Origin of the sequence: Sporolactobacillus caesalpiniae (genome assembly GCF_040513385.1) — a bacterium.
Lineage (GTDB): Bacteria > Bacillota > Bacilli > Bacillales > Sporolactobacillaceae > Sporolactobacillus.
The window spans coordinates 1-57,671 of sequence record NZ_JBEVCB010000002.1; the positions used below are offsets into that span (position 1 = coordinate 1).

At 44.0% G+C, this 57,671-nt stretch carries 53 protein-coding genes and 1 pseudogene (1 of these 54 running past the window's edge); all 54 read right to left on the reverse strand.

From position 1 onward, the window contains the following. Nucleotides 1–627: 627 nt before the first annotated feature. Nucleotides 628–1,677, reverse strand: a complete 1,050-nt coding sequence (recA, locus tag ABWW58_RS03470) for a recombinase RecA (RefSeq protein WP_093669444.1) — start codon at nt 1,675–1,677, stop codon at nt 628–630. Nucleotides 1,678–1,769: 92 nt separating this feature from the next. Then, nucleotides 1,770–3,017: a competence/damage-inducible protein A gene (locus tag ABWW58_RS03475; protein ID WP_353867864.1), complete on the reverse strand. Its 1,248-nt coding sequence runs from the start codon at nt 3,015–3,017 to the stop codon at nt 1,770–1,772. An 85-nt stretch (nt 3,018–3,102) separates the two neighbouring features. Continuing rightward, on the reverse strand, nt 3,103–3,681 hold the full coding sequence (gene pgsA, locus ABWW58_RS03480) for a CDP-diacylglycerol--glycerol-3-phosphate 3-phosphatidyltransferase (protein ID WP_093669448.1): 579 nt from the start codon (nt 3,679–3,681) through the stop codon (nt 3,103–3,105). A 122-nt stretch (nt 3,682–3,803) separates the two neighbouring features. Further along, entirely contained in the window at nt 3,804–4,682 is an 879-nt protein-coding gene (locus ABWW58_RS03485) for a helix-turn-helix domain-containing protein (RefSeq protein WP_093669450.1), read from the reverse strand. 15 nt (nt 4,683–4,697) lie between these two features. After that, nucleotides 4,698–5,480 carry a DUF3388 domain-containing protein gene (locus ABWW58_RS03490; RefSeq protein WP_353867865.1) on the reverse strand — a complete coding sequence of 261 codons (783 nt, stop codon included), beginning with the start codon at nt 5,478–5,480 and terminating at the stop codon, nt 4,698–4,700. A gap of 209 nt (nt 5,481–5,689) precedes the next feature. Further along, nucleotides 5,690–5,890, reverse strand: a pseudogene (locus tag ABWW58_RS03495) (DUF3243 family protein); the annotation flags it as partial. 136 nt (nt 5,891–6,026) lie between these two features. Then, the gene (gene ymfI, locus ABWW58_RS03500; protein WP_353867866.1) at nt 6,027–6,755 is read right to left on the reverse strand and encodes an elongation factor P 5-aminopentanone reductase; all 729 of its coding nucleotides are present in this window, start codon (nt 6,753–6,755) and stop codon (nt 6,027–6,029) included. 29 nt (nt 6,756–6,784) lie between these two features. Further along, the gene (locus tag ABWW58_RS03505) at nt 6,785–9,094 is read right to left on the reverse strand and encodes a DNA translocase FtsK (RefSeq protein WP_353867867.1); all 2,310 of its coding nucleotides are present in this window, start codon (nt 9,092–9,094) and stop codon (nt 6,785–6,787) included. Nucleotides 9,095–9,382: 288 nt separating this feature from the next. Beyond that, a complete protein-coding gene (locus ABWW58_RS03510; protein WP_353867868.1) occupies nt 9,383–11,050 on the reverse strand; it encodes a ribonuclease J in 1,668 nt (555 codons plus the stop codon). 139 nt (nt 11,051–11,189) lie between these two features. Beyond that, nucleotides 11,190–11,831 carry a pyroglutamyl-peptidase I gene (gene pcp, locus ABWW58_RS03515; RefSeq protein WP_093669460.1) on the reverse strand — a complete coding sequence of 214 codons (642 nt, stop codon included), beginning with the start codon at nt 11,829–11,831 and terminating at the stop codon, nt 11,190–11,192. A 76-nt stretch (nt 11,832–11,907) separates the two neighbouring features. Then, nucleotides 11,908–12,807 (reverse strand): 4-hydroxy-tetrahydrodipicolinate synthase, encoded by a 900-nt coding sequence (gene dapA / locus ABWW58_RS03520; RefSeq protein ID WP_093669462.1) that lies wholly within the window; start codon nt 12,805–12,807, stop codon nt 11,908–11,910. Nucleotides 12,808–12,812: 5 nt separating this feature from the next. Continuing rightward, entirely contained in the window at nt 12,813–14,060 is a 1,248-nt protein-coding gene (dapG, locus tag ABWW58_RS03525) for an aspartate kinase (protein ID WP_093669464.1), read from the reverse strand. 91 nt (nt 14,061–14,151) lie between these two features. Then, on the reverse strand, nt 14,152–15,210 hold the full coding sequence (gene asd, locus ABWW58_RS03530; protein ID WP_093669466.1) for an aspartate-semialdehyde dehydrogenase: 1,059 nt from the start codon (nt 15,208–15,210) through the stop codon (nt 14,152–14,154). 140 nt (nt 15,211–15,350) lie between these two features. After that, a complete protein-coding gene (locus ABWW58_RS03535; RefSeq protein WP_353867869.1) occupies nt 15,351–15,950 on the reverse strand; it encodes a dipicolinate synthase subunit B in 600 nt (199 codons plus the stop codon). Next, complete coding sequence (dpaA, locus tag ABWW58_RS03540) at nt 15,947–16,843, reverse strand: dipicolinic acid synthetase subunit A (protein ID WP_353867870.1); 897 nt, start codon at nt 16,841–16,843, stop codon at nt 15,947–15,949. The genes ABWW58_RS03535 and dpaA overlap by 4 nt, the downstream gene beginning before the upstream one ends. Nucleotides 16,844–17,020: 177 nt before the next feature. Beyond that, entirely contained in the window at nt 17,021–18,256 is a 1,236-nt protein-coding gene (locus ABWW58_RS03545) for a M16 family metallopeptidase (RefSeq protein WP_353867871.1), read from the reverse strand. A 768-nt stretch (nt 18,257–19,024) separates the two neighbouring features. After that, nucleotides 19,025–21,166, reverse strand: a complete 2,142-nt coding sequence (gene pnp / locus ABWW58_RS03550; RefSeq protein WP_353868294.1) for a polyribonucleotide nucleotidyltransferase — start codon at nt 21,164–21,166, stop codon at nt 19,025–19,027. Between the two features lie 123 nt (nt 21,167–21,289). Next, nucleotides 21,290–21,559 carry a 30S ribosomal protein S15 gene (rpsO, locus tag ABWW58_RS03555; RefSeq protein ID WP_010023317.1) on the reverse strand — a complete coding sequence of 90 codons (270 nt, stop codon included), beginning with the start codon at nt 21,557–21,559 and terminating at the stop codon, nt 21,290–21,292. 153 nt (nt 21,560–21,712) lie between these two features. Further along, nucleotides 21,713–22,657 carry a bifunctional riboflavin kinase/FAD synthetase gene (locus ABWW58_RS03560; protein ID WP_353867872.1) on the reverse strand — a complete coding sequence of 315 codons (945 nt, stop codon included), beginning with the start codon at nt 22,655–22,657 and terminating at the stop codon, nt 21,713–21,715. Nucleotides 22,658–22,704: 47 nt separating this feature from the next. Further along, nucleotides 22,705–23,622 carry a tRNA pseudouridine(55) synthase TruB gene (gene truB / locus ABWW58_RS03565; protein WP_353867873.1) on the reverse strand — a complete coding sequence of 306 codons (918 nt, stop codon included), beginning with the start codon at nt 23,620–23,622 and terminating at the stop codon, nt 22,705–22,707. A 73-nt stretch (nt 23,623–23,695) separates the two neighbouring features. Then, the gene (gene rbfA, locus ABWW58_RS03570) at nt 23,696–24,043 is read right to left on the reverse strand and encodes a 30S ribosome-binding factor RbfA (protein WP_353867874.1); all 348 of its coding nucleotides are present in this window, start codon (nt 24,041–24,043) and stop codon (nt 23,696–23,698) included. A 17-nt stretch (nt 24,044–24,060) separates the two neighbouring features. Next, nucleotides 24,061–24,342: a DUF503 domain-containing protein gene (locus ABWW58_RS03575; RefSeq protein ID WP_353867875.1), complete on the reverse strand. Its 282-nt coding sequence runs from the start codon at nt 24,340–24,342 to the stop codon at nt 24,061–24,063. Beyond that, nucleotides 24,339–26,597, reverse strand: a complete 2,259-nt coding sequence (gene infB, locus ABWW58_RS03580) for a translation initiation factor IF-2 (RefSeq protein ID WP_353867876.1) — start codon at nt 26,595–26,597, stop codon at nt 24,339–24,341. The genes ABWW58_RS03575 and infB overlap by 4 nt, the downstream gene beginning before the upstream one ends. A 4-nt stretch (nt 26,598–26,601) precedes the next feature. After that, nucleotides 26,602–26,919, reverse strand: a complete 318-nt coding sequence (locus ABWW58_RS03585) for a YlxQ family RNA-binding protein (RefSeq protein WP_353867877.1) — start codon at nt 26,917–26,919, stop codon at nt 26,602–26,604. Beyond that, nucleotides 26,909–27,193, reverse strand: a complete 285-nt coding sequence (rnpM, locus tag ABWW58_RS03590) for an RNase P modulator RnpM (RefSeq protein WP_353867878.1) — start codon at nt 27,191–27,193, stop codon at nt 26,909–26,911. The genes ABWW58_RS03585 and rnpM overlap by 11 nt, the downstream gene beginning before the upstream one ends. 13 nt (nt 27,194–27,206) lie before the next feature. After that, nucleotides 27,207–28,361, reverse strand: a complete 1,155-nt coding sequence (gene nusA / locus ABWW58_RS03595) for a transcription termination factor NusA (RefSeq protein ID WP_353867879.1) — start codon at nt 28,359–28,361, stop codon at nt 27,207–27,209. A 33-nt stretch (nt 28,362–28,394) separates the two neighbouring features. Then, on the reverse strand, nt 28,395–28,865 hold the full coding sequence (gene rimP / locus ABWW58_RS03600) for a ribosome maturation factor RimP (RefSeq protein ID WP_353867880.1): 471 nt from the start codon (nt 28,863–28,865) through the stop codon (nt 28,395–28,397). A 121-nt stretch (nt 28,866–28,986) separates the two neighbouring features. Next, on the reverse strand, nt 28,987–33,297 hold the full coding sequence (locus tag ABWW58_RS03605) for a PolC-type DNA polymerase III (RefSeq protein WP_353867881.1): 4,311 nt from the start codon (nt 33,295–33,297) through the stop codon (nt 28,987–28,989). A gap of 149 nt (nt 33,298–33,446) precedes the next feature. Further along, complete coding sequence (locus tag ABWW58_RS03610; RefSeq protein ID WP_353867882.1) at nt 33,447–35,090, reverse strand: proline--tRNA ligase; 1,644 nt, start codon at nt 35,088–35,090, stop codon at nt 33,447–33,449. Between the two features lie 61 nt (nt 35,091–35,151). Further along, nucleotides 35,152–36,414: an RIP metalloprotease RseP gene (gene rseP, locus ABWW58_RS03615; RefSeq protein ID WP_353867883.1), complete on the reverse strand. Its 1,263-nt coding sequence runs from the start codon at nt 36,412–36,414 to the stop codon at nt 35,152–35,154. 19 nt (nt 36,415–36,433) lie between these two features. Next, on the reverse strand, nt 36,434–37,582 hold the full coding sequence (locus tag ABWW58_RS03620) for a 1-deoxy-D-xylulose-5-phosphate reductoisomerase (protein ID WP_353867884.1): 1,149 nt from the start codon (nt 37,580–37,582) through the stop codon (nt 36,434–36,436). Between the two features lie 12 nt (nt 37,583–37,594). Next, entirely contained in the window at nt 37,595–38,386 is a 792-nt protein-coding gene (locus ABWW58_RS03625; protein ID WP_353867885.1) for a phosphatidate cytidylyltransferase, read from the reverse strand. Next, entirely contained in the window at nt 38,383–39,171 is a 789-nt protein-coding gene (gene uppS / locus ABWW58_RS03630) for an undecaprenyl pyrophosphate synthase (protein WP_445783411.1), read from the reverse strand. Before uppS ends, ABWW58_RS03625 begins: the two co-directional genes overlap by 4 nt. A gap of 100 nt (nt 39,172–39,271) precedes the next feature. After that, entirely contained in the window at nt 39,272–39,832 is a 561-nt protein-coding gene (gene frr, locus ABWW58_RS03635) for a ribosome recycling factor (protein WP_353867886.1), read from the reverse strand. 3 nt (nt 39,833–39,835) lie between these two features. Then, nucleotides 39,836–40,561, reverse strand: coding sequence for a UMP kinase (gene pyrH / locus ABWW58_RS03640; protein WP_093669508.1), 726 nt, complete (start codon nt 40,559–40,561; stop codon nt 39,836–39,838). Nucleotides 40,562–40,723: 162 nt separating this feature from the next. Beyond that, a complete protein-coding gene (gene tsf, locus ABWW58_RS03645) occupies nt 40,724–41,605 on the reverse strand; it encodes a translation elongation factor Ts (protein ID WP_093669510.1) in 882 nt (293 codons plus the stop codon). Between the two features lie 94 nt (nt 41,606–41,699). Beyond that, a complete protein-coding gene (gene rpsB / locus ABWW58_RS03650; RefSeq protein ID WP_353867887.1) occupies nt 41,700–42,455 on the reverse strand; it encodes a 30S ribosomal protein S2 in 756 nt (251 codons plus the stop codon). 155 nt (nt 42,456–42,610) lie between these two features. After that, nucleotides 42,611–43,201, reverse strand: a complete 591-nt coding sequence (locus ABWW58_RS03655) for a hypothetical protein (RefSeq protein ID WP_353867888.1) — start codon at nt 43,199–43,201, stop codon at nt 42,611–42,613. Between the two features lie 22 nt (nt 43,202–43,223). Next, entirely contained in the window at nt 43,224–43,994 is a 771-nt protein-coding gene (locus ABWW58_RS03660) for a FliA/WhiG family RNA polymerase sigma factor (protein WP_353867889.1), read from the reverse strand. Nucleotides 43,995–44,024: 30 nt separating this feature from the next. Further along, nucleotides 44,025–44,507 (reverse strand): chemotaxis protein CheD, encoded by a 483-nt coding sequence (locus tag ABWW58_RS03665; RefSeq protein WP_353867890.1) that lies wholly within the window; start codon nt 44,505–44,507, stop codon nt 44,025–44,027. Continuing rightward, nucleotides 44,504–45,118: a chemotaxis protein CheC gene (locus ABWW58_RS03670; protein ID WP_353867891.1), complete on the reverse strand. Its 615-nt coding sequence runs from the start codon at nt 45,116–45,118 to the stop codon at nt 44,504–44,506. Before ABWW58_RS03670 ends, ABWW58_RS03665 begins: the two co-directional genes overlap by 4 nt. Nucleotides 45,119–45,121: 3 nt before the next feature. Next, the gene (locus ABWW58_RS03675; RefSeq protein ID WP_353867892.1) at nt 45,122–45,598 is read right to left on the reverse strand and encodes a chemotaxis protein CheW; all 477 of its coding nucleotides are present in this window, start codon (nt 45,596–45,598) and stop codon (nt 45,122–45,124) included. Between the two features lie 10 nt (nt 45,599–45,608). After that, on the reverse strand, nt 45,609–47,693 hold the full coding sequence (locus ABWW58_RS03680) for a chemotaxis protein CheA (protein ID WP_353867893.1): 2,085 nt from the start codon (nt 47,691–47,693) through the stop codon (nt 45,609–45,611). 2 nt (nt 47,694–47,695) lie between these two features. After that, nucleotides 47,696–48,778, reverse strand: coding sequence for a protein-glutamate methylesterase/protein-glutamine glutaminase (locus tag ABWW58_RS03685; RefSeq protein WP_353867894.1), 1,083 nt, complete (start codon nt 48,776–48,778; stop codon nt 47,696–47,698). After that, nucleotides 48,775–49,662 (reverse strand): AAA family ATPase, encoded by an 888-nt coding sequence (locus tag ABWW58_RS03690; RefSeq protein ID WP_353867895.1) that lies wholly within the window; start codon nt 49,660–49,662, stop codon nt 48,775–48,777. The genes ABWW58_RS03685 and ABWW58_RS03690 overlap by 4 nt, the downstream gene beginning before the upstream one ends. Next, nucleotides 49,655–50,758, reverse strand: coding sequence for a flagellar biosynthesis GTPase FlhF (flhF, locus tag ABWW58_RS03695; protein WP_353867896.1), 1,104 nt, complete (start codon nt 50,756–50,758; stop codon nt 49,655–49,657). The genes ABWW58_RS03690 and flhF overlap by 8 nt, the downstream gene beginning before the upstream one ends. Next, nucleotides 50,755–52,788: a flagellar biosynthesis protein FlhA gene (flhA, locus tag ABWW58_RS03700; protein ID WP_353867897.1), complete on the reverse strand. Its 2,034-nt coding sequence runs from the start codon at nt 52,786–52,788 to the stop codon at nt 50,755–50,757. The genes flhF and flhA overlap by 4 nt, the downstream gene beginning before the upstream one ends. Before the next feature lie 18 nt (nt 52,789–52,806). Continuing rightward, entirely contained in the window at nt 52,807–53,895 is a 1,089-nt protein-coding gene (flhB, locus tag ABWW58_RS03705; protein ID WP_353867898.1) for a flagellar biosynthesis protein FlhB, read from the reverse strand. Nucleotides 53,896–53,899: 4 nt separating this feature from the next. After that, nucleotides 53,900–54,673, reverse strand: a complete 774-nt coding sequence (gene fliR, locus ABWW58_RS03710; RefSeq protein ID WP_353867899.1) for a flagellar biosynthetic protein FliR — start codon at nt 54,671–54,673, stop codon at nt 53,900–53,902. A gap of 18 nt (nt 54,674–54,691) precedes the next feature. Continuing rightward, complete coding sequence (gene fliQ, locus ABWW58_RS03715; RefSeq protein WP_093669538.1) at nt 54,692–54,961, reverse strand: flagellar biosynthesis protein FliQ; 270 nt, start codon at nt 54,959–54,961, stop codon at nt 54,692–54,694. A gap of 15 nt (nt 54,962–54,976) precedes the next feature. Continuing rightward, on the reverse strand, nt 54,977–55,651 hold the full coding sequence (fliP, locus tag ABWW58_RS03720; RefSeq protein ID WP_093669540.1) for a flagellar type III secretion system pore protein FliP: 675 nt from the start codon (nt 55,649–55,651) through the stop codon (nt 54,977–54,979). Next, nucleotides 55,648–56,337, reverse strand: coding sequence for a flagellar biosynthetic protein FliO (locus ABWW58_RS03725; protein ID WP_353867900.1), 690 nt, complete (start codon nt 56,335–56,337; stop codon nt 55,648–55,650). Before ABWW58_RS03725 ends, fliP begins: the two co-directional genes overlap by 4 nt. A 6-nt stretch (nt 56,338–56,343) precedes the next feature. Beyond that, nucleotides 56,344–56,706, reverse strand: coding sequence for a response regulator (locus tag ABWW58_RS03730; RefSeq protein ID WP_093669544.1), 363 nt, complete (start codon nt 56,704–56,706; stop codon nt 56,344–56,346). 102 nt (nt 56,707–56,808) lie between these two features. Then, nucleotides 56,809–57,671: the 3' portion of a flagellar motor switch phosphatase FliY gene (gene fliY / locus ABWW58_RS03735; protein WP_353867901.1), read on the reverse strand. The gene runs 331 nt beyond the window's last position; the window shows 863 of its 1,194 coding nt (coding positions 332–1,194); its start codon lies beyond the right edge, outside the window; it ends in the stop codon at nt 56,809–56,811.

A 57,671-nucleotide genomic window follows, 5' to 3' on the forward strand; every position in this document is an offset into this window, starting at 1 on the left:
GAAGGCAAGTTTTCTAATAAATCATTCTGGTCCTTAATTCAGTATCGCGGAGTAAAATAAGCGGAGATTTTCCGCTTATTTGCATCCTAGCGCTTGTTTCACAGGTAAATAAGAGTAATTTATCCGGTTAAGCACAGGAAAAGCCTCTATTTTCACGTTTTTTGATTCGATAAGCGGAATTTCTCCGTCTATTTAAGCGATTTTTTCATTCATTTTCTAATTAAGGGTAATTTTTCCGTTTATTTCTCAGATTGGGCGCTTACCTGATCGCCCAACCGAATCTTATGACCTTATCGTCGTACCGGCAAACCAAAACGCCATACTTTCTTAACTTGTGAGAAAAATCAGGCTGTGCTTGGTCCTTAAACCATCCTGATTTTTGTGTACGCTCCGATTGCTCGCTTACCGCGGCGATCCGGGAGCCTCCTCAAACAAACAATTATCTGCGGGGTCTCTTTGTCTCGCGATCAACAGAGACGCTCCCGCAGACGTCTCTCGAACGGATTTATTGATAAAATGCCGCTTTTCGTATACTACAAGGCAGAATCTTACACTTTCTTTGCCCGTAAAAAAAACTTGTGCCCACATATCAAGGCACAAGTTTAAAAAGGTTGTTTATTTTAGCATTCATTCTTTTTCGGGCAGCGGTTCGGCTTCTGCCGCAGGTTCTTCGCTTGCACTGCCGTCCAGATTATAATGCGCGCGAATTTGCTGCTTGATCTCCGCCTTCACCGATTCGTTTTCCTTCAGATATAGCTTCGAATTCTCACGACCTTGACCTAAGCGTTCTTTATTGTAGGAATACCATGATCCGCTTTTCTCAACAATATCAAGATCTGCGCCGATATCAAGAATTTCACCTTCTTGAGAAATGCCTTGCCCATACATGATATCAACTTCAGCTTGTTTGAACGGAGGAGCGACCTTGTTCTTAACTACTTTAATTCTCGCTCTGTTCCCGACAATGTCATTGCCAAGTTTCAATTGTTCGGCGCGGCGCACTTCAAGCCGCACTGAAGCATAAAATTTAAGGGCGCGACCGCCGGGGGTTACTTCAGGATTTCCAAACATAATGCCCACTTTTTCACGGATTTGGTTGATGAAAATAGCCGTTGTCTTCGATTTACTGATCGCTCCCGAAAGCTTTCTCAACGCTTGTGACATCAAACGCGCTTGAAGACCGACGTGTGCGTCGCCCATTTCCCCTTCAATTTCCGCTTTCGGCACTAATGCCGCTACCGAATCAATAACGATAATATCAACCGCACCGCTGCGGACAAGCGCTTCGGCAATCTCAAGTGCTTGTTCCCCGGTATCCGGTTGAGAGAGAAGCAACTCATCAATATTCACACCTAAATGCTCAGCATAAACCGGATCAAGTGCATGTTCAGCGTCAATAAATGCCGCTTGTCCACCGCCCTGCTGTGCTTCGGCAATTGCATGAAGGGCAACTGTTGTTTTACCTGAAGATTCAGGTCCGTATATTTCAATGATACGTCCGCGCGGATAACCGCCGACGCCCAATGCTATATCTAAAGCCAAGGAACCGCTGGATACTGTGGATACACGCTGTTCCGGCCTTTCTCCCAACCTCATAATTGAACCTTTGCCAAACTGTTTCTCAATTTGACGCAGTGCACTATCAAGTGCTGCTTTTCGTTCGTTTTTTTCAGCCATGATTGTGGTTCATCTCCTTCAACATTCTTTTCCTAATCATACCGTTTTTTCTTTATAAGTACAAGTGTTCTGCGAATGTTTATTCGTTTTTGTCAACAGCCAATAATCGGAAGATTTCTTAAATGCCTTCTCACGATGTCGTAGCCTGTCTTTGTTGACTGAATTCTGATCTTTTGCCGTGATCCGTTAAATTGGAAGCGGTAGCTTTCCGATCCATTACTATCTGAAAAACCGATATAAACGGTTCCGACATCCTTTCCCTCACTTTTGTCAGGGCCTGCGACGCCTGTGAATGAAACACCAAAATCCGATCCGCACAGCTTTCTTACAGACGCAGCCAAATGCTTCGCGCAACTCGCGCTTACAGCCCCATCCGTCTTCAGCACCTCTTGAGGAACAGCAAGCACCTGATGTTTCACTTGATTCGTATAGCAGACAATACCGCCGTTCAAAATAGACGATGCGCCTGGGAAAGCTGCCATCCAATCGGCTGCCATCCCCCCGGTCAGACTTTCAGCGAAAGCAATCGTTTTTTTCTGCTCGCGCAGCAGTTCAAAAACAATTTCTGGAAGCGACTCTTCGTTGTAGCCGTATAAATACTGACCGACACGCGTGTCAATCTTGGCTTCAATCGCATCAAGCATAGCTTCTGCTTGATCTAACTGTTCATGTTTTGCGGTCAATCTTAATGTGACCTCACTCTCTTTGGCGAGCGGTGCGATCGTTGGATTTGACTGCGCGTCGATCAAATCAATGATTTGGGTTTCCAACTGAGACTCGCCAATTCCAAAGAAACGGAGTACACGCGACTGAATATGTTCTTCGTTACGGCTCGCTAAGTAAAGACGCGCAAAATCAAGAAACATCGGTTTCATTTCCGATGGAACACCGGGCATCAGCAAGTACAAATGCCGACTTGTATCCACAATCATGCCTGGAGCCATGCCATGATGATTGGGCAGCACATGGCTTCCCTCAACCACAAGCGCCTGCTTTTTATTGTTCTCTGTCATCTCGCGGCCGGTCACTTTGAAGTACTCAAGTATACTTTCCATCGCTTCCTGATCCGTGACCAAATTTCTTCCTAGTACATGAGCGACAGTCTCTTTTGTGAGATCATCTTTGGTAGGTCCAAGCCCTCCTGTGAAAATCAGCAGATCAGCTCTTTTTTCAGCGTTCTTAATTACATCGATCATTCGCCCTTCGTTGTCGCCGCATACTGTGTGAAAATAAACATCAATACCTAGCGCGGCCAAATGTTCAGAAATGAACTGAGCATTCGTATTAGCAATCTGTCCAAGTAAAAGCTCCGAACCGACGGCAATAATTTCTGCATTCATGAACAAGAACTCCTATCATCCGTTTTCACATCTATTATTCTCTCATTATTATCAAGCACAGAAACCCGCAAAGCAAGGTGCAACTTTATTTGGAACGCAAAACAATTTCGCGGTTTTTATAGAAATAATCTGCACCTGAAAGCACCGTAAGAATTACGGCAATCCAAAGTACTATCTGATCCAGCGGGAAACCGTTGACTCCAAAAGGCACATTATTAAACAAAAAGAGAATAATAGCGACCATTTGGGAGAATGTCTTCCACTTGGCAATCTTACTCGCAGCGATCACTTCACCTTCTTCAACTGCGACAAGACGGAGTCCGGTTACAGCAAATTCACGCGCGAGAATCAGAATAACCAGCCATGAATCCATTCTGCCCAGTCCGACAAAGGCAACAAACGCGCTCATGACAAGCAGTTTGTCCGCAAGCGGGTCAAGTAATTTCCCAAAATTAGAAACCAAGTGGTACTTACGCGCCAGTTGACCGTCAAGCCAATCGGTGAATGAAGCGAGTACAAAAATAACCGCGGCGAGAAGTTGCGCTACCGGAAGCTGGTAGCTTCCCGAACCAAGACTGCCCATAGGAATTGGGGCCAATAGCAGAACTAAAAAGATTGGGATCATGATCATTCGAGTCACAGTTAACTTATTGGCGATATTCATTTAGAAGTCCTCCTAAAAGTAAATGATCAGAATACGTGACGATACCTCTGACAAAGTATGCCTGTCGCATAATCAAAAAAAGTGAGCCGCCGCAGTGGGCTGGCTCCAATAAGAATGTTTGTTCACTTGCTGAAATTAATTAAAAGGATCTGCACTGTGTTCTCATTTGGAAGCTCGACCGTTTTCCCGTTAACCTTCAGCTCTGTACCCGGTGCATTGCCGAATTTGAGATACAGTGTCTGAACGTCGGCAGCATCAAAGTGATACGACTTTTTGCCGTTCGTAGTGACGGTACCTTCAGCAATTTGTTTATGTGTCTGGTTGTCTTGTGCTGCAAACCAAGCGGGAGAACCGGATTTAGCTGTGACGGTAACATCAAATTTATCAGTTCCGGACAACGTATAGGTAGTCGTCGTTCCTTCTTCTTTGTCCTTCTTCAGTACCTGTTCGGAAGAGGAGTCTGAGCTGCTCGCTGAATCCGAAGAACTAGATGATGAACTGCTTGGAGGAGCACTATCCCCTTTGTATTGAACAGAATTGCTGCTGCTCTGATCCGCGGATGACTTCGATTGGTTTCCTGCGAGATGAGTCACCAAAATATAAACAATCATCAGCGCGATTAAGATGAAAACAACAACGATCGCCTTATTGACGAATGAAGACCAATTTTTCGCTCTCACTGCACGTCCACGCAGTGATTTCGGTGAATGTTCATTCTCACTTCCATCCGGTGGTTTCACATGCGTTTCAACGTGTTGGCGTTCAACCTTGGGCATATCGCTCGGATACTGTTCCGTCAAGCTCTTAAAATCCAACCCCACAGTCTCGGCGTAGCTCTTGATAAACGCTCTCGTATAAAATTCGCCGGGGAGTTTGCCATAATCGCCGTCCTCAATTGCTTTCAAATAACGTCTTTGAATTTTTGTTTGCTCTTGAAGTTCATCCAGAGACAGATTTTTCTGCTCACGAGCTTCTTTAAGCACTTGACCTAGTTCACTCAATCCTAACACCTGCCATTATGAATTAAAATAAGGCCATGAAAAATACGAAGTCGGTGAAACTCCATGTGAAATTTCCTCTTCTCGATGGCTTCGAAGCTCAATAATATAATCAAAATCATTCATAGAAAACTCTGTTCCTGTTACAAAGGTATCCGGATGTTCGATGACTTTGGTAACGGGTAGTCTCATCAGTTCTCTTATCAACGACCAATGACTTTCTGAGCCGGATCTCTTGGAAACAGCTCCATCGATGACAAAAATATGCTCTTGAGAACGTTCATCGTCAGACAGTCTTGTTCGGATTGTTTGCTTCAAAAGTGTTGATGAGATAAATTGCCAGCGTTTATTTGCAGACACACTTGCTGCTATGATCGACTCCGATTTACCTACTCTAGGGAGGCCCCGAATGCCGAGAAGGGGATGATTTGGCATTTTAAATACCTCTGCCATAAAATCAACAAGCAAACCAATTTCATCACGAGAAAAGCGGAATGTTTTGCGGTCTCCTGTATCTCTCTCTATATAGCGTCCATGGCGTACTGCCAGACGATCTCCGAGCGTCGGTTGCCGGACTTTGGTCAGATAAATGGTCTCCATTTTCTTAATTGCAATCAGGAACTGTTCCATTTGCTTATCGTCTTGAGAGACAACCAGCAGCCCGCGGCGCTCGTGATCAACCCCGTTGATGGTAAGAATATTGATTCCGAGCGTCCCGAGTAGCGAGGAAACTTCTCCGAGTAATCCAGGCCTGTTCTTATGTATTTCGTATTCCAAATACCATTCTTTACCGTCGGACACCAAGAAGTTTCCTCCTTCGATTTAACGTGTTTTGCGGGTATCCTTATCAGAACAGTCATTTCAAGTTCAAAGGTCACGACACAAATAAAAAAACATATCATAAAATCAATACCTATGCTATTAATATTATCATATCTTCACTATTTTAACGATACGATCAATAAAAAAAGAAACGCACATGACGTCTCTTTTTGCGAATCGCTTAATGATCACATCGATTGACGTACACGTACGGAATCTGAAATGAGCATTTTCCTGATAAACCGTGCGAGGACAAGATGTTCAAGTTTACCTGCCGCCGTCCATAGATCCATTAACATGCGATCCGGATCGTTTTTCGGATCTACATGTTCACCTAAATAGTCACCAACTATCTTGGCAAAAGACGCGATGGTATCCTCACTCGTGCCAAGATTTTCTGCTTATTCGACCCGATCACCAAGAAGTTCTGTCCAACGGTTCCAGTTATCCCATGATGAGGTGCCCACCCCTTTTGTGTGATCCTGTTTAGGATTCCAAAAAGGGCACCACTATCCAAATAAATGTTTAGCAATGCCACGCACCATTGATCGAAATCACTTGACCACTGATATAATCGGCAGAAGAACTCATGAGAAAATTAATTAATGAAGCAACCTCTTCAGGTGCCGCCATTCGCCCCATTGGAATTTCATTCTTCACAAGCTGAATATCCTCAGCGCTGAACAGATCCATCATCGGTGTATCCACCGCTCCTGGAGCAACTGCATTCACTGTGATTCCACTTGGTGCAGCCTCTTTTGCCAATGCTTTAACAAAAGCATTCTGTCCACCTTTAACCATAGAGTAAAGTACTTCGGTAGCTGCCCCTTCTAATCCCCATATTGATGAAACAAGCAGGATCTTGCCTTTTTTCTCATGAATCATTGGTTGAATCAGTTGCTGCAAAAGTCGAAACGGGCTGGTCAGCTGCAGTTGAATGGTTTTCTTGATCGTCTCTGCATTTGTGTCTTGAAAGAGGCTGATTTCACTGTTGCCGCAGGCATATACGACTCCAGTTACTTGATTATAAAGCTGCTCAATCAACTGATCCGGTCCGCCTACATCCGAGAGATCCGCATGAACACAAATAAAGTTCTGATTTGCATAGTTTTCTCTAAGTTCGCAAGCAAGTTGTTCTGCTGCTTCTTTTGACGAATGATAATGCAAATAAAGCGAAGCACCTGACTGTGCAAGCGCACGTGCTGCCGCACCGCCAATCGCTCCACTTGCCCCGGTAACCAATATATTCTTCATCTTTTCCACTCCGTTATCAGTGATTCACCTTATCTTCCGCTTACTTCATCGCTCTGCTTCGGCACAAGAACCGAACGCGGTTTACTTCCTTCGTATGGTCCGACAATATGCCGATCTTCCATAGCGTCTATTAATCGCGCGGCTCGAGTGTAGCCAATCCGAAATCTTCGTTGCAGCATGGAGACACTTGCAGTCTGCATGCTGACCACGAGCTGCACGGCGTCGTCAAACAGATCGTCTTCCACCTTCTCTTGAGGTTGTTCCGGTTGTTCAGAAGGAATCATGTCTTTCCTGTAATTTGCTTTCTGTTGTCCAACTACATGATTAACGACAGCTTCAACTTCCTCGTCCGACAAAAATGCGCCTTGAATGCGCACCGGTTTCGAAGCACCAATGGGAAGAAAGAGCATGTCTCCTTTTCCCAACAGTTTTTCCGCCCCGCCGGAATCAAGAATGGTTCTTGAGTCCATCATAGATGATACACTAAAAGCGATACGTGATGGAATATTTGCCTTGATGACGCCGGTAATGATATCCACAGAAGGACGCTGTGTCGCTATAATCAAATGAATTCCAGCTGCGCGGGCCATTTGAGCGAGTCGCGTCACGGTTTCTTCAACATCCTTTGATGCGACCATCATTAAATCGGCAAGTTCATCAATAATCACGACGATGTAGGGCATCAGCGGCTGTTTCTCTTCATGATCCTGATTAAATTTTCGAACGGCGTCATTATAGCTTTCCAAATTTCGTGTGCCGCTCTCTGAAAAAAGTTCATAACGCCTTTCCATTTCGCCAAGCACATTTTTAAGTCCTAAAGCCGCTTTGGCCGGATCGGTCACAACCGGTGTTAGAAGATGTGGTATTCCATTATAGACATTTAATTCGACCATTTTAGGATCGATCATGAACAATTTCACTTCGCTCGGCTTGGTGCGCATGAGCAGTGTAATAATAATACCATTGATACACACGCTTTTGCCGCTGCCTGTTGCTCCGGCAACAAGCAAATGCGGCATTCGGTTAAGATCCGCCAGAATGGGTTCTCCGGAAATGTCCCGTCCAAGTCCTATTGTCAGTTTTGACAGCGCACGCTTCGCATTCTTTGACTCTAACACTTCTCTAAGACAAACCATAGCGACTTCCTGATTAGGCACTTCGATACCGACGGCCGACTTGCCCGGAATTGGCGCTTCAATACGAATATCTTTGGCGGCAAGAGCAAGCGCCAAATCATCACTGAGACTGAGTATACGACTGACTTTCACCCCTGCTTCAGGGTAAACTTCATAGCGCGTGACCGCCGGGCCGAGATGAACCTCCTTAACAGTCGCGCGCACTCCAAAGCTTTCAAAAGTTCTTTCGAGTGTCCGGACATTTTCAGCGATATGCCTGCGTTCTGTATTTTGCGCGTTTTTTCCAGGCATGCGCAGTAATGTTAGCGGCGGCAGCTGATAGTCTTCATTTTCGACAGGAATTTGTGAAAAGTCAGGAGGAGCATCCGCATCTTCACTTTCTTCATAATCCTCCGCAGACAGCTGTTTGCTCTCTATTGGCGCAGGGTCAGGTACTTCCATTGATGTCTCATTAAAGTCATGGATTTCCGGCTCTTGGCCATGCGATTCAATAGATTCCTCAACGTCTGCAGAAGAATCTGCTTCCGGATGAGTTTCAGGCTTTTTCTTCTCCTTTTTCTCCCTTTTGAAAAACTGGCTTAATGAATTTCGCCAATTCGTTCCACTTTTCTTCATTGAACGGAACATACCACCAAACAGCTTTTGCGTAAGATCACGCAGGGAGTGTCCGGTAATCAGGATTATGGAAACAAGAACAAGGAATGCTGTCATAAAATAAGTTCCGGTTGTGGAAAAGAGGTAATAAAAAAAAGCAAAGCCAATCGAACCGATCAATCCGCCGCCAAGTCCCTGACTCGGAATGGCTCCGGACAACTCGCCGCGGAACAATAAAAAGGTGTTGAAAATTACCGACCGATTTTGCCAGACATTAGTTGCAGACAACGCCTCAAATAGACGTACATGACTGACCAGAAGTAATGTGAACGTGAGCAAATACATTCCTGAAAGTCTTCGTGTAAAGAATTCCGGCTGTTTTCTAAAAAAAATATAATAAACGGAGAGCACAAGGAAGTAGAGGAGGAGAAGCACCCACCAATCACCGGTGAACAACCGTGCCGCTTCTTTAATAACTTCTCCGGCAACGCCTAAATTGCTTATCCCGATACAGGTCAGCGCGAACATGCAGAGACCGCCTACCTCATAGATCAGCGTCTCCTTCCAACCAATACTCGCGCGCGTGCGCTTCCTTTTCTTCTTAGCCATAATTTCCTCGCACCTCATTCATTTCTTATCCAAGCCTTGCTTGTCCTACAGACTTTCTGTCTTTAATTTACTCTAAATGTATGTTTTTGGCAAAGCATTACTGATATAGGTATTCATGCTTAGACAAAGGCTGAGCCACCGGTACTCCGAGTTTCGTTGCATGCCGACTACACATATCTTTAGTGAAAATTCTATTTATTGTTGGATATTTTTTATCGCCGACCAGCAAATACTCATTTTATCTAGGATTTTTTCGTGCAAAAAAGCCGGGGCTTTAGAGCCCGGCTTTTAGAATTCCATGATAATTGGCAATATCATTGGACGGCGTTTGGTTTTATCAAAAAAATAACGACTTAACGAATCTCTTATTCCACTCTTTAGCGATGACCACTCAGATACGTGCTGTGTCAAAGATTTGGACAGCACATCGGAAACGATATGATTAGCTTGATCTAAAAGATCTTCTGATTCACGCACATAGACAAATCCACGGGTGATGATTTCAGGTCCGGCAAGTATTTTTTTCGTTCTGCGTCCTAAAGTGACCACGACGATTACTGTACCATCCTGAGAGAGCAGGCGGCGGTCTCTTAACACAATATTTCCAACATCGCCAACACCAAGCCCATCAACAAGCAGTTGCCCTGCCGGAACTGAATCAGACGACCTTGCCTCTCCATTAATGAATTCGACTACATCGCCTTTGTCTAACAAGAACGTGTGACTTGCAGGTATGCCCATTGATTCAGCAATAGCCTGATTGGCTTTCATCATCTTAAATTCACCATCAATTGGAATCACATAGTTCGGCCGAGTCAGCTGCAGCATCAATTTAATATCTTCCGCAGAACCATGACCCGAGACATGAACATCTTTACCAAAAACAACTTGCGCGCCTTCACTCATCAGTTGATCAATCGCGTTCGTTACTGTTTTTTCATTACTTGGTGTCAAAGATGCAGCATAAATAATCAGATCGTGCTCCTTAAGTCTCAGCTTCTTATGCAAATGATTAGCAATATTCGACAATGGTGTTAATGGATCTCCGTCCGGACCACTTGTCAAAATCGCAAGTTCCTCTTTCGGATGCTTGAGTGATTTTTCCCAATTAATTAACATGTCTTGGGGAATGTCAAGAAATCCTTCTCTAGCAGCAATTGAAACGACCCGCTCCAAATATTTTCCGTCTAATGCAACCTTGCGATTATGAAGCGCGCATGCATTGAAAAATTGCTGAATGCGGTGAATGTTGGTTGCATGAATCGCAACGATCACTCGTCCTTCCGCAGAGTAGAGAATATGGTTGAAGCGATCGCCAACTAGTGAATCGGAAGCCGCTTTGCCAGGGATCTCTGCGTGTTTGCTGTCGGAAAGCAAGCATAGAACTCCTCGATCTCCGAATCCCGAAATTTTGCTGACATCTGTTCGGATTCCTCCGACCGGTGTGAAATCGAATTTGTAATCTCCAGTATGAACAATATATCCTTGCGCAGTTTGAATGGCAAAGCCGACAGCGTCAGGAACACTATGATAGGTTCTGAAGCAGTCAATCATACATTGTCCCACTTTCAAACGCTTGTCTGGATTGATCGTATTAAATAAATCTTTTGGGAGACTTACACCCACTTTTCGGAGACTCTCCCACACAAGTGCAAGCGTCAACCGGGTTCCATAAATCGGAACCTTTAGCTCTTTCATTAGATAAGGCAGACCGCCGATGTTCGCCTGATGGCCATGTGTCAGAAACAAACCTTGAATCTGATCACGCCTTTCAACCAGATAGGAAACATCGGGAATTACCGTGTCAACTCCAAGCATGTCTTCATGTGGATGCATTAATCCCGCATCAATAATATAAATGTCATGATTTACTTCAATGACTGTCATATTATTCCCAATTTCGCCAACGCCGCCCATTGCATAAATTTTCACGCTGTCTTTCTTAGCATGTGTCAATGGGCATTCCTCCTATTAAGTTGAGCAGTCATCGCTATTGACCCGAACTAATCATTGATTTTATTATACCCAATCCCTATCGCAAAGTACAATTTTTCTAATCGTTCTTTTTGCAACAGGTTCAATTACTTAGAATGAGTCAGATGGACTTGCTAAGGTCGTTTATTTGCGAAAAAGCGTTTGCTGAAATAATTGCGGTTCGCCTGATCGCCTCTGTCAGCAAATCAATGTCCAAGCTCGGCGCGTCGTCAACTGTAATCTGTTCCGGTAAAAAAGGAACATGAATAAAACCGCCGACTATCGGTTTTCCTGACTTTTGCAGCTCATGCATCAATTTATAGAAAACATGGTTGCAGACAAAAGATCCCGCATTCTCCGACAGCTCGGCAGGTATGCCCAATTCTGTAAGCGAAACTACAATGTCATGGACTGGTAAGCTCGATCCATAGTGTTGCGGACCATCCTCTAAAATCCGCTGTCCGCTGAGAACAACTCCTTCATTATCCGCATTTTCCGAATCGCTCATATTTGTCGCGTAAAGTTCTGGAGTAATTGCCTTGCGGCCACCGGCTTGTCCAACTGCAATAATGACGTCAGGACAAATCACGCGTGCTGATGCGAAGAGCCGGTCAGCCGCCTCTCTGTATGAAACCGGAAGCTTCGTTGCAAAAAGCTCAACTGTGTCAGTAGCCTGAATGCCATCTAGGCGTCTTACCGCTTCCCAAGAAGGATTTAGCTCACTTCCCCCGAATGGCGCGAAGCCGCTTAATAATACTCTCATCTCTCCGATTCCTCCAGTTATGAAAATAAAAAGGTGAATTGAAAGCAACAGCGCTCTGATTCACCTTTTCTCTGATTTATTTACTTACCCTCAAGTCCTTACTTTCTTTAAACGACTGATAAATGTTAATTAAAGACGCAAGCTCCTGTTTCGTAAGATCGACCATTGGAAGGCGAACGCTTCCTACTGAAATGCCCAATTCATTAAGAAGCGCTTTCACTGGTGCGGGGCTCGGCGCTGCGAACAATTCCCGCATAAACGGAAGCATCCTTTGGTGTTGCTGAGCGGCTTCACTATTTCGTCCTTTATCGAAGTCATCCATCATTCGTTTCATCTCAGGTGCGATGACATGCGATGAAACCGAGATGACACCATGACCACCAATGGCTAAAATCGGTAATGTTAAACCGTCATCACCACTATAGAGATGGAAGTCATCGCTCGTACCGCTGATGATGGCTGCCATTTGATCAAGGTCACCGCTTGCCTCTTTAACTGCGACGATGTTGTCGATTTTCGAAAGTCGAATAATCGTGTCTGCCGAGATGTTTACTTTTGAACGACTAGGAATGTTATAGACAATTAAAGGAATGGCAATATTTTCAGCAATCGCTTTGTAATGCGCGTACAATCCTGCCTGATTCGGTTTATTGTAATAAGGAGCGACCGCCATGACTGCATCGACACCCAGCTTTGCCGCTTCCTTCGAGAATGCGACTGATAGATTAGTATTGTTTCCGCCTGTTCCAACAATAACTTTAATCCGTCCGTCAACAACGCGAACCACATGCTCAAACAAGGCTAATTTTTCTTCTTGCGATAATGTGGGGGATTCCCCAGTGGTTCCTGCGACAACGACGCCGTCCGAACCCGTTTTTATTAAATGCTCTAAGAGATCCGTTGTTCGATCTAAACTTACTTTTCCATTTTCATCAAAAGGTGTGACCATAGCAGTCAATAATCGTCCAAAGTCCATATTTTTCACTCCTGTTTAGGATGTTTCAAAGTTGATTCTTCTTGTTCTGCCTCAAGATGAAAGGCTTTATGAAGCGCATTTACCGCTTCATTCATTTTTTTCTGCTCAACCAGAACCCAAATGGTGTTGTGAGAGTCAGAGGATTGTAAAATCTGAATGCCCTCTTCTGTCAATGCATTGACAATTTTCGAAGCGACACCGGGAACACCCGCCATACCTGCCCCAACCGCAGAAACTTTTGCGCATCCAATCTGAACTTCAGGCAAATAGCCTTTCTGTTTCAGTATGTTCACAGCTCCTTCAGTCGCTTGCTCACTAACCGTGTATACGACACCATTTGGGCTAATATTAATCAGATCAACGCTAATGCCCTTTTCGGCCATCGCTTTGAACACTTTTGACTGTAAACCAAATTCATTTTTACCTGCGCGCACACGGATTTGTGTGACATCGCGTACATAAGTTATTCCCGTAACCGGGCGCTCGATAAGATCCTGTCCTCTGCCTGAGCGATTCATCGTTGTGACGAGTGTTCCAAGACCATCGGACATCGTCGACCGGATATGAATCGGTATTTTCGATGTCATGGCGATTTCTACCGCACGCGGATGGATCACTTTCGCACCCTGATAAGCGAGATTACAAACTTCATTGTAGGTAAGCACGGACAATCTGCGCGCGTCACTGACAATTCGTGGATCGGCAGTCATCACGCCGTTGACATCCGTGAAAATATCGATCCATTCAGCATCGACAGCCGCGCCAAGTGCCGCAGCCGAGGTGTCACTGCCGCCACGCCCAAGTGTTGTGATCTCGCCATCTGCAGTCCTGCCCTGAAAACCGGCAACAACAACCGCATCACATGTTTCCAGTCGTCTCAAGAGTGGCGTGACCTTCATTTCAATGATTTTCGCCTCATTGAACGCAGTATTTGTTCGAAAACCGGCCTGGGCACCTGTCATTGCTTCCGAATGAATGCCTGCCTGCTTCAGCAAGTTTGAAAAAACAATCATTGATATGGTTTCGCCGCAAGACATCAAAATGTCTTTTTCACGGGCGGAAGTCGCTCCTCGGCCAACAAGTCCAAGCAGCGTATCGGTCGCATAAGGATCACCCGAGCGTCCCATGGCGGAAACGACAACAACAACTTTGTAACCTTTTTCAACTGCTCGCGCGACATGATGAACCGCGCGTTCTCTCATCTCTTTCGTTTGGACAGAAGTACCGCCAAACTTTTGTACAATGATTTTCAAATTCTTCCACCCTTTCAAATAAGGGAGATCGCCATGAAACGAGACCCGCCAGCAGACCATTCAGAAAAGCAATTGGAGCTGTTACTAGTGGTCAGACCTTTACCAAACCAAGCTTAAGAAGGCTTTCCGCAATTTGTACTGAATTCCATGCGGCACCTTTTAGTAAATTGTCCGAAACAATCCACATATGGAACCCGTTTGCTACATCCGGATCACGCCGAATACGCCCAACAAAAACTTCTTTTTTTCCGGTAGCGCTAGCCGGCATTGGGTAGACTTGATTTGCAGGATCGTCTTCCAAAATAACACCTGGTGCATCGGCGAGCAAATGTTTCAAATCAGCCGATGCAACGTCTGTTTTGTCGATTTCAATGTATACGGACTCACCGTGGCTAATACTTACCGGCACTCGTACGCAAGTCGCAGACACTTTGATCTCCTGATCGTCCATAATCTTTTTTGTCTCATTTATCATTTTCATTTCTTCAAAAGTATAATCATTTGGTTGAAACAAATCAATCTGTGGAATTGCATTAAATGCCATCTGGTAATGCTTTTTGTCGCCTTTAACCGGCATAATCGCAACTTCCGGGGTCTCTCCGTCAAGCACTGCCTTAGACTGACTTTCAAGTTCCGCGATCGCTTTAGCGCCCGCGCCGGAGACCGCCTGATAGGTGGAAACAATAATTCGGGTTAAACCATAAGCCTTTCGAATTGGTTCCAAGGCTGCGACCATTTGAATGGTCGAGCAGTTCGGATTGGCAATAATGCCATGATGTTTGAATAGCGCTTGTTCATTAACTTCAGGCACAACAAGCGGCACATCTTTATCCATACGAAACGCGCTCGTATTGTCGATAACAATCGCGCCTCGTTTTGCTGCTTCTGGCGCAAGCTGTTTCGAAACCGAGCCCCCTGCGCTGAACAAAGCAATATCTATATGCTCAAATGATTCAGGCTTCGCTTCTTCAATCGTCCATTCTTTACCGCAAAATAGTACCTTTTTCCCGGCGGATCGCACCGAAGCAAGCGGAAAAAGAGATTTAACCGGCAATGGTGAACTTTCGAGCATTTTAAGCATTCGCGTACCAACAGCGCCAGTGACACCGACGACTGCTACATTTAAACCTTCTGATTTAAGCAAAACCATCTCTCCTCTATAAACTAACTGCTTTTTTCTACTATTATATAATCAATAGCGGCTTAAAGAAAAGGACAATTCTTAAAAATGTCCTTCTTACCGAAAAATACAGTTTTATTTTATCACATTAAATCAAGGAGAAGTCGAGATTATTTATTTCCTCTGGATTTTTCGAGGAGTATTGGTTGTGTTTGTTTTCCAAGCAGAGCGTTTTCAACGGTATCTGTAAGCAGTTCCATGTGAGAAACAAGCGAATTCGGTTTGTTGACCGAATCGTCCTGACCAAATGGGATAAAATAGATATTCTTTGCGACAATTAATTTAGCGATGTTCTGCAAGTTCAAGCCTAAGCCGTCATTCGTTGAGATGCCAAGAACAACCGGACTCCCGTTTCTCAGCGTTGCCTTTGCAGCCATTAATACCGGACTATCTGTTTGCGCATTGGCAAATTTACTCATTGAATTTCCGGTCAGCGGCGCAATGACCATACAATCAAGAGGCGTTTTGGGTCCATACGGCTCAGCATCAACAATCGAGTCAACCACTTTTTTCCCACTTATTTCTTCAACCTTGCTGATCCAATCACTTGCTTTTCCAAAACGGGTATCCGTCGTCTTAACTGTGTACGTAACAAATATTGATACATTGCAACCAGCTGCTACCAGCTTTTCAATTTGGGGGACAACTTGACTATACGTGCAATGTGAGCCTGTGATGCCAACACCTATATGCTTTCCTTCTAGACTCATTCCCCATCCTCCTCTGAGAATTTAGTTAACAATAATTCAGCGAGAACGTTTGCTATTATCCTTCCGGCAGTCTTTGGTGCTACCATACCCGGCAAACCCGGAGTAATCATTGCTTTAATGCCTCTTTTTTTGGCATAGCGAAAATCGGTACCACCTGGGAGTGATGCGATATCAATGATAAAACTGCTTGCTGGCATTTTTGATAAGACTTTGCTTGTCAGCACCATTGCTGGAATTGTATTTATGCATATCTCATTGCCTTCCACTTCGGTTTCCAAATCTTTCAGATAAAAAGCGTTGACACCCATTTCCACTGCACGTGCAATTTGTTCCGGATTGCGTGATCCAACTTTTACATGTGCGCCTAACGCGTGAAACGCACGTGTGATACTCATACCTGTTCGCCCAAGACCGAGCACGATTACATTTGCATGATGTATCGTGATATCTGTATTCTGAATGACCATCATCAGCGTTCCTTCAACGGTGGGAATGGAATTGTATATCGCCACATCATCTCTGGCGAATAGTTTCACGATCTCGCGTTGTGTTTCATGAGTAATATCATTGAGATAGGGGGTTGAAATTCCAGAATAAATCGCACAATGTTCTGGTGTCTCAGCCAGCCACTCTTTTGTAAGTCTTACCGTTTCATTCGAGAAGGTCGTTTCAACAACGCCCTCAGCATCAGTTCCACTCACAGGAAGAATAATGCTGTCTACATCTTTTGCATTAATCTCATCCATGTTCATTTTTGTAGCACCGTTAAAATTTCTATCCAGCTGATCGAAACCGACAAGCGACAGATGAGCATCAAGCGCAGTTAATTTATTGATTACTTCAATCTGTCGGGCGTCCCCTCCCATGATCACAATATGTCTGTTTGTCAGCATCGACTGTCCCTCCGCTTGGCTATTTACATCCTTTTTCGTGCATAGCCGTATTTTCTTCAACACTTTATGGTATGACAAATACCCGGTAGTGTGAAATCATTGGGCGCAACAAAAAGACCCGGAGTCAAATGAATCCGAGTCGGTTTAAATCTGGCAATTTACTTAGGAATATTTTCTTCAAAGGGCAATGGGAAGGTTTCCTGTAGGGCTGACAACAGAACACGAATAAGGCTTCTCAAATACCTCTTTCGCCACATCGTCAACATCACTTAAAGTGACTGCGTCGATCGACGCAATTGTCTCGTCAATTGATCGATCTTTTCCAAGAATGAGTTCATTCTTCGCATTTCTTCCCATTCGACTGTTTGTGCTTTCAAGGCCAAAAATCATATTGCCCTTTATTTGTGCCTTGCTGCTCTCAAGTTCTTTTTTTGAGATTCCTTTTTTAACTAATTGATGAATCGTCTCAAGAATCGTTTTCCCGAGATCTTCAACTTGGTTCGCACCCGTTCCGCCATAAATGGTGAGCAACCCACTGTCCTTGAACGCCGTGTGAAATGAAAAAACAGAATATGCGAGTCCGCGTTCCTCGCGAATCTCCTGAAACAACCGGCTGCTCATACCACCACCCAGTGCATTATTCATCACCATTAGGGGCGCCATAGCCTGATCTCGGCTGCTGTAACCGGCAAAACCGAGACAGATATGTGCCTGCTCCGTTTCTTTCTTGCGGGCAATCTTCCCAGGATTGAATGAAGGAGCAGGCTGACGTTCATCCGCATCTGGAATTTCATATTCTGAGAAGATCGCTTCTATATCACTAATGAAGTCTTCGGTTACATTACCTGCGACAGAAATAACAATATTGTCCGGCGTGTAATGCGTCCGCATGTACGCTCTTAAGTCATCCGGTCCAAAATCCGCCAGTGTCTTCTGCGTCCCAAGAATCGGGTATCCTAGCGGATGATGTGCGAAGCTTGTCGCACTGAGCAGATCATGAACAAGGTCATCCGGCGTATCTTCGTACATTTTAATTTCCTCACCGATGACTTGTTTTTCCTTTTCCATATCTTCTTTATCAAAGCGCGAATGAAAAAACATATCGGCAAGCACTTGAATCGCATAACCGGCATCTTTATCCATCACTTTCGCATAATAACATGTACTTTCTTTAGAGGTGAATGCATTCACCTGACCGCCAATTATATCGAAGGCTTCAGCGATTTCACGTGCACTGCGTGTTTCCGTGCCTTTAAACAGCATGTGTTCAATAAAATGAGAGATCCCGTTGTTCGATTCATTTTCATACCTGGAACCTGTACCAACCCAAATGCCAATGGTAACCGATCGTACCGTAGGAATGTTCTCCAGCAAAATGCGCACACCGTTTGACAAACTTTTTTTTATAACCACAAACGAATCCTCCTGCTAGCTTATCAATACGTTAATCTATCAAATTACTATCTACTATATCACGATGAAAATAAGCACACAAATAGATTCGACATTTTCCAACTTTATTCACGTTGGCGTAATTTTTACCATCACTCAATTGGAAAATTATATGTTGTTAAGCAGGAAAAAATGCAACACTAGAAAGATTGCCGGCTATTTTCCAGAGTTAGAAAAACCGGGCAAAAAGCGCCCGGTCCTTACTTCCGCAGGATGTGATGACTTTCACTAAATGCGGTTTTGAATCATCAAGCTTATCTTGAACAAACAGTTCTAGTTCACGAATCATTTTGATCCTTAATTAAGTAACGTGGCCGGAAAAAAATAAGCGGAGATTTTCCGGCTATTTGCATCATGGTGCTTGTTTTACAGGTAAATAAGGGTAATTTTTCCGCTTATGCACGGAAAAACCCTCTATTTTCACGTTTTTCGATACGATAAGCGGAATCTCTCCGTCTATTTAAGCTATTTTTTCATTCATTTTCTAAATAAGCGGAATTTTTCCGTTTATTTCTTAGATTGGGCGGCTTTCCTAATCGTCCATCCGAATCTTATGACCATATCGTCATACCGGCAAGGCAAAACGATAAACTTTCTTTACCTGTTAGAAAATTCGCCTGAGCCAGGGCAATGGCGCAGGCGAATCCTTAGATTGCTTATACTGATTCTTTCTAAAATTGTATACGAAAAAAAACAGGGAATCCTGCTCAATACATCACTACATTTAGTTTACTGAGAAGCTGATTCCTGAGTCTTTTCGGCTACATGATCACCTTGTTCAAGCAGCAGTTTACGCGAAAGTTTTATTCGGCCTTGATGATCGACCTCAATCACCTTCACCCGAATATCATCACCAATCGATACAACATCCTCCACTTTGTCCACTCGTTTCAAATCTAATTCAGAGATATGGACTAATCCATCTGTATGTCCGAACAAAGAAACAAAAGCGCCGAATTTTTCAATGCGTTTCACCTTGCCAACAAATATTTCGCCGACATGCGCGACTCGAACTAAATTTTCAATGATTTCCTTTGCTTTTTTCCCACTATCTTCATTAACGGAAAAAATCATAATTGACCCGTTTTGCTCAATATCAATTTTCACGCCGGTCTCATCAATGATCTTATTAATCATCTTGCCGCTAGGTCCAATAACATCTCTTATTTTATTCGGATTAATGGTTAATTGGATAATTTTCGGTGCGAAAGGTGCAAGATGGTCGCGAGGTGCCGCAATCGTTGAGAGGATCGTTTCCATTATTTTCATCCGTCCCTCTCTTGCCTGCTCCAACGCCCGGCTCAAAATTTCACGTGTCACACCTGAAATTTTGATGTCCATCTGCAAGGCAGTCACACCTTTTTCCGTTCCCGCACATTTGAAATCCATATCGCCTAGAGAATCTTCCATGCCTTGAATGTCGGTTAGAACCACAACATCATCGCCATGCTTCACGAGGCCCATCGCGATACCAGCCACGGGCGCTTTGATCGGCACTCCGGCATCCATCAAGGCTAAGGTACTCCCACAAATACTTGCTTGGGATGAAGAGCCATTTGATTCAAGCACTTCAGACACGCAACGGATCATATACGGGAAATCTTGCGGGTTCGGAATAACCGGCGCAAGCGCGCGTTCGCCAAGTGCTCCATGTCCGATTTCTCTTCTCCCCGGTGAGCGCGACGCCTTTGCTTCGCCGGTACTGAACCCCGGAAAATTATAGTGATGCAGGAAATGCTTCGAGTCTTCAGCATCAAAATCATCCAATGCTTGTGCCTCGCCAATTGGCGCAAGCGTACACACACTGAGCGCTTGCGTTTGACCGCGTGTAAATAACCCTGACCCATGAGCACGCGGAAGCAATCCGACGCGCGCGGATAAAGGACGAATCTCATTAATCGCCCGTCCATCCGGACGAAGATGTTCCTTGACAATCATGCGCCGAACCTCTTCTTTAAGAATTGTATGTAAAACATCCGCAACAAGAGCAAGGTCGACCTGAATCTCAGCGTTCTTATTTTCTTCCTCAAAGATGGAAACTACCGATGTGTTCACCGATTGAATCGCAGCATCACGTGCTTGCTTTTCCTCGGTTCGCATTGCGAGGTCAAGCTTATTACCGGTTAACCTGCGAATCCGCTGCACAAGCGCCTCATCCGCTTTGTAGAGTTTCACATTCATCTTTTCTTTGCCGTTCTCTGAAATAATTTCTTCTTCGAAGGCAATCAGCTTCTTGATTTGCTCATGTGCGAACAGGATCGCGTCAAGCATCGTTTCCTCAGGAATCTGATCGGCACCGGCCTCTACCATATTAATCGCGTCTTTTGTTCCGGCAACAGTCAGATGCAAGTCACTCTGCTTTTCTTGCTCTACGGTCGGATTAACAATAAATTCACCGTCAATTCTACCCACGATGACACCGGCGATTGGTCCATTAAACGGTACATCTGATAGGGAAAGAGCGATTGAGGAACCAACCATTGCTGCCATTTGCGCACTATTATTCAGATCAAGACTGAGCACCATATTGCCGATCAGTACTTCATTTCGAAAACCTTCAGGAAATAATGGCCGGATCGGGCGGTCGATCATTCGAGCAGACAGTGTTGCTTTGTCGCTCGGACGCCCTTCTCTTTTGATAAAACCGCCAGGTATTTTCCCAACTGCATATGCCCGCTCCTCATAATTGACCGTCAGAGGAAAAAAAGATCCGTCCTTAGGTTCTTTAGAAGCTGTGACTGTTGACAAAATGACTGTGTCTCCGTAATAAACCAGTGCCGCACCATTCGCCTGCTTGGCAACTTCACCAATTTCAACGCGAAGGTTCCGACCTGCCCAGTCAAATTGATATACTTTTTTCTCTGCTTGCACCATCCTTAACACCTCTTTCCCCATGATAAATCTGTCTGAGCGTCCTAAAAAATCTAATTTTTTTGGCACGCAAATCTCCATATATGAATAAAAAAGCGGGAATGCTCCCGCTTCTTTTTTTTCTTATCGGCGCAGGCCCAATTTGTTAATGAGCTCGCGATATCTCTTGACATCATTTTCACGAAGATATGTGAGAAGGTTACGGCGTTTGCCGACCATTTTCAGAAGTCCGCGGCGTGAATGATGATCTTTCTTGTGCTGCTTCAGATGATCATTTAACGAATTAATCTGTTTGGTTAGTACAGCGATCTGTACTTCCGGTGAACCCGTATCGTTTTCATGAGTCGCAAACTCATGAATCAGGTTCGTTTTTTCTTCTTTTGTTAAAGCCACTTGCGTTCACCTCCTAATCTAAAATCCCCATAAGCTTCGCTGTCGCCGGTGGAGCAAACAGCCAAGCCTAGGTTCTTGTAAAATCAAATCGTACTGGATCATAATACACTTTTTTCGAACGTAATTCAAGTCATTTAAGTGAATAGTATAAGGCTACTTTGCCAGAAAAAAGTTCCGTGTCTCTTCTTTATCTTTGTCCATTTGAACAATCAGTTCTTCAGCGCTGTTGAATTTTAATTCTGGCCGCAAGTGCTTATACCAATTGATGCTCACCTTTTTATCGTACAAATTGCCTTTAAAATCGAGCACGTAAACTTCAACTGTTTGGATCGCCTCATCTTTATTATAAAAGGTGGGTCTAAGACCAACGCTGCAAACGCCGTTTAGCGGCTCGCCATCAACAATTAGCTGAACCGCGTAGACGCCATTCGCAGGAATAAGAAAAGCCTCATCCTTATCTACATTGGCCGTAGGAAAGCCTAGGGTGCGGCCGCGCTTGTCACCATGGATGACGACCCCTGTCGTCTGATAAGGTCTTCCAAGCAATTCTTCAGCTTCTTCTACAGCACCTTGTTCAATTAATGAACGAATATGACTCGTACTGATTTTAGCACCAAATAATTCAACTTTGGGCACCATCGTATAGCTGAACATACTGCGTGAATAGTCACCGATATTCTGCATCGTTCCCATAGCTTTGCGTCCGAAAGTGAAATCATATCCCGCAACGACATGCTTGGCATGCAACTGGATCAGATACTGGTCAACAAAATCCTGTGGTGACAAACGGCTAAGCGTTCGGTCAAATTTGACAAAATAGAGTGTGTGCACCCCTAACTTTTCCATCAGTTCGGCTTTTATCGCATTTGGAGTCAATTCCGTCTCTCGCTTTGAATCCGGACGCAAGACAACGGACGGATGCGGGTAAAACGTCATGACTGCAGCTGACAATCCTTTTTCTTCTGCAATCTTGACCGCAGTCTTAATGACTTTTTGATGACCAAGATGCACACCATCAAAATAACCTAACGCGATAACTCTTTCATGGCTGTCCATTTGTTCAATAAATGGCCGCCCGTCTAAAAAAACGCGCTCCATAACAGGCACCTTCAATTCTTGTAAACTCATGTTTCTGATCGATACGTTTAACTATTCGGATCGCTCGCAAGGACCTTGTCAGGCTTAACCATACCTGGTTTTTCGGGATGACGACGATAGATTGCGAGACATTCATCCTGCTCTGTAAAAACAGCATGAGGTCCCGCCCCGAACTGTTCCGGAGCGGGAAGTATTGCGCCATGCGCAATTTTTTCCACAAGTTCATCACTAACAACCCAACGATCCATAAGACTTAAACCATATGCCAATGGCTTTAAAGTATCAGCAAAACGGTCCTCCGCAAGCACCTGTTCAATCTGTTCGAAAGTGAAACAATCAGCAAGTGAGAAAGGACCTGCCTGAATCCGAGTCATACAATGCAAATGTGCGGGGTATCCCATTCGTTGCCCGAGAGCGACTGCTAACGTTCTAATGTAGGTTCCCTTGCTGCATGACACTTTAAACGGAAGATCCATTGAAAATGAAGACGCGTCGCTGTCTACTTCAAATTGATAGATCGAGACTTTGCGAATCGGAGGCGTAACCGGGATACCCGCACGTGCGTATTCGTATAGTTTTCTGCCATTTACTTTCACAGCACTATACATTGGCGCGGATTGCTCGATTTCGCCAACCAACGATTGCATCGCATGCTCAACGGTTTCTTTAGCAAAGCTTTCGCTAACCGTCTTGCTGTCAATAACTTCACCCTCAGCATCTTCTGTTGTCGTTGACGTGCCAAGACGAATGACGCCTTGATACGCCTTGCTGTAATCTAATAAATACTGGGCAATTTTAGTCGCCTTCCCTAGACATAAGACCAAAACACCTTCTACAGCAGGATCCAGTGTCCCTGTATGACCGATTTTTCGGAACTTCAGCAATTTTCGCATCTGAAAGACGCAATCATGAGAAGTCATACCCTTTGGCTTATAGAGAGGCAACAAGCCGTTATACTCCGGCATCGTTCATCCTCCCAAAATCTCTTAGTTTTTCTAAGAATAAATGTTTGCGTAGAATCCTTATTTCACGTACCGGTTAATCTTTTCGATGTAAGTTGTTAATTAATTGGTCAATATGGCTGCCATATTCAACTGATTCATCGATTTTAAATGCTATTTCAGGGGTCTTGCGTAAACGAATTCGCTTGCCGATTTCGCTGCGAACAAACCCCTTAGCTTTATTCAATCCTTCGAGTGACGCTTGTTTCTTTTCATCATCGCCAAATACACTAATATATACCGTGGCTTCCTGAAGATCGCCAGTCACTTCAACGCCGGTAACCGTTACAAAACCGACGCGCGGATCCTTGATCCGATTTCCAATTATGTCGCTCATTTCTTTTTTCATCTGCTCTGCGACGCGATGAACCCTCAAATTAGCCATGGAGTCCACCCTCCTTTTTACAACCATTCGTATTCCGTATGAACACGTTCAATCTCTGTCCGAAAGTCAATAATCGCAAGCGCACGTGCCAGTTCGCGTTCAACCGGAACCTTAGAAGAACCCACACAAACAAATGCGAGTTCAGCACGCTGCCATGTATCCTGATAACCCACTTCACTGGCTGATAGATTGTGTCCATCCGCAGCTTTTCGAAGGATACTCTTAATAACCGATCGCTTTTCCTTCAATGAATGGGCGCAAAAAAGCATACATTCACAGCGCACGACACCGATGATCATTTAGGCTTAACTTCTTCCATCACATAAGCTTCCATCGTGTCGCCTTCTTTGATGTCATTGAAATTTTCGAGTGTCAGGCCACATTCGAAACCAGCCTTAACTTCTTTGGCATCATCTTTAAACCGTTTCAATGTATCGACATGTCCTTCATAAATAACAACACCGTTGCGTACAAGACGAATTCCAGCATCTCTGGAAATCAAGCCGTCCGTCACGTAACAGCCGGCAATGGTCCCAATTTTAGAAACCTTGAAAGTCGTACGGACTTCAAGTTGCCCGATCACTTTTTCCTTGAATTCAGGATCCAGCATACCCTTCATGGCCGCTTCCATTTCATCAATAGCGTCATAGATCACACGATACAAGCGGATATCCACTTTTTCTTCTTCAGCCACTTTTTGAGCGTGGTTATCTGGACGTACGTTAAATCCAATGATGATCGCATTCGAAGCAGAAGCAAGAATGATATCCGACTCGCTGATTCCGCCGGCACCGGCATGAATAATATTTATTTTCACACCATCGACATCAATCTTCTTCAAGGATCCGGACAATGCTTCTACAGACCCTTGAACATCTGCTTTGATGACTAGATTGATCTCCTTCATATCGCCTTCCTTGATCTGTTCAAACAAATCGTCAAGGCTAACCTTGCTTTTCGTTTCTTTACGTTCCGTAATCAACGCGCGTTCTGCGCGAATTTCACCAATCTGACGCGCCTTTTTCTCATCATCAAAAACAACGAATTGATCTCCTGCCTGTGGAACATTGTTCAAACCTGTGATCTCAACCGGTGTTGATGGTGTTGCTTTCTTCACCCGCCGACCAATGTCGTTGACCATCGCCCGGACACGTCCAAACGTGTTGCCGACAACAATCGGATCTCCAATATGAAGCGAGCCGTTTTGAACAAGCAAAGTCGCAATCGGACCCTTTCCTTTATCAAGTTCGGCCTCAATAACCGCGCCTCTTGCCACATTTTCTGGATTGGCTTTAAACTCTTCCATTTCAGCGACAAGCAAAATCATTTCCAATAGATCGTCAATACCCGTGCCTTTTTTTGCGGAGATCTTAACAAAGATGGTATCCCCGCCCCAATCTTCAGGCACAAGTCCTTGATCGGAAAGTTCCTGCATTACATGATCAGGATTTGCGTTAGGCTTGTCAATTTTGTTGACAGCAACAATAATCGGCACCTTGGCTGCACGAGCATGGTGAATAGCTTCGATAGTTTGCGGCATGACACCGTCATCTGCGGCTACAACTAAGACTGTAATATCGGTAATTTCCGCTCCGCGCGCACGCATTGTTGTAAACGCCGCATGGCCAGGTGTATCTAGGAATGTAATCTTCTTGCCGTTGTGCACGATTTGATATGCGCCGATATGCTGGGTAATACCGCCAGCTTCGCCTGCAGTCACTTTCGTGTGGCGGATCGAGTCAAGTAAGGTCGTTTTACCATGGTCAACATGCCCCATGATGGTGACAACCGGAGGACGAATAACGGCTGTCTTTTCATCGATTTCAGGTATATCATCCTCAAAGCTTGCTTCGTCAACAAACACTTCTTCTTCTACCGCAACACCATAGTCGTTTGCAAGCAGTTCGATTGTATCCTTATCCAAATCCTGATTTTTGGTCGCCATAACACCTAACGCCATCAGTTTTTTGATTATATCTGTTGAAGGACGGCCTAATTTTTCAGCAAATTGACCGACTGTCAGCGATCCGGACAACATAATTTTTTCCGGAAGCTTGATTTCAAGACGCTGCCGATTTGCTTGCTGCGCTGCGCCTCTCCTTCTATTATTCCGATTTCTGTTGCCATAACTTCTGCGTCCGCCATAATTATTGTTTCCATTACCGCCAAAGCGATTGCGTTCATTGTTGTTTGGATTGCTTCCAGTTGGCTTTCTGCCGCTTCCCGTTTCCCCGGATCGCGATCTTGCTGGTCTTGAATTTGTATTCCTATCCGTATTTCTTAAATTTGACGTTGTCTGAGTTGGTTTCTTTTCTTTGGTTTTTGTTTGATTCACTGGACCCTCTGCTTTGTTTTTATTTGGCTTTGCAGTTACCTTTTGAACAGGTGAAGCCGCGCCGCCGTTCATTTTTCGATTCAATTGGCTAATCGCATTATCTGCAATAATCGACATATGGCTTTTCACATCAAAGCCAAGTTCTTCTAATTTCGTTATGATCACTTTACTGGATACGTGATGCTCCTTAGCATATTCATATACACGCATTTTACTCATATATTCACCCCCGTGATGATGGTCCGATCCTTCCGATCAGCTGGCCTGCGAAACCACTGTCCGTGACCGCGATGATCACGCGTGAAGGCTGACCAATCGCCTGGCCGAGCACCTCTCTATCCGGTACGGTCAAAAGCGGAACGTGATAGAAACTACACTTATTACTAATCGTTTTCCGTGTTCGTTCAGAAGCGTCCGCAGACAAAATTACTGCTTTGGCCTTTCCCTGACGAATCAATCGCATAACCGTTTTTTCTCCGGAACTTACTTTCCCTGCCCGTTGCGCAAGTCCCAAAAATGATGTCCAGCCATTACTGGGCATCGATAGAATGTGCCTCTAAATAGTCGGTCATCTCTTCGAAAACATGATCCGGCACAGTAACACCTAAATGTCTGGAGAGCAGGTTTTTGTCTTTTGCTTTTTTTATGCAATCCGCTTTTTTTGAGAGATACGCCCCTCGTCCGTTTTTCTTTCCCGTCAAATCTAGAGAAACGTCTCCTTCAGGGGAGCGAACGATGCGGAAGAGCCCTTTTTTCTCAGTGGATTCCTGACAGGCAATACACTTGCGTAACGGAATTTTCCGCTGTTTCGGCATCTAAGAAGCCTCCTTAGTCTTGCTCAGATTCAGATGAATCCTCAGCGCCGACTTCAGTATGTTCATCAGATAACTGATTTTCTGTTTGAGCGTCGGCACTCTCTGAAACAGAATCATCATCAAAGAGTCCGATTTCTTCTGCTTCAGATTCACTCTTAATATCGATTTTCCAACTGGTCAGCTTGGCAGCAAGACGAGCGTTTTGACCACGCTTGCCGATCGCTAAGGAAAGTTGGTAATCAGGAACGACAACAGTTGTCGCCTTCTCCTCTTCATGAACAATAACCTTTACTACTTTCGAAGGACTGAGTGCATTGGCAACATAGGTTACAGGATCCTCAGACCACCGCACAATATCAATTTTCTCGCCTTTGAGTTCATTGACGATGGTTTGAACGCGAGCACCCTTTTGTCCGACACATGCGCCGACAGCATCCACTGCCGGATCCGCCGCGTGCACCGCTATTTTCGAACGGTCGCCGGCTTCTCGGGAAATTGATTTGATCTCAACCGTTCCATCAAAGATTTCAGGAACTTCCAATTCAAACAAACGTTTTAGGAGACCCGGATGCGTCCGTGATACGGTAATCATCGGTCCTTTTTTCGCGTCTTCTACCTTTGTGAGATAAACTTTAATGCGATCGTGAGGCCGGTAGGTTTCATTTGGCATCTGTTCCGCTTGTGGCAATAATGCCTCAACCCTGCCAAGATCAACATAAATAAATCGATGGTCGATCCTTTGAACGATACCTGTCATAATATCGTCTTCGCGGTCAATGAATTCCGAATAAATCACACCTCGTTCCGCTTCACGAACACGTTGTGTCACAACCTGCTTTGCTGTCTGAGCGGCGATACGACCAAAATTACGCGGCGTTACTTCGATCTCAACAGTATCGCCGACTTGGTAATGAGGATTCAGGCTCTTCGCTTGTTCGAGAGAAATCTGCAAGTTACCATTTTCTACTGCTTCAGCAACTTCTTTTCTGGCGAATACCTTGATCTGTCCCAAGCCTTCATTGATATCAACCCGCACATTTTGCGCCTGGTCAAAGTTTCGTTTATAAGCGGAAATCAGAGCCGCTTCCAAAGCGTCCAGCAGCACTTCCTTGCTGATTCCTTTATCTTTCTCCAATGCGGTGAGCGCTTCTAACAAATCACTGCTCATTTTGTTCTCCCCTTTTTTCTAGGCAGTTCTATCTTAAAAAATGATCGCAAGTCGACTGCTCGCAATCTTGTCAAAAGGCAGAGTCACATGAGTTACTCTTGTCTTGTTCTTGATAGCGAGTACAATATAATCCTTGTTCACTTCAGTAAGATTACCTTCAAATACTTTGTCACCATCAATAGGTTCATAGGTGGTTAGATGAACATCTTTTCCCACGGCTTTCTCGAAATCTCCGAACTTCTTCAACGGTCGTTCTGCACCGGGTGAAGACACTTCAAGAAAATACGCTTCTTTTATTGGATCTTTCTCATCGAGAGCTTCACTCAATTTTTCGCTGACAGCGGCGCATGTATCTAGATCTACACCATGAGGAGTATCAATAAAAACACGCAAGAAGCGGTTCTTTCCCTCTTTGACGTATTCGATATCAACGAGTTCCAGATTCATTTCGCGCAAAATCGGGGAAATCAAATCATCTGTCATCTTCGCGATAACGCTAGCCATTTTCAGCCTCCTTTTGAAAATGAAAGAGTGGGAATTTCCCACTCTTTGCAGACGAACTATTTCCAGTATTTCCATAAACACTATATCATACCCATGTACTCAAGGCAAGAATTGCAAGATGTCAGAACAAAGACAGTTGGTTCGCGTCCGGCATGTCTTTAAGACAGCCTTGACCATCAAGGAATTCAAGAACAGTCTTCGATATCTTAGCACGCTTTTGCAGATCTTCTTTAGACAAAAATTCCCCGTCTTCTCTTGCTTTCGCAATCGCTTTGGCAGCGTTGGTGCCGACTCCGGGAATCGCGTTGAACGGCGGAATGAGGGTATCTCCTTCGACAAGAAATCGTGTCGCGTCAGAACGATAGAGATCAACGGACTGAAAACTGAGCCCGCGTTCACACATCTCCAGCGCGACCTCAAGAACTGTCAGCAAGCTCTTCTCTTTAGGAAGCGCATCGTTTCCTTTCTTCTCAATTTCATCCATTTTCGCTCGTATTGCATCGGATCCGCGCTTCATCGCGTCCACATCAAAATCATCGGCTCGAACAGTAAAATAGGTCGCGTAAAACAAAATCGGATAGTGCACTTTGAAATAAGAAATGCGGATGGCCATTAGAACGTATGCAGTCGCGTGCGCCTTTGGGAACATGTACTTTATTTTAAGACATGAATCCATATACCATCCCGGCACATTATTTTCCTTCATTTCATTGATCCAATCATCATTCAAGCCTTTCCCTTTTCGAACAGATTCCATGATTTTGAAAGCATGTGACGGTTCCAGTCCTTGATGCATCAAGTCAATCATAATGTCATCACGACAGGAAATAACGTCGCGAAGTACGCATGTTCCGTCTTCGATCAGAACCTGTGCATTACCTAGCCACACATCAGTCCCGTGCGACAATCCCGAAATTTGCACGAGTTCGGCGAAGGTGGTCGGTTTCGTACTTTCAAGCATTTGGCGAACGAACCGTGTGCCGAATTCGGGAATGCCGAGCGTCCCTGTCTTACATCGAATTTGTTCTCCGGTAACACCTAGTGATTCCGTGGTACTGAAGATCTTAATGACTTCCTTATCATCTGTAGGAATTGTTTTCGGATCAATGCCGCTCAAGTCCTGAAGCATACGAATAACGGTTGGATCGTCATGTCCGAGAATATCAAGTTTCAGAATGTTGTCGTGAATCGAGTGAAAATCAAAATGTGTTGTTTTCCACTCTGCTGTCTTGTCGTCAGCCGGAAATTGCACCGGCGTAAAATCGTAAATATCCATATCACGAGGAACAACAACGATCCCACCCGGATGCTGACCGGTTGTCCTTTTTGCGCCCGTACAGCCCGCCGCAAGCCGGTCACGCTCCGCACCTCGAAAGCTGCCGCCAATATCTTCTTCATATCCTTTAACGTAACCATAAGCTGTTTTATCAGCAATCGTGCCGATAGTTCCGGCTCGAAACACTTTATCCTCACCAAAAAGCACCTTAGTATAGTTATGTGCCACCGGCTGGTAGTCACCGGAGAAGTTCAAGTCGATATCCGGAACCTTATCACCTTTAAATCCAAGAAAGGTTTCAAAAGGAATATCATGTCCTTCCTTTTTCATTGCCGTTCCACATTCCGGACACTCTTTGTCTGGCAAATCGAAACCGCAAGCAATTGATCCATCCGTGAAAAATTCAACATGTTGACATGATGGGCACAAGTAATGCGGCGGCAGCGGATTAACCTCGGTGATTTCAAGCATCGTCGCAACTAAAGATGAACCGACTGATCCTCGCGAACCAACAAGATAGTTATCAGAAAGTGACTTTTTTACCAGTTTATGCGCGATCAGATAGATGACCGAGAAACCATGGCCGATGATACTCTTTAATTCTTTATCGAGCCTTTTCTCAACTAGTTCAGGAAGCTGTTCCCCATAAAGCGAATGTGCACGGCTGTATGTTTTTTCTTTTACCTCATCTTCGGCGCCGTCAATCGTTGGCGTATACAATTTATCCTTAACTGGAAGGACGGCATCGATTTGGTCCGCAATAAGGTTCGGATTGTCCACAACAACCTGTTTTGCTTTTTCTTCGCCAAGGAAACTCATACACTCCAGCATTTCATTTGTTGTTCGAAAATGAACATCTGGCTGGGTTTGTCTGTTCAGCGGATTCGCCGCTTGAGATCTGATTAAGATCTTCCGATAGATTTTGTCATGCTTATCCAGATAGTGAACATCTCCAGTAGCGACAACAGGCTTATCCATTTTTTCACCGAGTTTTACTAACTTAATCATCACATCTTTAAGGGCCAGTTCATCTCGGACAATTCCTCTCTCGACGAGATGTTGGTAGTTAGAAGGCGGCTGAATTTCGATGTAATCATAGAATTCAGCGACCTTCTCTGCAAGCTCAGCAGACTTCTGCATCATCGTTTCGAACAGTTCACCTTTCTCGCAGCCTGAACCTACTAACAGTCCCTCACGATACTTGTTCAAGAGCGAACGTGGGATTCTTGGCACTCGAAAAAAATAGGCGACATGGGACAGGGAAATTAGTTTGTAAAGATTTTTAAGCCCTGTTTGATTTTTCACAAGTAGAATGATGTGCGACGGGCGAATTCGATCCAGATTTCCCTTTCCAAGATTATCGTTGAGCTGGTCATGATAATTCATTCCTTTTTCAGCGGCATCCTTCAACATCTTCCAAGCAAGATAGCCTGTGGCTTCCGTATCATAAATTGCTCGGTGATGGTGAGTCAATTCAATATTAAAGGCTTTGCAAAGGGTGTCCAACTTGTGATTTTTGAATTCCGGGTAAAGAAAACGGCCGAGTTCCAGGGTGTCAATAACCGGATTTTCTGCCTTCCCATAGCCCAATTTCTGATAAGCCGTATTTAAGAAACCCATGTCAAATGTAGCGTTATGAGCGACAAGTATCGCATCGCCCGCGAACGCTCTGAATTCCTCAACAACCTGATCCGCATCCGGAGCATCTGCAAGCATCTCGTCTGTGATACTGGTTAATTCAATGATCTTTTGCGGCAGCGGGTGGTGCGGATTCGCAAATTGATCAAATTTCTCCAACACCTCACCGTTTTTTATCTTAACTGCTGCAAGCTCAATAATTGTATCGTATACCGCTGACAAGCCCGTTGTTTCAACATCGAATACGACGTATGTATCTTCAGCCAGCAAACGATGCGCCATATTATAGGCGATCGGCACACCATCATCAATCAGATTCGCCTCAACACCGTACAGGACTTTAATACCATTCTTTTGGCCCGCAGTATAAGCTTCAGGATAGGATTGCGCAACACCGTGATCCGTAATCGCTATCGCACGATGCCCCCATTGCTTTGCGCGTTTAATCAACGCCGAAGCCGTCACAACGGCATCCATCTGACTCATAACCGTATGTGCATGAAGTTCGACACGTTTTTGCCCCTCTGGAGCAGTATCCTCTTTTTTCTTCGGAGAAATTTCTTCAATATCATTAGCAATCATAACCAAATCTCTGACAAAACTGTCATTTTGCACGCCACCGCGCACCTTTACCCACATGCCTTTATGCAGCATGCCAAATTTTTGGGCGTCCTCTTTATCGCGTGAAAAGACTTTAACTATTAAAGAATCCGTGTAATCCGTAATTTTAAAGAGCAGCAAAGTGCGTCCACTGCGCAGTTCACGAGTCTCCGAATCAAAGATATAGCCTTGAATCGTGATCCGACGCTCTTCATCTTGAATGGTCTCAATAGACACGGGTTCATCATGAATATCATAGCCAACTTTAAATGGTCCTTGGGGAATATCCCCAGCCGCTTCATTGGCATCCTTCTGCTTTTGCCGTTCAATCATTGCTTGAACCACTTTTTGCTGATCTTCTGCTTCTCTTTGTTTAACAAAAGAATCATAAGCTTTTGATCGATCTTCGGAATTAATTTTAACATCAAGCGATATGGGCGGGAACCCAAAGTCGCGTATTTTTTCATTCAATACTTTAGGAATTTTTCTTTTGATCAAACCGGCCTCTGTCTCGCTGTTTGCTGAAAGGACAAGCTGCCGATCGCGAAGCTCCGGCTGCTGTCTGCTTAAACACAATTTCAAAGCCGGAAATTCTTGGCACAACTCACCACTGACCGCGCTCCAATACTCAGCAAAATAGTTATCTGCTTCCTCTGCTTCACGTGCATGAATCGTAAATGTTATTTTGGAAACAACCGATTGAAAATGCTGCTTCAGATGAGAATCAAGCCATTCATAAACCTGAAATGGCAGAATGCCCTCAAGCTGCAATTCAAAATGCCAGCGTCGCTCTGAGCGGAAGACAGACAGTTTTTCAATTTCACCATGATTAAAATAACGTTCGATCCACTCTTGTGGCGCGTCAATATGCTCAAGAAGCATCGCAAAACGCTCTGCTTTGGATGTTGCATCACTCATCAATCATCGTCTCCTCTCTCTATAATTCTACTAAAACAAGTAAAGAATTGCTATCCGTTCTATTATTTGAATGATTATGGAAACAACCACGCTATTTTTTCACCGAAAAAAGAAAAAAGGAGCACAAACGGCTCCTCAAAACTGTTTCATTAGTCAAGTGTTTTCAGTAATTCAGTGACTGCATCAGGCAATTGTTCAACCTTAGTCTCAACGCGTTCTTTTTGCCTACGTGAAGCAAGTTCGACGATCTGATCCGCAGCCTTTTTCCCAACAATGACTTGTACCGGGCAACCAATAAGCTCACTATCAGCAAATTTAACACCGGGACGTTCTTTCCGTTCATCCCAAAGCACATCGTAACCCTGATTGCTAAATTGAGTATAGAGCTGTTCGGACAACTTCAGCTGCTCCTCATTTTTGGGGTTAACAGTGATCAAGTGAATCGTGAATGGCGTTAGTGATTTCGGCCAAATCATTCCTTCATCATCGTGATACTGTTCGCAAATTGCTGAAAGCGTGCGTGACACTCCGATACCGTAACAGCCCATGATTAGCGGTTTCGCTTTTCCATCAGCGTCTAAATAAGTCGCGTTCATTGCTTCGGAGTACTTTGTTCCAAGCTTAAAGACTTGTCCAATTTCAATACCTCGAGCAAATTTAATGACGCCATTTCCATCCGGAGACGGGTCTCCTTCCTTAATAAAGCGCAAATCATCATAACGCTCAATCGCAAGATCACGATCCGGGTCAAGATGAAAATAGGTAAGATTTTCTACTTCATTATAGACAGAAGTCTGTGCCAGATGTTTCAAAGCGTTATCTGCCAGTACACGAACTCCCTTATCAGGATGAATTGCGTCTTTATTTGATGTCTCCAGTGGCTCAATGAGATCAGTCCCAAGTACATTTTTAATCTTTACGTCATTAATCTCGTCACCATTCTTTATAAAAACAACAACGGTATCCGTTCTTGTCTTAAACCAATGCGCGGTTAATACTGTATCTTGAGCAATTTCTTGATTGCCGGAAACTTTTTCCAGAGGCAGTGCATTTCCTTTAATTGCGTCATCTGTATCAAGTACAGCAGCCATTTCCAGATTTGCCGCATAATCAGAGCTGTCTGAATAAGCGATGGTATCCTCGCCTATTTCGGCAAGCGCTTGGAATTCATGTGTATCCTTACCGCCAATGGCGCCGGAGTCAGCAAGAACAGCGCGATATTTCAAACCGCATCGCTCAAAAATACGGCAATAAGCATGGTACATCTCCCAGTATGATTTATCCAAGCTTTCTACTGAATCATGGAATGTATAAGCGTCTTTCATTATAAATTCCCGTCCGCGGAGCAGACCGAAGCGCGGTCTTTTTTCATCACGAAACTTTGTTTGAATCTGATAAAGACTCATGGGCAATTTTTTATATGAATTAAGGTAATCACGAATTAGGCTCGTAATCAGTTCTTCACCGGTCGCACCAAGCGCAAAATAACGTCCGTGCCTGTCTTTAAGCCGCATCAATTCAGGTCCATAAACATCCCAGCGCCCTGTCTCATGCCATAATTCAGCAGGCTGCATTGCCGGCATTAATAATTCCTGTGAACCGATACCATCCATTTCTTCACGTATAATTGTTTCAATTTTCTTAATGATTTTATAACCAAGCGGCAGGTATGAATAGACTCCGGCCGCATTCTGACGAATAAAACCGCCGCGTAAAAGCAGACGATGACTTGTGGATTCTGCGTCGGCAGGAGTTTCTTTCATCGTTGGAATGAACATTTGGCTTTGTTTCATTACTGAACACCTCAACTCGTTAAAATGGTTCAAAATATACCTTGTATTAATGGGATGCTGTCTATCGCGTAAACAAATTTTGCAAATCATTCCACGTGACAAGCAGCATTAAAAGCATAAGCAATGCAAAACCGATAAAATGAACCAGTGCCTCTTTTTGAGGCTCAACAGGCTTTCCTCGCAGCGCTTCAAGAATGATAAACATTAAGCGTCCACCATCAAGCGCGGGGAGCGGCAATAAGTTAATGACAGCAAGGTTAACGCTCAAAAAGGCGGTCCAATTCAATACAAAGAACAGGCCTTGTGCAACCACTTCTCCGGTCGCATTGTAAATGCCCACAGGACCAGCTAATTTATTTAAATCAAATCCGCCGGTAACAAGCATTTTCAAGCCGACAAATTCCATTTTAATCCAATAATAGGTCTGGCTGAATCCGGCGCCAATAGAGGCCGCAAAAGAATGTCGGGTCGGTTGATAAACACCGATAACCCCTTCTGTTTTTCCATTTGCTCCTTTGCGCTGACCTGTCATCAGATCCATTTTCTGCTGATTTCCATCACGAACAAGCGTCAGATTGATTCGTTCTTTAGGATGTTTGCTCACATAATTGACAATATCCTGCCAACTGCTTGTTTGTTCCCCATCAATCTGAATGATACGATCACCAGCAAGCAAGCCGGACTTCTCAGCGGGATAACCCTGAATCACTTTTCCAAGTTTCGGCGCGTCTGAGGGAACACCTTGGATACTGAAATAAATGACAAAGATGACTACCGCTAAAATCAAGTTCATAAAAGGTCCCGCAAAAATGGTGAGAAATCGGGAAAGTAATGGTTTAGACGCGAACTGACGATCGCGCGGTGCGATTTGAAAATCCTGATTGTCCGATACATAAGTCGCATCACGATCAATATCATAACGAACCAGCGGACCATCTTCCTCTTCATAACCCGATAAGACAAGCTCGCTGTCAAGATTGCAATGTTCAACAGTTATGAACCGCGCGTTGGGATATTTCTCAAGATGATCACTGACAATTCGCGATACACGATTTTGTCGGTTCAGGAAAATTCCGATACTCTGGCCGGGTTTCACCTCAAATGTCTCCGGATCCTCTCCCGCCATTCGCACATAGCCTCCGATAGGAAGCAGGCGCAATGTATACACCGTCTCTCCTTTTTTAACCGCGAAAATTTTCGGACCAAATCCGATTGCATATTCCCGGCATAGGATACCGGAACGCTTGGCAACGATCAGGTGGCCAAATTCATGGATTGAGACAAGCAGTCCAAAAATGATAACAACGATAATCAAAGTTTCCACGTGCATGACACCTCTGCCCTTAGTTTATTTGATTCTTGACAAAAGCGCGCGTTTCCTTATCAACAGCCTCGATGGTTTCCAAATCAGGCATTTGAATAACGTGATGCCGATTAAGAGCCGTTTCAACATATCGTTCGATATCCAGAAACGAAATTTTTTCAGAAAGAAACGCTTGAACCGCCATTTCATTTGCCGCATTCAATACGGTTGGCATGGAACCGCCGGTCTTTCCTGCTTGATATGCTAATGATACGCTTGGAAAGCGCTGCATGTCCACTTTTTGGAAGTGCAGACTCCCAATCTCCCATAAATTTAATGATTTAGTTTGCTTCAGTTCTATTCGGGAAGGATACGTAAGTGCATATTGAATGGGAGCAAGCATGCTTGGGAGACCAAGCTGTGCAATGACACTATGATCAGCATATTCAACTAAAGAATGAACGATACTTTCTCTATGAATCACCGTGTCAATTTTTTCATAAGGCATATCAAAAAGCCAATGCGCTTCAATAACTTCTAGACCTTTATTCATCATTGTCGCACTATCAACAGTAATTTTTGCGCCCATCGACCAGTTTGGGTGATTAAGGGCATCTTTAACCGTAACTTCGGCAAGTTCATCGCGATTTTTGTCTCTGAAACTGCCACCTGATGCAGTAATGGTAATGCGTGAAACAGCTGAGCGGTCCTGTCCTTGCATCGATTGAAAAATAGCAGAATGTTCACTGTCGATTGGGAGAACGCGGACACCACAGTCTGCTGCCCGTTTCATCACGATATGCCCTGCAGTTACTAATGTTTCTTTGTTTGCAAGACCAATCGTTTTACCAGCTTCTATTGCTGCAAGTGTAGGTTCAAGCCCTACGCTGCCAAGAACTGCATTAACGAGCATGTCGCTTTCGGAAAATACCGCTACTTCAATCATGCCCTCGATACCATATACCAGACGTGTGTGATTATCTAATTGAATTCTTATTCTATCCGCAACCTGCTTGTTCTTAACTGATACTAATTGAGGCTTGAATTCGTGAATGATCGGCAGCGCCGCTTGAATATTCTCGCCAAACGCCAGAGCAGCAACCGAGAATTGATCAGGATGTTCACGAATAACCTTTAGCGTCTGAATTCCAACTGATCCCGTCGCGCCAAGCAAACTGATCTTCTTCATAGCGCTTCCCCCTTATCCAATCAAACCCAGAATATACAGTATAGGCAACACAAAAATTAAACTGTCAAAACGATCAAGCAAACCGCCATGTCCCGGCAGAATCGATCCTGAATCCTTAACCCCATAGAATCGTTTAATTGCCGATTCTGTCAAGTCCCCAAGCTGTCCAAAAATGGAAATGAGCAAGGTGATGCCAATCAAAGCAGGCCATGTACCAAGAAATGCTCCTCCGACAATCAATCGATAGATGATGGCAATCAGTACAGCAACCAGTACCGCGCCAATAGACCCTTCTCGTGTCTTGTTTGGACTGATATAGGGAGCGAGTTTATTCTTGCCAAATTTCCTTCCTACAAAATAGGCACCGCTGTCTGTCGACCAAATGATAATCTGAACAAACAAAACAAGTATGAGACTATCCAGTCGAATCCGAACGAGTAAATAAAAGGGAATGCTTATGTAGAAAACAGATAAAAACAAGTAAGCGGAATGCGCGAACGAAATACGATTTCTTGTCACAACAGCTGCACTTATGAACAGCAATGCCAAAAGAACGAAGAGTTTAAGCCAAATGTCATGAAAAGAAGATAAAGAAAACATTGCGCCAATCACTATGACGGCTACTGCAAGAGCGCCGATCATGACTTCCGGCGAATAGGCACGCAATTTGTTCATTTCGGCGAGTTCAAGATAGCTGATCACAGCAATTGCTGTTGCAAGCAACGCGAAAGGAAAGGAACCGATCCAAAGCAGGGCAAGATAAAAGGCACCGGCAAGTACGCCCGTAATTATTCGTTGTCTCAATTTTTCTCGCTTCCTTCCTCTAATCCGCCGTATCTGCGTTGCCTTGTCGCAAATGTCTGCACCGCTTCCTGAAGGCTGAGTTCATTGAAATCCGGCCAAAATTCATCTGAAAAATAAAGTTCAGTATAGGCAAGCTGCCACAGCATGAAATTGCTTAGACGAATCTCTCCTCCGGTTCGAATCAAAAGGTCTGGATCAGGTAATGATCGACTCATCATATGCTCAGCAATAACCTTTTCGGTCACATTATCGAGTTCAAGCTGCTGGTCGTTCACTTCACAAATAATGTTCTTCACCGCGGTGACAATTTCCGCATGACTGCCATAATTCAGCGCAAAATTCAAAATCAAGCCTGTATTCTCTTTCGTTCGCTCAATTGCGCTTTCTACCGCCTTTAGCGTGTAAGATGGAAGTCGCGACAAATCCCCCATTGCCTGAACCTGAACATTTTGTTCAACAAGCTCAGCCAAATAGGTATTTAGGAATTGTTGCGGTAATTTCATTAGGAACTCGACTTCCGCTTTCGGCCGTTTCCAATTTTCAGTGGAAAAAGCATATAATGTGAGAACCTTTACACCTAGCCGATCCGCCTCTGTTGTTACGCGCTTAATGGTCTTCAACGCCTCGCGATGACCGGCAATTCTCGGCAATCCCCTTTTTTTTGCCCAACGACCGTTGCCATCCATAATAATTGCCACATGCAGCGGAATTTTACCTGTATTTATGTTTTTTTGATGTTTTGACGTATCCGTTTTTCCCATATTAAAGGAAAATTTTTCAAACATTGATTTTCCCCCATTACTGATACTGAACATCCCTAGGGCAGCCCTCGAAAATAGGATCTGAACTTCTTGGATATGGTGTCAGTTTGGTTAATTTCCTGCTTTAGATGTCCATCATTTCTTTTTCTTTTTCAGATGCAATTTGATCAATATTCTTAATCGTTTCATTGGTTAGCTTTTGCACATCTTCTTCTGCAGCGCGAACGTCATCTTTAGTTAATTCATTGTTTTTTGCCATTTTTTTCACTTGGTCATTGGTATCACGACGTACATTGCGTACGGCAATTTTTGCTTCTTCAGCCATCTTTCGAACAAGTTTCACTAACTCTGTCCGTCTTTCCTCGGTCAGTGGAGGAATTGCAATTCGAATCACAGAGCCGTCGTTCGTAGGTGTTACGCCCAAGTCGGATTTCAAAATGCCTTTCTCAATGTTTGCAAGCGCTGTTCGATCATATGGCTGCACAAGCAGAAGACGTGCTTCCGGAACTGTAATCGAAGCCACTTGGTTGATCGGTGTCTCCGCGCCATAATATTCGACCGTTACTTTATTAAGTAATGACGGATTTGCTCTTCCTGCCCGAACCGTCACTAACTCGCGTTGGAAGGCTTTAACAGCCTTTTCCATGCGCTCTTCAGCACCTTTAAAAAGTTCTGATTGACCCATTAATTATCGCCCCTTAACAACAGTGCCGATATCTTCGCCGAGAACAGCACGTTTTATATTGCCTTCTTCTGACAGTGAAAAAACAATCAACGGAATATCGTTGTCCATGCTTAGTGAAGACGCTGTGGAGTCCATCACTTGAAGCCCTTCGTTCAGAACACGCAGATAGGATATTTCTTTATATTTTTTCGCCGTTTTATCAACCTTAGGATCTGCTGAATAAACACCGTCGACATTATTTTTCGCCATTAATATTACATCTGCTTCAATTTCCGCGGCACGCAGCGCAGCCGTCGTATCCGTGGAGAAATAAGGGTTGCCGGTTCCAGCAGCAAAAATGACCACACGCCCTTTTTCCAAATGACGAATTGCGCGTCTGCGAATATAGGGTTCAGCAACTTGCCGCATCTCAATGGATGTCTGAACGCGTGTCTCGACACCGATACCTTCTAAGCAATCCTGCAGTGCGAGAGCGTTAAGCACAGTAGCGAGCATACCCATGTAGTCAGCTTGTGCCCGATCCATTCCCATTTCGCTGCCTGCCTTGCCCCTCCAAATGTTTCCGGCACCACAAACGATTGCAACTTCTACGCCTAGATCAACGACCTCTTTGACTTGTTTTGTAATCGACCGAATAATGCTTGGCTCGATTCCAAAACCGCCAGCGCCCGCCAGTGCTTCTCCACTTAGTTTTAAAATGACCCGCTTATAGTTCGCCTTTTCCGGCATATTCCACCGCACCTCACATTGGATTATTTTAAAAAATGGGACACGTGACCCGTGCCCCATTGTGATTCCTTGCTCTGTTTCATCAGGTGTTGAAAACCGCAAAACGGCTATGTGACGGTTATTTATCATTATCGTCTTTCAACAGTCACCTTACAGGCGCAATTAGTGTTTCATTTGTGCTTTTACTTCATCAACGAAGTTATCTTCCTTCTTTTCGATACCTTCGCCTACTTCAAAACGCACAAATGCAAGAACATCAGCATTTTTGCTCTTCAAGAATTCTTTAACAGTTACATCGCCGTCTTTAACAAAAGGCTGATCAACGAGGCATATTTCTTTAAAGAATTTTTTTATTCTGCCGACAACCATCTTTTCAACGATGTTTGCAGGCTTGCCTTCGCTGAGCGCCTCTTGAGTAAGAACTTCTTTTTCATGTGCGACAACATCAGCAGGGATTTCATCTTCCTTTAGATATTGAGGGCGAATCGCTGCCACATGCATCGCGATATCCTTTGCCGTTGCTTCATCCGTGCCTGACAGTTTTGTCAAAGCAGCGATACGGCCACCCATATGCAGATAAGCACCGAATACTTCGTCATCTGTTTTTTCAACAATTGAGAATCGACGCAAAGTGATTTTTTCACCAATTTTAGAAATAGCTGCAGTGATGGTATCTGCGATGGTTTCACCAGCTGCGGTTTTCTGGTTAAGGGCTTCTTCTACAGTAGCAGGTTCGTTGTCAAGAAGATGTTGTGCAAGTGTGTCAATCAAAGCCTTAAATTCAGCATTCTTTGCCACAAAATCGGTTTCTGAGTTGACTTCAAGTGCAACAGCTCGATTACCATCGGTCTTGATTTCCGCTAAGCCTTCTGCAGCAATGCGCCCGGACTTCTTTGCAGCTTTTGCCATGCCTTTTTCACGAAGTACGTCGATAGCCTTCTTAATGTCACCTTCCGCTTCAGCGAGTGCTCGCTTGCAGTCCATAATACCTGCACCTGTCAGTTCACGTAATTCTTTTACTTGTTTTGCGCTAATTGCAGCCAATAGGAGTCCTCCTTTTATGTCGTTCCAAAGTTTTCGCTAAAAGAGTGATAAAGGGCAAGCCCCTTATCACCCCGTGTCATACTTTAATTCAAAATTATTCTGCTTTAACTGGCACTTCTTCAACAGCAGCCTCAGTCTGTTCCGGTTCTGCCACTTCTTCAGTTTCTTCGCCTTGGTTTGCTTCCAAAACTGCATCGGCCATCTTGCCTGTCAGCAATTTAACAGCGCGGATCGCGTCATCGTTACCTGGAATGATAACATCGATTTCATCCGGATCACAGTTTGTATCAACAATCGCGATGATCGGAATATTCAGCTTATGTGCTTCAGCAATCGCAATTCTTTCTTTACGCGGATCAATAACAAAAAGCGCTTGAGGAAGGCTTTCCATATTCTTGATACCGCCCAAGAATTTTTCAAGACGCGCCCATTCTTTCTTAAGACCGACAACCTCTTTCTTAGGAAGAACATCAAAAGTTCCGTCTGCTTGCATTTTTTCAATGTCTTTAAGACGTTTGATTCTCTTTCTGATTGTCTCGAAATTAGTGAGCGTTCCGCCGAGCCAACGTTGATTTACAAAATACTGGCCGGAACGTTCCGCTTCTGCTTTTACAGAGTCTTGAGCTTGCTTCTTTGTACCTACAAATAGAATTTTACCGCCGTCAGCAGCAATATCTCTGACGAAGTTATAAGCTTCTTCAACTTTTTTTACGGTTTTCTGCAGATCAATAATGTAAATACCGTTTCTTTCCGTAAAGATATACGGCTTCATCTTCGGATTCCAACGACGGGTCTGATGACCGAAATGAACGCCGGATTCCAATAATTGTTTCATTGAAATAACTGACATAAAAAAATTCCTCCTAATTTGGTTTTATTCCCTCCGCCTGCATCATTTTCGTGTGCGGCTGAATCGCTTCAGCACCCGCGCATAAATCAACAGACGTGTGTGATTGACACCAAACGTAAATATACCATACTCTAAACAGCATGGCAAGATTCGAATTAAACTTTTCCATGTAATTTAAGTAATAGTTCGATTTCGCCTTTTCCTCGATTCATTTCTTTCGCTATCTCGGTAGTCGAATAGCCCTTTTCTTTCAATTTCATCGCGTGTAAAAAAGGAGATTCCTCCACTTGATCCTTAACATTGTCAATTGGCGGCATCCATTCATTCTCAGGTATTTCCGTTCCAGATACTGAAGATATTGGCGGCTTGCTTTTCACAGCCTTCTGTAATTGTTCTTTTTGAACGTTGAGCGTGTCTGCAAAAGAGAGATTGCCGCTCACAGCTTCGGGTTCTGTCTTTTTTTCAGACGCTTTTACTTGTGCATTCATTTTCTGAGTACGTTTCGATGTAGATGTTTTCTCAATTTTGATCGCCTGTTTTGCCAATAATGCACGTACTTCTGCCAAAAATTGTTCATTTTCCAAGCGAACCGCCTCAATATGTTCAGCAAGAATTTGCTGCGCTTCTTGTGCGCTTTGCCCTGATTCTTTCTGTTGAAGCAGTCGGATTCTCTGATAAAGATGCACAATAAGATATAAGGCTAAAAGCACTAATACAAAATTAAGCGTAATCCAAAAAGCTGACAAAACGTTCACCTCGCTTCTCAAGTTATGTAGTTTTACTTTCAGTAGCGTTGAGGTATTGTCTCAACTTAAAAAGCGCTTTGCTGTGGATCTGGGAAATCCGTGATGTTGAAAGGTTTAACACCTGTCCGATTTCAGTCAAAGTAAGTTCATCAAAATAGAAAAGTGACACGACAAGACGCTCTTTTTCACTTAGTTTGTCAATTTCTTTGGCGAGTTGGGCTCTGTTTTCCTGATCCACCAACCTTTTCTCCGGTAGAACTGCTCGAACATCCTCGATTATGGCGGCTGGAAATTCACTGCTCATACTCGAAGCACTGTCATCAAGTGAGAGTAAATTAGATAGCAGGCTCTCAGACAATATTTGTGAAACTTCTTCAGAAGATAGTTCGCAAGCTGCGGCGACCTCATCAATTGTGGCTGAGCGCATTTGTTCTTGCTCAATTTTCTCGGCAGCCTTTTCAATCTTTTTACTCTTCTCCCGCATTGAGCGCGGCATCCAATCCTCTTTCCGCAATCCATCTAAAATCGCTCCGCGAATTCGAAACGACGCATATGTATCAAATTTCAAATCTCTCTTACGATCAAATTTTTCTAGTGCATCGTAGAGACCAAGCAATCCATAACTTTGAAGCTCTCCTCGATCAATATTTCGGGGCAATCCTGCCCCAATTCTCTGCACGTGGTAATTGACAAGTGGCATATAAATTTCGAGAAGACAATTTGCTGCTTCTACATCATGAGACTGAATCCAGCGATCCCAATAGTTCGATTCTACGGCTTCAGATTTTCCCAATTGTCTCCCCTCCTTTGTAACAAGCCAAACTTAAATAACACTTTTCCCTTTAAATATAGCATGAATCGTCAACTCGCAGCTGTCTATGAGGTATTCTATAGTGCGTCCATAATCTGCACCAGTCTCTTCTGCGATGAGCGGTATATGATAGTTGGTCAGTTGGTCTTTTACAGCCTCGACATTTCTCTTTCCAATGCTCCCTAAAGGCAGTGTTCGTGTTGACTTGAACATCTCGGCACCTCCTGCGATCTTTGCCCTGAGCTGAGATAGAGGACAACAATAATACTCTGTCATCTTCTTTACCAGCTCTGGAACGGCTGTATCCGCATATTTGCCAAGCGGATACGTCATCGTTCTCGCAAGCGCTGAATCAGGCAGCATCACGTGCGCCATTCCCGCAACCTTCCTTTGTGCATGATAGATCACAACGCCCACGCATGATCCAAGACCCAGTGTCTTCAATGTCTCCGGCGATTCGGCAAATTTAATCTCTGAAAGACCGACGTGAATCAATGGAAAGACTTCCCTTCAGCGATGTTGAAGATAACGTCAAGAGAATCAGGGAATGGAAGAAATAAAAATTCGCCATTTAGCCTGTTCCCCTTCTGACGATCAAAAAGAACAGCATCGATTAGCAAAGCTGATTCGTCGTAAAGCGAGAGTTCAACGAGTCCCTCACTTAGAATTGCCCCCGCCATATCCACTGCATAATTTGGCGGAGCTTGGGTTAATGAAATTTTGAGAAAAGCAGCTAGTGCAGACAAATAAGAGCCGCAAAGGATGTTGCTGATTTCACAAAAAGCTGATTTTCCCATTTCGTCATCAAGGACATTCCCATTAGGTACTAGTTCTTGAATCAATGTATTCGCCTGCTCCATATCAAACATCATGAAAAAGAAGCCTTTGAGTCCGCCATCTACTTGGATATAAGAAGCGGCAACCTGCCTTTCTGCATCCTTGTCAATTAAATCTGAAATCGGCAGCACACGCACAGATGGTATGTTCATATCAATAGACTTATTTAACAGCATGGATAATGACGAGGCGGCATGGGCGGCGCCGATGTTGCCCGATTCCTTTAGTAAATCAAGATGTGAGGCACGTAATTCCTTTAAATTGTTCATAAATCATCCCTCGATCTTCAGTAAGTCGGCAACATCATCTTGATTCAGTACCCGATCAAGATTGAGCAAAAGAAGCAGTTCATTGTCTCCGATTTGTGCGACACCATTCAAATAGTTCGCTGACGGTCCGCCAATGATTTCAGGAGCTTTTTCGATCTTAGCTGATTCAATGTCCAAGACCTCTTTGGACGAGTCAACCAGTAATCCGACTTTCATATCCTCCACATCGACGACAATGATCCGACTTTCTTTTGTCACGACAGATTCACCCATCTGGAACCGATTGCGGACATCGATAATCGGGACGATCAACCCGCGCAGATTCATTACCCCTTTGACAAATGAGGCAGCATTAGGAAGACGAGTGATGTCATCTACTTTCTCGATAGATAATACTTGCTCAACCGGCACACCGTACGATTCAGAATTTATTTCAAACAAAATGACCTTCATACTTGTTTCTTTCTGATTTGTCACCATGTGTTCCTCCTCAAGCCTGTTCTTTTAAGAATAGTTTTTTCTGTGTCGTGATGATTGCTTGACAGTCGATAATTAACGCAACCTTGCCATCGCCGAGAATCGTTGCACCTGAAAAACCAGACACATTTTTCAAATAGTTGCCAAGCGGTTTGACGACGATGTCCTGATAGCCAAGCAGTTTATCTGCTACTAACGCAACATTCTTATCACCATGGTGAACCATCACAACGGAACTCCCTTGATCGACTTCATTATTGTTGTTCTTTTCTACAGAGGTAATCGACAAGTAGTCGCAGAGATTAATTATAGGTACAACTTGTCCATGATACTGCATCACATTCCGGTTATGGATGCTCATCACCTCAATATGACGCCTTAGCGCTGTTTCAGCAATGGAGTTGATTGGAATCGCGTAAATTTCCTTACTGCACTGAACGAGCAAAGCATTGATGATGGAGAGCGTCAAAGGCAGTCTCACTGTAAACTTCGATCCTTTATCCCGCTCGGAATCTACCTCGACGCTTCCGCTGAGTGAATGAATTTTACTTTCAACGACATCGAGTCCGACTCCTCGTCCCGATATATCCGAAATCTTGTCAGCGGTACTGAACCCCGAGGCAAAAAGTAAATGGTAGATGTCTTTGTCGGTAAGTTTTTGTGCAGCTTCCTTGGTTACAACATTCTTCTCAATCGCTTTCGCAAGTACTTTTTCTTTGTTGATGCCTGCGCCGTCATCCACAATTTCAACAATGACATGATTTCCGCTGTAATATGCACTAAGGGACAACGTACCTTCGGGATCTTTTCCCTTCGCCTTTCGAACTTCAGGTGTCTCAATTCCATGGTCCATGGAGTTCCGAATCATATGCATGAGCGGGTCGCCCAATTCTTCAATTACCGTACGATCCAGTTCGGTTTCCGCTCCATTGATTACAAAATTAACTTTCTTGTTCAATTCCTTTGAGAGATTGCGGACCATCCTTGGGAATCGGTTGAAGACCTGCTCAATTGGCTCCATGCGCAAATTAAGAATGGTTTCCTGTAATTGATTGGAAATACGTTTAATCGTTCCTACTGTATCCTTCAGGTCCGTATTATCAATATCGGATGCGATTTTCTCAAGTCGTCCGCGATCAATAATCAATTCTTCAAAAAGGTTCAAAAGTTGATCTATTCGATCCAGATTTACACGAATTGTCTTAGCCACGGTGACAGCCGGATGAGCAGCAGCCGGTTTGCTCGGCTCGTTTTCTTTCTGAGCTTGTTTCTTCGGACCTATATCCTGCGCCTGTTGCCTCTGTACAACTGGTGAATTCTCATCTAAATTATTTATGGGGGAAACAATAACGTCCTCGATTTCTGAAATTTGGTTTATTTTATTCTGAATCTCCTGATTTTCGGATTCTGTTGCAATCAGAAAAACCAGTTGCTGATCAAACGCCTCTTTTTCAATTTCTTCAGTTGAAGGCCTTGTCCCGATTATTGTTCCGGATTCTTCCAAGGCGTTTGAAATCATCAGCGCTCGAGCCGCTTTGAGCACGCAATCTTTGTTGAGATTCACAACCGTTTCAAATACATAGAGATTCTGTGACTGAGCCTGGGAAACAAATTCTTTTTCATAGTCCGTCAGTTCCATAGCTTTCGTATTCACTGGTTCTGAGGCAGTTGATACTGCGACTTTTTGGCCACTTGAAGGAGCACCATTATCCTGTGCGCCACCTGTGGTGAGCGTTTGAAGTTTCTTTATGGTTCCAGACACTTCACGAACATCACTCCCATTTTGTTCGATGGTGTCAGCCATTGCTTCGAGATGATCCAAGCCCTCGAAAAGGACATCAATCATTTCTGAGCTGACTTTGATACTCTGATGTCGGAGTGCGTCAAATACATTTTCCATGATATGTGTGAGTTCCATCATGTTTTGAAAGCCCATCTGACCCGAGCTTCCTTTCAGTGTGTGTGCGGATCTGAAAATACTGTTAATTAATTCAGGATCATCGGCATTTTGCTCTAGAGTCATCAGTTTATCATTCAGATTCTGTAAGTGTTCTCGTGCTTCATCCAAAAACACGCCCAAATATTGACTCATATCCATGGTCATTCATCTCCCTGTAATCCGAATTCGCCGCAGATTGCTTTGGCAATATGATATAAAGGTTGAATCTCATTCACTTTTCCAGTTTCAATCAATGCTTTTGGCATACCAAACACTGTACATGTCTCTTCTGATTCAGCGATGGTGCGCACATTCTTCCCTGCCGCACATAAATCGATAACACCTCGTGCGCCGTCTTTTCCCATTCCCGTCAAAATAGATACTACATAGGAATATCCGTGAAGCTTGGCAAGTGATCGCAGCGTCACATCGATCGAAGGCCGAACACCGTTTACCGGAGCAGAATTTGATAAATGACACCTGAGACGGGCTTGCTCATCGCTTTCAATACACATATGCATACCGCCGGGAGCAACATAACAATGCCCTTTTTCAAGGATTTCTCCTTCTTTTGCCTCAGTCACTGTTATCGTTGACAAGCGATTCAGACGTTCCGCCAACGATTTTGTAAAACGAGACGGCATATGCTGCACGATAAGAATAGGAGCAGGCAACTGCTTGCTCAGCCCAGGAACTACGGTCTGTAAGGCTTTCGGTCCACCGGTGGATGTACCAATGAGCACAATCCGAGCATTACTTAGTGAAGGATGATCCGGTTGTCTTGCAGGTTCAGCCCGCTCATGTTTTCCTTCATAAATTTGTTTGGTGTCTCCCACTTTAATCTTTGATACTGCCGCTTGTTTTATCTTCTGTTGAAGTTCATGCTCAATTCGCTCAACATCAGATGGTCTGCCTGATGGTTTAAAAATAAAATCGAACGCCCCACTGCTTATCGCTTCAATAACGTAACTGGCGTTCTCATCAGAAGCCCCGCTGACCATTATCGTGGGCGTGGGTTGAAAACTCATGATGTCGTGTAAAACATCGAGCCCATCTTTGTCTCCCGGAAGGATGATGTCAAGTGTTACGACATCCGGCTGATAGCGAAATAATTTTTCTAGTGCATCTTTACCATCTCGCGCCGTCGCTACCACTTTAAGCCTTGAATCCTCTTCAATCATCGCTTTTATGGTTTGACGTATGAAAGCAGAATCATCAACCACAAGTACTTTGATCGGATTCATTTCTCACCCCTCCTTGTCAACTTTAGATATTTTCTAACTTTATCTCCGAACGATGATTGATGTCTGCTTGCAACCTGCTCCCCGCATTGAGCAAGAAAAGCGCGAGTAAGAATTCTCATCTCCACAGAGTACTTAGCCTGCGGATGACTCAGCATGCAAGGTTTTTGATTTCGCACGGACATTAAAAGATCATTGTCTCTATGCAATGAAGCAAGCCATGACGGGGACTCTTCCAAAAACCGCTCTGATACCGATGATAACCGTTGCCAAGTTGCCCAGCCCTCTTTGCGACCAAGTGTCTGATTGACAACGCATGATATATCAAGGTTTTTTTTCATCGCATACACCATTTTTATTAATGAATAACTGTCTGCCATCGCAGGCGGTTCCGGCGTTGTAATGAGAATCAAACGATCTACCGCAAGCATAAAGTGGAACATGTCATCTGATGCCCCCGCGCCAAAATCAAAAATGATAAAGTCATAGTCTCTTTTCATTAAATTAAGTTGTTCTATAAAAAAAGATAAATGGCCATGATCTAAATGAAACAAGGAGGAAAGACCTGTTCCTCCCGCGATAAACGAAACATTTGATGTAACGTTTACCAAAGCGTTCTGAAAATTAACCTCATTGACAATAGCATCCACAATATTTAATTGAGCCGACTTCCCCATTAATTGTTCAACATTCCCCATACCGACATCGAGATCAACAATCAGTACCTTTTTGCCGATTTCGCTCAGTGCTAGAGAAAAGTTGACACAGAAAACAGATTTGCCGACGCCACCTTTGCCGCTGGCAATACCAACAATCTGGGCGCAACGCTCTTCATTCTTTCCTTGAAGTATGCGTAATCTTAATTGTTCTGCTTGATCATTAGTCATGTGAATCACCCAATAGCCGATTAATGAGTTCACGTACATTAGGATTACGTAAATCGTCAGGAACGGCCTGCCCATCTGTTATGTATGAAATACTCAATTGTCGATGACGCAACAAAATGCTGACAATTGTACCAAAAGATAAGGTTTCATCAATTTTTGAGAGAATGACTCGTGAAAGATGTAATGCCTCAAATTGATTGATAACCATATCCATATCCTCCAATTTGGATGTTGCGGATAAAACTAAATACATGCCAATCTGAGACTCTCCGTCAACCAGTTTGATCAATTCGTTTATGTAGGAACTGTCTTGAAAATTTCGTCCTGCCGTGTCAATAAAAACATGATCAAAATGCGCGAACTTTCGAATCAATTCATGAAAATCGTGTTCTGTGTAAGCAATCTCAATTGGCGCATTTAGGATATTGGCATACATCTTCAATTGATCGATCGCCGCTATTCGATACGTATCTGAAGTGATAAACGCTATTTTTTTCCCCTCATCTAGAACGGCACGACTTGCGATCTTTGCCAAGGTCGTCGTCTTGCCGACGCCAGTTGGGCCAACCAACATAATGAAACGCTCGTGCAGCACCGAGGGAAGAAAACGAGTCGGATCAAGACTTTGAACAAGTTCATCCTTCAAAGCACGCTTCATTTCTTCTTGGTTCATGTGCTCATCGCTCTGATACCACTTCTTGATTAATTTTTGTATCAAGGGATCCGTATCCTCGCGCAGCATTCCGTGACTCAATAGTTTATCGCGAAATTCTTGAACTAATTGAGGTGCGGAAAAAAGTTGATCAACCTTTTCACTTACACGTCTGAAGGGCATTTTGTTATTCGCAATCGAATGATGATTGAACCGAATAGCCTCATTTTGTTCTTCGGCTTTTTTTCTTATTTTTTTTAATGGCGCATTAATTTCAGGATCACTGGCAGCAAGAACTTCAACACTTTCTTTTTTGAACAAATTAAAAAATCTGCCGGTCGTCACTTTTTTCGTATGAAAAATGACTGCATCGCTGCCCAGTTCTTGTTTCACTTTTTCAATTGCCTGAGCCATAGTAGGCGCAATAATTTTCTTCATTTTCATGCCGCGCTCAGCACCCCAATGCTTTGTACTTCAACATTTGTCTCTAGTTCATTGTAAGATAGAATTCTAATATTTGGAAAATATCGTTCGGTTAATTGACGCGCGTACATGCGCACGGCAGGTGAACAGAGAATAACCGGATCACTCTCCAAATCCGCCCATTTTTCAACAGAAGAAGAAAGATTTTTCAATACTTGTGATGTGGTCGAACCATCTAAAGCGAGAAAGTTCCCATGCTCTGTCTTCTGAATGGAATCAGATATTTTTCTTTCAAGATCAGGGCTGAGCGTCAAAACCTTTAATGTTTCGCCAGGTGTTGTGAACTGCTCTGTAATCTGACGCGAGAGCGCTTGCCGGACGTATTCAGTGAGCAAATTGGTATCCTTGGTCATTTGTCCATAATCTGCCAATGTCTCAAAGATAATCGGTAAATTTCTAATGGACAGATTTTCCTTCAATAAATTTACAAGAACCTTTTGTACATCACCGACCGTTAAAGGATCCGGAATCACTGCATCAACGAGGGCAGGATACTGTTCTTTCAAGTGATCAACTAGTTGCTGAGTTTCTTGTCTGCCAACAAGTTCATAGGCGTGTCGCCGCATCACTTCAGTTAGATGGGTTGATACAACGGACGGGGGATCGACAACCGTATAACTTGACAGCTCTGCTTGTTCCTTTGTTTGTTCATCAATCCAAAGTGCTTTAAGGCCAAATGCTGGTTCAACCGTCTCAATTCCTTTTATTGACGGATCTTCAATTCCCGGACTCATCGCGAGATAATGATCGGGAAGCAATTCACCTTTGGCAACTTCGCTGCCGTTGATTTTAATTCGATAGCTGTTTGGTTCGAGCTGAATGTTATCGCGGATTCGTACAACCGGAAGCACAAAACCAAGTTCCAGTGCAAGTTGTCTGCGAATCATGACGATTCGATCAAGAAGATCTCCGCCCTGCGAACTGTCGGCAAGCGGAACAAGCGCGTAGCCGAATTCAAACTCAACCGGATCCATATGCAGGAGATTCATCACGTTTTCCTGACTTTTAAAGGACTCTTCCGCTTTCTTATTCTCTTCCTCCGCAACATCCTGCTGCTCTGTTCCGCGTCTTCTTCGAATCATAAAACCGGCGATCACCAGAATCAGCGCAATTGGCAATGTTGCCATCATACCAATCGGTGTCAGCCCTAAAATAAAAATGACGCATCCTGCAATAATGAGCATGATCGGATAGGAGAGTAACTGGTCCGATACTTCTTTACCCATATTGTTTTCTGAAGATGATCGTGTGACGATAATGCCGGTTGCCGTCGAAATGAGAAGTGCCGGAACCTGGCTGACAATTCCATCACCTACAGAAAGCAAGCTAAAATTCTGTGCCGCATCTGCAAGATCCATCCCTTGCTGCGCCACCCCGATGATCATGCCGACAATTAAATTTATCGCGACAATAATCATACTGGCGATCGCGTCACCTTTGACAAACTTGCTGGCACCGTCCATAGCGCCATAAAAATCAGCTTCACGCGTTATTTTCTCTCGACGTTTTTTGGCTTCTTGATCGTTAATTAATCCAGCGTTCATGTCTGCATCAATACTCATTTGCTTTCCCGGCATCGCATCAAGCGTGAAACGGGCTGCCACTTCCGCTACCCGTTCTGCGCCTTTTGTGATGACAAGAAACTGAACGATAATAAGGATTAAGAAAACCACAAGACCAACAATAATATTTCCTCCAACAACGAATTGTCCGAACGCTTCAATGACGCGGCCCGCATCACCTTCAGAAAGGATCAGTCGGGTTGTCGACACGTTCAAAGCGATACGGAATAAAGTCATAATCAAAAGTAACGAAGGAAAGACAGAGAATTCGAGAGATTCCGTGACGTTCAGTGTGACAAGGAGAATAACAAGAGCGAGCGATATATTCATGACGATTAGAAAACTAAGCAATGCTGCAGGTAACGGGATGATCAGCATCATAACAATTAAAACGACACCAACCATCACAATATAATCTCTCGTTTTCATCGTATTCCTCCTTTCCAATCATGCTTTTCCTTTCAACCGATAAACATATGCCAATAGTTCAGCAACCGCCTTAAAAAATTCTTCCGGGATACTATCCCCTATTTCAAGAGAATGATAGAGCGCTCTCGCCAGCGGCTTTTTCTCAACAATGACAATCTGATGTTCTTTGGCAATCTCTTTAATTCGAAGAGCAATGAGATCCGCGCCTTTGGCAATGACTATGGGAGCGTTCATTTCTTCTGCGTCATAGTGCAGTGCAACGGCAAAGTGTGTCGGATTTGTAATGATAACATCCGCATTAGGTACTTCCTGCATCATGCGGTTTAATGCCATTTGTCTTTGGCGTTCCTTCACCTTAGATTTAATCTGCGGATTACCTTCAATTGTTTTGAACTCGTCCTTAATATCTTGCTTGGACATCCTCATGTTTTTCTCATAATCATATTTCTGGTAAAGATAATCGAGCAGAGACAGCGCAATCAAAGCGATTGAAACGGCGATCCCCATATTGAGCATGATTTGCGACAGTGAGCGAATGCTTTCTAAAATAGGCTGGCTCGCAGATTGAGCAATGGATTGGCGATTCATCCAAAGAATTGAAAATGCAATGAGTCCGATAAAAATAATCTTAAGCATTGATTTCAGCAGTTCAACAATTGCCCGCAGCGAATAAGTTCTTTTCAATCCCTTAAGCAGATCAATCCGTTCACCTTTAAATAAGAGTGTCTCCGGCAAGAACAAGAATCCGACTTGAAAAACCTGAGTCGCAACCCCTACAACCAATGCGATGATGAGAATGGGAAGCAATAGTTTAAGTACCTGAACAGATAAATCCGAAAGCATTCGATGTAAATTAAGTTCAGTAACCGACATATCCAAATTCATCGTATAAAATTGCCCCATCATTTCAGCCAGCTGCTTCACAACTCCCCCGCCAGCAAGTCGAAAATAAAGGAAAAAAGCAAGCATACTGATTGCTGTCGACAAATCCGCACTTTTAAAGACCTGTCCCTTTTTCCTTCCTTCCTCGCGTTTATGTGGAGTCGCTTTCTCCGTTTTCTCTCCCGCAAAATATTGCAGATCAAGCGAATAGCGCAGGTTCGTCATCATCTTAACTCCCTAACAAACGCATAAAGTCGCTAAAAATTGAGGTCATGGATTCAAAAATAACCCGAAACAGCCCAATAAGCGATGGAAATACAACCAGCAGAACCGCAAAGCCCGCAAGTGTTTTGAGCGGCAGCCCAACCACGAATACATTGACCTGAGGCACAGTACGCGCAACGAGACCTACTGCGACATCGACTAAAAAGAGACAGCCAACGATCGGCAGTGCCAACTGTGCCGCAATCAAGAACATTTGTGCAGTTGCTCGAGCGACAAATTCAGCAGTTGCTCCTGATCCGAATGCAACACTTAAATCATCGACAGGAATCATTTGAAAGCTTGATAAGATCCCGTTAATCAGCATGTGGTGCGCATTGACCCCGAGAAAAAAGAGCAATTGCAACAGATACAGGAACTGACCGGTCAAGGGTGTTGGAACACCACTCTCCGGACTAATAACATTCGCAATAGCAAATCCGATCTGCATATCGATAAACGCACCGGCAAGCTGGACGCCATAAGTGATAATTCCTGCGACAAATCCCATGGACAAACCAACAAGAATCTCTTTGAGCAAAAGTAGAACAAATCGTCCGTCAAGCGGGACAGTCTGACTCTCAAGCATCGTCACGTCAACTAACAAAGCAAGCACAGCCGCAAGTCCAATCTTCACCGGTGCGGGTATCGTCCGATATGAGAAAATTGGCATGGTGGCAATGAAGCTGATCAGTCGTGCAAAGATTAATAACAATAAGGGAAGTGCATTAAATAATGACAAGATTCATCTATTCCCTTTCTATCGAATGAAGTTCGGTAGATTCGCAAAAATATTCTCGGTAAACGCGAGCATCTTTGAAAGCATCCAGGGTCCGAACAGGATCAATCCGAAGAGTACTGCGACAATCTTCGGAATGAAGGCCAGCGTCTGTTCCTGAATCTGCGTCGCCGCCTGAAAGATACTGACGATCAGTCCAATGACTAGTGACAGGACCAGTATAGGACCGCCAATCATTAAGACGGCCATGACACTTTGATCGGCGATCGATAAAATCATTTCAGAACTCATTCGGTATCACCTTTCTCAGAAACTCTTAAGCAAAGACTCAACGATTAGGTACCAGCCATCCACCATGATAAAGAGTAAGATTTTAAATGGAAGTGAAATCATTACCGGCGGCAGCATCATCATACCCATCGCCATCAAGATACTGGCCACCACCATATCAATGACGAGAAACGGGATGAAAATCATAAATCCCATCTGAAAAGCCGTTTTCAGCTCACTTATTGTGAAAGCCGGAATAAGAGCCGTTAATGGAATCTCGCTCACCTTTTTCGGAGATTTATAATTTCCGTAACTGAGAAACAGCTGCAAGTCCTTCTCTCGTGTTTCCTTCGCCATAAATTCCTTTATCGGTATCTGCGCTTTCGACAATGCCTGTTTTTGTGAAATTTCTTTCTTCATATAAGGCTGAATGGCATCAGTATTAATTTGACCGTACACCGGCGCCATAACAAAGAAAGTAAGGAATAAAGCGAGACCGATCAACACTTGATTAGGAGGCATCTGCTGGGTTGACAACGATGTCCTCACAAAAGAAAGTACAATGATGATTCGGGTAAAACAGGTCATGAGTACCAGAATCGCCGGTGCGAGTGAGAGCACCGTCAGGACAAGCAATAATTGCAGTGTTGTTGCCACATCCTGAGGCTGACTCGTGAAAAAGTCGGCAGGAATACCAGGTATGCTATTCATTTTTTCCTGACCTCCTGAATCAAAGCACTTAATTGATTGGAACGCTCTTTGTTCAGTACATCGAGCTGTTTTTGAAATTCATTTTGTACCGGTGTCGTTCTGTCTTGTCCATCGGATGTTGCTTTTGAACGGCGTAGTGCGTGATCAGTCGTCCATTTGAGTGCTTTGAGCACATTCTCTTCAAATGGATCGGGAGAATCAGACTGACGTGTCAGCGATTGAATCACATCCGGATCTTTGATTTCCTTAAGTAACTGAACGGTTTCACCAACACCGACAACAAGAACCTCATCACCAACGCGAATAAGCTGTAAGGAGCGATTTGCTCCTAATGAGACACCGCCCATATTTTTCAGCGAATTAACTTGAGTGAATTTCCCGGTGCGTTTCACAACAAAATGGTAAAGTAAGTAAATCAACGCGAGTACGATCAGCAAAGCAAAGAACAATTTGATAAAGGTTACAAATAGATTCGAGTTTCCATAAGTAACCGATTTTGTCTTTTGAGTACTCGTGCTGTTACTCGTCGGTTGATTGTCTGTTTTTTGAGTTTTTTGCCCGTTTTCAATCCACTCTTTTACCGTATTATCCCCTGATTCTGCATAGGAGATCGAAATAGGACCGATTAAAAAGAATAAGATCAAGCAAAAAGCAAGCGCTGATTTAAACCAATGAGTTCTCTTCACAAATACTCATCCAATCGCTTTCTTGATTGCCTCGATGACACGATCAGGTTGAAACGGCTTAACGATAAAATCCTTCGCACCCGCTTGGATCGCGTCAATAACCATCGACTGCTGACCCATGGCGGAGCACATAATTACTTTGCAATTAGGGTCAATGCTTTTTATTTTCTTAAGCGCGTTGATCCCATCCATTTCAGGCATCGTGATATCCAAAGTCACCAAATCAGGTTTAAATTCTTCGTACTTAGCTACCGCTTCGTTACCATTAGCTCCTTCGCCGCAAACCTCATAACCATTTTTGGTTAAAATGTCTTTTAACATCATTCTCATAAAAGCAGCGTCATCAACAACAAGTATGCGTCCTGCCACGTTAATCCCTCCGGTTTCATTTATCAGAAATATATTAATCTGCCAGAGCGCATAAGCGAATCTGCCAGGAAAAAAAGCGATACAAACAGTTCCATGCTCGTCTTACAGATTTTTAATTCGGTCGCTTTGGTCAAGTATCTCTGTAATGCGGATACCGAAGTTTTCGTCGACCACGACAACTTCACCTTTTGCGATATACTTTTGATTAACCAAGATATCAATCGCCTCACCGGCGAGCTTGTCTAATTCAATGATTGAACCGGGACCCAGTTCCAAAACATCTTTAATTGTTTTCTTTGTATGGCCAAGTTCAACACTAACGTCAAGTGGAATATCCATCAACAGATTAAGATTTCTCGGCATCGGTTGTTCTCTTGACGGAGGTTCTTCATTAAAATCGGAAAAGCGTACGGGATGGACGTCCTCATGAGGTATTGCACGCTCCTGAGCATGACTCGCCGCAGGCGCCTCAGGGGCCAAAGCCACAGCCGCCTCTTTTTGAGCCGAATCGTTGCTCCTCTCTTTGGAAATGGCTGGTATCACCTCTTCTGCATGTTCACTTGGCTCATTAGGTACAGAGTTTTGTCCACCCGTTTCTTTAACAAGTAAACTGACGAGTTGCTTACCAAAATCAATTGGAATCAACTGCATGATATGTGAATCCACAAGATCGCCAATCTTTAATTGAAATGAGATTTCAAACATAATCTCATCCTTTGGCAGATTCTCAATTCCTTGATTCGTTTTAACATTCATCAGACTCAGTTTTGGTGGTGAAATGTCGATTCGCCGATTAAAAACAGTCGACATAGCGGTAGATGAAGAACCCATCATCTGGTTCATTGCTTCCTGTACCGCACTCATTTCCATATCACTGATCTGTTCGGCTGGATTCGTTCCATCTCCACCCATCATTAGGTTTGCGATGACACTGGCGTCACGCGTCTTAATGACAAGCATGCAGG

Coding starts and splice junctions, on each gene's coding strand:
- recA (WP_093669444.1), bottom strand. CDS start 1,677: ATGGCTGAAAAAAACGAACGAAAAGCAGCACTTGATAGTGCACTGCGT.
- ABWW58_RS03475 (WP_353867864.1), bottom strand. CDS start 3,017: ATGAATGCAGAAATTATTGCCGTCGGTTCGGAGCTTTTACTTGGACAG.
- pgsA (WP_093669448.1), bottom strand. CDS start 3,681: ATGAATATCGCCAATAAGTTAACTGTGACTCGAATGATCATGATCCCA.
- ymfI (WP_353867866.1), bottom strand. CDS start 6,755: ATGAAGAATATATTGGTTACCGGGGCAAGTGGAGCGATTGGCGGTGCG.
- ABWW58_RS03505 (WP_353867867.1), bottom strand. CDS start 9,094: ATGGCTAAGAAGAAAAGGAAGCGCACGCGCGCGAGTATTGGTTGGAAG.
- pcp (WP_093669460.1), bottom strand. CDS start 11,831: ATGAGAGTATTATTAAGCGGCTTCGCGCCATTCGGGGGAAGTGAGCTA.
- dapA (WP_093669462.1), bottom strand. CDS start 12,807: ATGGACTTTGGACGATTATTGACTGCTATGGTCACACCTTTTGATGAA.
- asd (WP_093669466.1), bottom strand. CDS start 15,210: ATGGTTTTGCTTAAATCAGAAGGTTTAAATGTAGCAGTCGTCGGTGTC.
- ABWW58_RS03535 (WP_353867869.1), bottom strand. CDS start 15,950: ATGAGTCTAGAAGGAAAGCATATAGGTGTTGGCATCACAGGCTCACAT.
- dpaA (WP_353867870.1), bottom strand. CDS start 16,843: ATGCTGACAAACAGACATATTGTGATCATGGGAGGGGACGCCCGACAG.
- ABWW58_RS03560 (WP_353867872.1), bottom strand. CDS start 22,657: ATGGAGCGCGTTTTTTTAGACGGGCGGCCATTTATTGAACAAATGGAC.
- truB (WP_353867873.1), bottom strand. CDS start 23,622: ATGCCGGAGTATAACGGCTTGTTGCCTCTCTATAAGCCAAAGGGTATG.
- rbfA (WP_353867874.1), bottom strand. CDS start 24,043: ATGGCTAATTTGAGGGTTCATCGCGTCGCAGAGCAGATGAAAAAAGAA.
- ABWW58_RS03575 (WP_353867875.1), bottom strand. CDS start 24,342: ATGATCATCGGTGTCGTGCGCTGTGAATGTATGCTTTTTTGCGCCCAT.
- infB (WP_353867876.1), bottom strand. CDS start 26,597: ATGAGTAAAATGCGTGTATATGAATATGCTAAGGAGCATCACGTATCC.
- ABWW58_RS03585 (WP_353867877.1), bottom strand. CDS start 26,919: ATGCCCAGTAATGGCTGGACATCATTTTTGGGACTTGCGCAACGGGCA.
- rnpM (WP_353867878.1), bottom strand. CDS start 27,193: ATGCCGAAACAGCGGAAAATTCCGTTACGCAAGTGTATTGCCTGTCAG.
- nusA (WP_353867879.1), bottom strand. CDS start 28,361: ATGAGCAGTGATTTGTTAGAAGCGCTCACCGCATTGGAGAAAGATAAA.
- rimP (WP_353867880.1), bottom strand. CDS start 28,865: ATGGCTAGCGTTATCGCGAAGATGACAGATGATTTGATTTCCCCGATT.
- ABWW58_RS03605 (WP_353867881.1), bottom strand. CDS start 33,297: ATGAGTGATGCAACATCCAAAGCAGAGCGTTTTGCGATGCTTCTTGAG.
- ABWW58_RS03610 (WP_353867882.1), bottom strand. CDS start 35,090: ATGAAACAAAGCCAAATGTTCATTCCAACGATGAAAGAAACTCCTGCC.
- ABWW58_RS03620 (WP_353867884.1), bottom strand. CDS start 37,582: ATGAAGAAGATCAGTTTGCTTGGCGCGACGGGATCAGTTGGAATTCAG.
- uppS (WP_445783411.1), bottom strand. CDS start 39,171: ATGTTTGAAAAATTTTCCTTTAATATGGGAAAAACGGATACGTCAAAA.
- frr (WP_353867886.1), bottom strand. CDS start 39,832: ATGGGTCAATCAGAACTTTTTAAAGGTGCTGAAGAGCGCATGGAAAAG.
- pyrH (WP_093669508.1), bottom strand. CDS start 40,561: ATGCCGGAAAAGGCGAACTATAAGCGGGTCATTTTAAAACTAAGTGGA.
- rpsB (WP_353867887.1), bottom strand. CDS start 42,455: ATGTCAGTTATTTCAATGAAACAATTATTGGAATCCGGCGTTCATTTC.
- ABWW58_RS03670 (WP_353867891.1), bottom strand. CDS start 45,118: ATGAACAATTTAAAGGAATTACGTGCCTCACATCTTGATTTACTAAAG.
- ABWW58_RS03675 (WP_353867892.1), bottom strand. CDS start 45,598: ATGGTGACAAATCAGAAAGAAACAAGTATGAAGGTCATTTTGTTTGAA.
- ABWW58_RS03680 (WP_353867893.1), bottom strand. CDS start 47,693: ATGGATATGAGTCAATATTTGGGCGTGTTTTTGGATGAAGCACGAGAA.
- ABWW58_RS03685 (WP_353867894.1), bottom strand. CDS start 48,778: ATGAATCCGATCAAAGTACTTGTGGTTGATGATTCTGCTTTCATACGT.
- ABWW58_RS03690 (WP_353867895.1), bottom strand. CDS start 49,662: ATGACTAATGATCAAGCAGAACAATTAAGATTACGCATACTTCAAGGA.
- flhF (WP_353867896.1), bottom strand. CDS start 50,758: ATGAAAATGAAGAAAATTATTGCGCCTACTATGGCTCAGGCAATTGAA.
- flhA (WP_353867897.1), bottom strand. CDS start 52,788: ATGAAAACGAGAGATTATATTGTGATGGTTGGTGTCGTTTTAATTGTT.
- flhB (WP_353867898.1), bottom strand. CDS start 53,895: ATGACGAACCTGCGCTATTCGCTTGATCTGCAATATTTTGCGGGAGAG.
- fliQ (WP_093669538.1), bottom strand. CDS start 54,961: ATGAGTTCTGAAATGATTTTATCGATCGCCGATCAAAGTGTCATGGCC.
- fliP (WP_093669540.1), bottom strand. CDS start 55,651: ATGAATAGCATACCTGGTATTCCTGCCGACTTTTTCACGAGTCAGCCT.